This window comes from Pseudomonas sp. GW821-FHT02A11 (genome assembly GCF_059421985.1).
The window spans coordinates 236,562-293,395 of record NZ_JBWKWB010000001.1; the positions used below are offsets into that span (position 1 = coordinate 236,562).

Annotated in this window: 52 protein-coding genes (2 of these 52 cut by a window edge); 33 read left to right on the forward strand and 19 right to left on the reverse strand. The window is 60.0% G+C overall.

Annotated elements, in window-relative coordinates:
* Positions 1-183: the beginning of a spinster family MFS transporter gene (locus AC07V9_RS01125; RefSeq protein WP_495014119.1), read on the reverse strand. 1,209 nt of this gene lie to the left of the window's left edge; the window shows 183 of its 1,392 coding nt (coding positions 1-183); its start codon is at positions 181-183; the stop codon falls past the left edge of the window.
* Between the two features lie 221 nt (positions 184-404).
* Here AC07V9_RS01125 and AC07V9_RS01130 point away from each other — a divergent pair, with 221 nt between their 5' ends.
* From AC07V9_RS01130 to AC07V9_RS01140, 3 genes are all read left to right on the forward strand, one after another.
* Positions 405-788, forward strand: a complete 384-nt coding sequence (locus tag AC07V9_RS01130; RefSeq protein ID WP_495013857.1) for a YkgJ family cysteine cluster protein — start codon at positions 405-407, stop codon at positions 786-788.
* Positions 789-936: 148 nt separating this feature from the next.
* Positions 937-3,228, forward strand: coding sequence for a putative bifunctional diguanylate cyclase/phosphodiesterase (locus AC07V9_RS01135; protein ID WP_495013858.1), 2,292 nt, complete (start codon positions 937-939; stop codon positions 3,226-3,228).
* Positions 3,229-3,424: 196 nt separating this feature from the next.
* Positions 3,425-5,611, forward strand: a complete 2,187-nt coding sequence (locus AC07V9_RS01140) for a hypothetical protein (RefSeq protein ID WP_495013859.1) — start codon at positions 3,425-3,427, stop codon at positions 5,609-5,611.
* A gap of 174 nt (positions 5,612-5,785) precedes the next feature.
* Here AC07V9_RS01140 and AC07V9_RS01145 read toward each other — a convergent pair whose 3' ends face one another.
* A complete protein-coding gene (locus AC07V9_RS01145) occupies positions 5,786-6,085 on the reverse strand; it encodes a DUF2288 domain-containing protein (RefSeq protein ID WP_495014120.1) in 300 nt (99 codons plus the stop codon).
* 327 nt (positions 6,086-6,412) lie between these two features.
* Between AC07V9_RS01145 and AC07V9_RS01150 the strand changes: the two genes are divergently transcribed.
* The 5 genes from AC07V9_RS01150 to AC07V9_RS01170 all read left to right on the forward strand — a co-directional run bounded on the left by AC07V9_RS01150 (position 6,413) and on the right by AC07V9_RS01170 (position 11,414).
* The gene (locus AC07V9_RS01150; protein WP_495013860.1) at positions 6,413-7,540 is read left to right on the forward strand and encodes a branched-chain amino acid ABC transporter substrate-binding protein; all 1,128 of its coding nucleotides are present in this window, start codon (positions 6,413-6,415) and stop codon (positions 7,538-7,540) included.
* 216 nt (positions 7,541-7,756) lie between these two features.
* Positions 7,757-8,686: a high-affinity branched-chain amino acid ABC transporter permease LivH gene (gene livH, locus AC07V9_RS01155; protein WP_495013861.1), complete on the forward strand. Its 930-nt coding sequence runs from the start codon at positions 7,757-7,759 to the stop codon at positions 8,684-8,686.
* Positions 8,683-9,945, forward strand: coding sequence for a high-affinity branched-chain amino acid ABC transporter permease LivM (locus tag AC07V9_RS01160; protein WP_495013862.1), 1,263 nt, complete (start codon positions 8,683-8,685; stop codon positions 9,943-9,945). Before livH ends, AC07V9_RS01160 begins: the two co-directional genes overlap by 4 nt.
* Entirely contained in the window at positions 9,945-10,712 is a 768-nt protein-coding gene (gene livG, locus AC07V9_RS01165; protein WP_495013863.1) for a high-affinity branched-chain amino acid ABC transporter ATP-binding protein LivG, read from the forward strand. The genes AC07V9_RS01160 and livG overlap by 1 nt, the downstream gene beginning before the upstream one ends.
* A complete protein-coding gene (locus AC07V9_RS01170; protein WP_495013864.1) occupies positions 10,713-11,414 on the forward strand; it encodes an ABC transporter ATP-binding protein in 702 nt (233 codons plus the stop codon).
* Positions 11,415-11,467: 53 nt separating this feature from the next.
* Here the strand turns inward: AC07V9_RS01170 and AC07V9_RS01175 are convergent, their stop codons facing one another.
* Entirely contained in the window at positions 11,468-12,382 is a 915-nt protein-coding gene (locus AC07V9_RS01175) for a LysR family transcriptional regulator (protein WP_495013865.1), read from the reverse strand.
* Between the two features lie 238 nt (positions 12,383-12,620).
* Between AC07V9_RS01175 and AC07V9_RS01180 the strand changes: the two genes are divergently transcribed.
* The 3 genes from AC07V9_RS01180 to nhaA all read left to right on the forward strand — a co-directional run bounded on the left by AC07V9_RS01180 (position 12,621) and on the right by nhaA (position 16,528).
* Entirely contained in the window at positions 12,621-13,301 is a 681-nt protein-coding gene (locus AC07V9_RS01180) for a COG3650 family protein (protein WP_495013866.1), read from the forward strand.
* A gap of 96 nt (positions 13,302-13,397) precedes the next feature.
* A complete protein-coding gene (locus AC07V9_RS01185; protein ID WP_495013867.1) occupies positions 13,398-15,011 on the forward strand; it encodes an NAD(P)/FAD-dependent oxidoreductase in 1,614 nt (537 codons plus the stop codon).
* A gap of 335 nt (positions 15,012-15,346) precedes the next feature.
* A complete protein-coding gene (gene nhaA / locus AC07V9_RS01190; RefSeq protein WP_495013868.1) occupies positions 15,347-16,528 on the forward strand; it encodes a Na+/H+ antiporter NhaA in 1,182 nt (393 codons plus the stop codon).
* 111 nt (positions 16,529-16,639) lie between these two features.
* On the opposite strand, the gene AC07V9_RS01195 is transcribed toward nhaA, so the two are convergent.
* The 6 genes from AC07V9_RS01195 to dinG all read right to left on the reverse strand — a co-directional run bounded on the left by AC07V9_RS01195 (position 16,640) and on the right by dinG (position 25,085).
* Entirely contained in the window at positions 16,640-17,104 is a 465-nt protein-coding gene (locus AC07V9_RS01195; protein WP_037012225.1) for an outer membrane lipoprotein, read from the reverse strand.
* Between the two features lie 178 nt (positions 17,105-17,282).
* Positions 17,283-17,930, reverse strand: a complete 648-nt coding sequence (gene pdxH, locus AC07V9_RS01200) for a pyridoxamine 5'-phosphate oxidase (protein ID WP_495013869.1) — start codon at positions 17,928-17,930, stop codon at positions 17,283-17,285.
* Between the two features lie 48 nt (positions 17,931-17,978).
* Entirely contained in the window at positions 17,979-19,085 is a 1,107-nt protein-coding gene (locus tag AC07V9_RS01205) for an OmpA family protein (protein ID WP_495013870.1), read from the reverse strand.
* 151 nt (positions 19,086-19,236) lie between these two features.
* Positions 19,237-20,385 carry a serine hydrolase domain-containing protein gene (locus AC07V9_RS01210; protein ID WP_495014121.1) on the reverse strand — a complete coding sequence of 383 codons (1,149 nt, stop codon included), beginning with the start codon at positions 20,383-20,385 and terminating at the stop codon, positions 19,237-19,239.
* 104 nt (positions 20,386-20,489) lie between these two features.
* Positions 20,490-22,832: a beta-galactosidase gene (locus tag AC07V9_RS01215; protein ID WP_495013871.1), complete on the reverse strand. Its 2,343-nt coding sequence runs from the start codon at positions 22,830-22,832 to the stop codon at positions 20,490-20,492.
* Positions 22,833-22,940: 108 nt separating this feature from the next.
* A complete protein-coding gene (gene dinG / locus AC07V9_RS01220; protein WP_495013872.1) occupies positions 22,941-25,085 on the reverse strand; it encodes an ATP-dependent DNA helicase DinG in 2,145 nt (714 codons plus the stop codon).
* Between the two features lie 123 nt (positions 25,086-25,208).
* On the opposite strand from dinG, the gene AC07V9_RS01225 reads away from it, so the two are divergent.
* Entirely contained in the window at positions 25,209-25,673 is a 465-nt protein-coding gene (locus AC07V9_RS01225; RefSeq protein WP_495013873.1) for a DUF2269 family protein, read from the forward strand.
* 72 nt (positions 25,674-25,745) lie between these two features.
* Here AC07V9_RS01225 and AC07V9_RS01230 read toward each other — a convergent pair whose 3' ends face one another.
* The 3 genes from AC07V9_RS01230 to AC07V9_RS01240 form a co-directional block, all read right to left on the reverse strand.
* The gene (locus tag AC07V9_RS01230) at positions 25,746-26,519 is read right to left on the reverse strand and encodes a collagen-like protein (RefSeq protein ID WP_495013874.1); all 774 of its coding nucleotides are present in this window, start codon (positions 26,517-26,519) and stop codon (positions 25,746-25,748) included.
* Positions 26,512-26,787, reverse strand: a complete 276-nt coding sequence (locus tag AC07V9_RS01235) for a DUF1145 domain-containing protein (protein ID WP_495013875.1) — start codon at positions 26,785-26,787, stop codon at positions 26,512-26,514. The genes AC07V9_RS01230 and AC07V9_RS01235 overlap by 8 nt, the downstream gene beginning before the upstream one ends.
* 176 nt (positions 26,788-26,963) lie before the next feature.
* Positions 26,964-27,665 carry a PA1041 family peptidoglycan-binding anchor lipoprotein gene (locus tag AC07V9_RS01240; RefSeq protein ID WP_495013876.1) on the reverse strand — a complete coding sequence of 234 codons (702 nt, stop codon included), beginning with the start codon at positions 27,663-27,665 and terminating at the stop codon, positions 26,964-26,966.
* Between the two features lie 242 nt (positions 27,666-27,907).
* Between AC07V9_RS01240 and AC07V9_RS01245 the strand changes: the two genes are divergently transcribed.
* A complete protein-coding gene (locus AC07V9_RS01245; protein WP_495013877.1) occupies positions 27,908-28,405 on the forward strand; it encodes a DUF6231 family protein in 498 nt (165 codons plus the stop codon).
* Positions 28,406-28,415: 10 nt separating this feature from the next.
* Positions 28,416-28,889 (forward strand): YchJ family protein, encoded by a 474-nt coding sequence (locus tag AC07V9_RS01250; RefSeq protein WP_495013878.1) that lies wholly within the window; start codon positions 28,416-28,418, stop codon positions 28,887-28,889.
* A 73-nt stretch (positions 28,890-28,962) separates the two neighbouring features.
* On the opposite strand, the gene AC07V9_RS01255 is transcribed toward AC07V9_RS01250, so the two are convergent.
* Positions 28,963-29,583: a hypothetical protein gene (locus AC07V9_RS01255; RefSeq protein ID WP_495013879.1), complete on the reverse strand. Its 621-nt coding sequence runs from the start codon at positions 29,581-29,583 to the stop codon at positions 28,963-28,965.
* Positions 29,584-29,693: 110 nt separating this feature from the next.
* Here AC07V9_RS01255 and AC07V9_RS01260 point away from each other — a divergent pair, with 110 nt between their 5' ends.
* The 12 genes from AC07V9_RS01260 (at position 29,694) to pdeM (ending at position 44,092) form a co-directional block, all read left to right on the forward strand.
* Positions 29,694-30,179: an LEA/WHy family protein gene (locus AC07V9_RS01260; RefSeq protein WP_495013880.1), complete on the forward strand. Its 486-nt coding sequence runs from the start codon at positions 29,694-29,696 to the stop codon at positions 30,177-30,179.
* Between the two features lie 4 nt (positions 30,180-30,183).
* Positions 30,184-30,390, forward strand: coding sequence for an SEC-C metal-binding domain-containing protein (locus AC07V9_RS01265; RefSeq protein WP_495013881.1), 207 nt, complete (start codon positions 30,184-30,186; stop codon positions 30,388-30,390).
* A 229-nt stretch (positions 30,391-30,619) separates the two neighbouring features.
* A complete protein-coding gene (locus AC07V9_RS01270; RefSeq protein ID WP_495013882.1) occupies positions 30,620-33,103 on the forward strand; it encodes a penicillin acylase family protein in 2,484 nt (827 codons plus the stop codon).
* Between the two features lie 227 nt (positions 33,104-33,330).
* Positions 33,331-34,365, forward strand: coding sequence for a ligase-associated DNA damage response exonuclease (locus AC07V9_RS01275; protein ID WP_495013883.1), 1,035 nt, complete (start codon positions 33,331-33,333; stop codon positions 34,363-34,365).
* A complete protein-coding gene (locus AC07V9_RS01280; RefSeq protein ID WP_495013884.1) occupies positions 34,362-36,077 on the forward strand; it encodes an ATP-dependent DNA ligase in 1,716 nt (571 codons plus the stop codon). Before AC07V9_RS01275 ends, AC07V9_RS01280 begins: the two co-directional genes overlap by 4 nt.
* A 444-nt stretch (positions 36,078-36,521) precedes the next feature.
* A complete protein-coding gene (locus AC07V9_RS01285; protein WP_495013885.1) occupies positions 36,522-37,304 on the forward strand; it encodes a transporter substrate-binding domain-containing protein in 783 nt (260 codons plus the stop codon).
* Positions 37,305-37,391: 87 nt separating this feature from the next.
* Complete coding sequence (locus AC07V9_RS01290) at positions 37,392-38,120, forward strand: ABC transporter permease (protein WP_495013886.1); 729 nt, start codon at positions 37,392-37,394, stop codon at positions 38,118-38,120.
* Entirely contained in the window at positions 38,117-38,827 is a 711-nt protein-coding gene (locus AC07V9_RS01295) for an ABC transporter permease (protein WP_495013887.1), read from the forward strand. Before AC07V9_RS01290 ends, AC07V9_RS01295 begins: the two co-directional genes overlap by 4 nt.
* Positions 38,828-38,836: 9 nt before the next feature.
* Positions 38,837-39,955 carry a succinylglutamate desuccinylase/aspartoacylase family protein gene (locus AC07V9_RS01300; RefSeq protein WP_495013888.1) on the forward strand — a complete coding sequence of 373 codons (1,119 nt, stop codon included), beginning with the start codon at positions 38,837-38,839 and terminating at the stop codon, positions 39,953-39,955.
* A 12-nt stretch (positions 39,956-39,967) separates the two neighbouring features.
* Complete coding sequence (locus tag AC07V9_RS01305; protein WP_495013889.1) at positions 39,968-40,732, forward strand: ABC transporter ATP-binding protein; 765 nt, start codon at positions 39,968-39,970, stop codon at positions 40,730-40,732.
* 217 nt (positions 40,733-40,949) lie between these two features.
* Complete coding sequence (locus AC07V9_RS01310) at positions 40,950-43,439, forward strand: ligase-associated DNA damage response DEXH box helicase (protein ID WP_495013890.1); 2,490 nt, start codon at positions 40,950-40,952, stop codon at positions 43,437-43,439.
* Entirely contained in the window at positions 43,436-44,092 is a 657-nt protein-coding gene (gene pdeM, locus AC07V9_RS01315) for a ligase-associated DNA damage response endonuclease PdeM (protein WP_495013891.1), read from the forward strand. Before AC07V9_RS01310 ends, pdeM begins: the two co-directional genes overlap by 4 nt.
* An 88-nt stretch (positions 44,093-44,180) precedes the next feature.
* On the opposite strand, the gene AC07V9_RS01320 is transcribed toward pdeM, so the two are convergent.
* Both AC07V9_RS01320 and dcd read right to left on the reverse strand, forming a co-directional pair.
* A complete protein-coding gene (locus AC07V9_RS01320; RefSeq protein WP_495013892.1) occupies positions 44,181-44,402 on the reverse strand; it encodes a hypothetical protein in 222 nt (73 codons plus the stop codon).
* A gap of 122 nt (positions 44,403-44,524) precedes the next feature.
* The gene (dcd, locus tag AC07V9_RS01325) at positions 44,525-45,091 is read right to left on the reverse strand and encodes a dCTP deaminase (protein ID WP_017126297.1); all 567 of its coding nucleotides are present in this window, start codon (positions 45,089-45,091) and stop codon (positions 44,525-44,527) included.
* Positions 45,092-45,400: 309 nt separating this feature from the next.
* Between dcd and AC07V9_RS01330 the strand changes: the two genes are divergently transcribed.
* Positions 45,401-45,610, forward strand: a complete 210-nt coding sequence (locus tag AC07V9_RS01330; RefSeq protein WP_002554837.1) for a cold-shock protein — start codon at positions 45,401-45,403, stop codon at positions 45,608-45,610.
* A 193-nt stretch (positions 45,611-45,803) separates the two neighbouring features.
* Here the strand turns inward: AC07V9_RS01330 and apbC are convergent, their stop codons facing one another.
* Entirely contained in the window at positions 45,804-46,898 is a 1,095-nt protein-coding gene (gene apbC, locus AC07V9_RS01335) for an iron-sulfur cluster carrier protein ApbC (protein ID WP_495013893.1), read from the reverse strand.
* Between the two features lie 181 nt (positions 46,899-47,079).
* Here apbC and metG point away from each other — a divergent pair, with 181 nt between their 5' ends.
* The 4 genes from metG to AC07V9_RS01355 all read left to right on the forward strand — a co-directional run bounded on the left by metG (position 47,080) and on the right by AC07V9_RS01355 (position 51,212).
* A complete protein-coding gene (metG, locus tag AC07V9_RS01340) occupies positions 47,080-49,128 on the forward strand; it encodes a methionine--tRNA ligase (RefSeq protein ID WP_495013894.1) in 2,049 nt (682 codons plus the stop codon).
* Positions 49,129-49,172: 44 nt separating this feature from the next.
* On the forward strand, positions 49,173-50,207 hold the full coding sequence (gene rsxB / locus AC07V9_RS01345) for an electron transport complex subunit RsxB (RefSeq protein ID WP_495013895.1): 1,035 nt from the start codon (positions 49,173-49,175) through the stop codon (positions 50,205-50,207).
* A gap of 77 nt (positions 50,208-50,284) precedes the next feature.
* Positions 50,285-50,923 (forward strand): endonuclease III, encoded by a 639-nt coding sequence (gene nth / locus AC07V9_RS01350; RefSeq protein WP_495013896.1) that lies wholly within the window; start codon positions 50,285-50,287, stop codon positions 50,921-50,923.
* A gap of 106 nt (positions 50,924-51,029) precedes the next feature.
* Entirely contained in the window at positions 51,030-51,212 is a 183-nt protein-coding gene (locus AC07V9_RS01355; RefSeq protein ID WP_495013897.1) for a PA3496 family putative envelope integrity protein, read from the forward strand.
* Positions 51,213-51,334: 122 nt separating this feature from the next.
* Here the strand turns inward: AC07V9_RS01355 and AC07V9_RS01360 are convergent, their stop codons facing one another.
* Positions 51,335-51,961: a response regulator gene (locus AC07V9_RS01360; protein WP_404636158.1), complete on the reverse strand. Its 627-nt coding sequence runs from the start codon at positions 51,959-51,961 to the stop codon at positions 51,335-51,337.
* Positions 51,962-53,126: 1,165 nt separating this feature from the next.
* On the opposite strand from AC07V9_RS01360, the gene AC07V9_RS01365 reads away from it, so the two are divergent.
* Positions 53,127-53,696, forward strand: coding sequence for a hypothetical protein (locus AC07V9_RS01365; protein ID WP_495013898.1), 570 nt, complete (start codon positions 53,127-53,129; stop codon positions 53,694-53,696).
* Positions 53,697-53,819: 123 nt separating this feature from the next.
* On the opposite strand, the gene AC07V9_RS01370 is transcribed toward AC07V9_RS01365, so the two are convergent.
* Both AC07V9_RS01370 and AC07V9_RS01375 read right to left on the reverse strand, forming a co-directional pair.
* Positions 53,820-55,037, reverse strand: coding sequence for an argininosuccinate synthase (locus AC07V9_RS01370; protein WP_495013899.1), 1,218 nt, complete (start codon positions 55,035-55,037; stop codon positions 53,820-53,822).
* A 128-nt stretch (positions 55,038-55,165) separates the two neighbouring features.
* The gene (locus AC07V9_RS01375; protein ID WP_495013900.1) at positions 55,166-56,149 is read right to left on the reverse strand and encodes a flagellar protein MotY; all 984 of its coding nucleotides are present in this window, start codon (positions 56,147-56,149) and stop codon (positions 55,166-55,168) included.
* Positions 56,150-56,296: 147 nt separating this feature from the next.
* Here AC07V9_RS01375 and pyrC point away from each other — a divergent pair, with 147 nt between their 5' ends.
* Positions 56,297-56,834, forward strand: the 5' portion of a protein-coding gene (pyrC, locus tag AC07V9_RS01380; protein WP_495013901.1) for a dihydroorotase. It continues 509 nt past the right edge of the window; 538 of the gene's 1,047 nt are visible here — the first part of the coding sequence; the start codon lies at positions 56,297-56,299; the stop codon falls past the right edge of the window.

Here is a 56,834-nt window from a genome sequence, read left to right on the forward strand (position 1 = left end):
CCCGAGCTGGAAATCGCTCAGGGACCATTCCTTACGAATGGGCTCGATGATGATGGCCGGGATGGTGCGGTCGAAGAAATTGAACAGGTTGGCCAGAAACAGCAGAAACAGAATGCGCCACGCGTTCGCTGCCTGAGTCGAATGATCCATGTGTCGTTCTCTTTTTTGTTGTTGTGTGGCCAGACACCAGCGCCGTAACGCTGAAATCTAGACAGCCGCGCTGAGCCTGTCTGTGATCATTCGCAAGGCTGATACCCCTCCATTGAAGGGCGCATCCGACAAAGGAGCCCCGTCAGTACACGGCGCTGAACTATATTTTCTCAACCCACTTCCCAAGCTCATGCGAAAGCCTAGAATGAGCGCCTTTCCTCCCTGCCCCTCCCCCTTTTTCGCGGTTCGAATCTATGTCCGACGTCAGTCCGTGCCTGAATTGTGGTGCCTGCTGTTCACACTTTCGCGTGTCCTTTTTCTGGGGCGAGTGCGCGTCGTCGGGCGGAACCGTGCCGGACGACCTGGTGGAAAGCATCAGCCCCAGCCGTGTCGCCATGCTGGGCACCGATCGCAAATCACCGCGCTGTGTGGCGCTTGAAGGCGAGGTCGGCAAGGCCGTGAGCTGTTCAATTTATGAACAGCGTTCGACGCTTTGTCGCGAGTTCGAGTCGTCGTGGGAACACGGTGAGCACAATCCCTCGTGCGACAAGGCACGCGCGGCATTTGGCCTGCTTGCGCTTGAACGACCGGAAGGGCTCGCGCAAACCCTCCAACTGCATACAGTCATCGCCTCTTAGAACCTTTGGCGATTGATGTTATTTCCAAATAGTTGGTACATCCGTCTCCCAACACCTGTTTAAAGCCCGACGACTCTTATAATCATTGCAAAGTGCCATCAGTTGTCCAGACTGAGATCACTCCAGCAGTGAACACAGGGAGCCTGCTATGGATTGGCTGGGTTTGCATTTTCTGACTTCGATGCCGGCGGATGGCCGGATGCTGCTCAACTGCAGCCACAACCCTCTGCTGATCCTCCTCGCCTATCTGGTGGCCAGCGCTGCCAGTTTCGCGACACTGGACATTGCCGAACGGGTCGGCCACGTCGAGAATGCCAACGCCCGCCTGCGCTGGCGCGCACTGGGTGCGTTATGCCTGGCAGTCGGCATCTGGGCGATGCACTTCATCAGCATGCTGTCATTCCAGGCCCCTCTGGACATCCACTACGACCTGCCCGTCACTATCGCTTCGCTGGTCATTGCCCTAGTCTCGGGCATGGTCGCGATGGAGGCCCTCAGCCACCCGCGATTGAACGCCGCTCAATACTTGTTGGCGGCGGTCTGCATTGGGATTGGCATCATCGCCATGCACTACGTCGGCATGTCAGCCATGCGTTCAGGCGCCACGCAACATTACGAGCCGTGGCGCTTTGCAGGCTCCATCGTGGTGGCCATCGCCAGTAGCCTGGCCGCGCTGATACTGGCCATCCGGCTACGAAGAGGCAGTGGCGCACTTCATCAATTGCTCAAATATGGCGTCAGCCTGGTACTGGGCGCGGGGATCGTCAGCACCCACTTCATGGGCATGTGGTCGCTGCATCTCATGGTGCTGGACGGCGCGCAGATGCAAATGGCGACCCACGAAAACAGCCTGCAACTGAGCCTGACCATCGCCCTGATCGTGCTGTTGATCATCGTCGGCAGTGTCAGCGCGGCGCTCTCGGACAAAAAACTGCAAGCCAAGGAGCGCGACCTGAACCGGGTCAATGCGCTGCTCAGTCAGCTCGATCAGGCACGCGTTTCGTTGCAGCAGGTGGCCCATTACGACGCCCTCACCAACCTGATCAACCGCCGCGGCTTCAACCAGATCTTTGCCGAGCGCCTGACAGAACAGAAACTCGCCGACGGCATGCTGGCGGTGATGTTTCTGGATGTGGATCACTTCAAGCGCATCAACGACAGCCTCGGCCATGACGCGGGCGACGAACTGCTCAAAGTCATTGCCGATCGCATCCGCGGCGCGACCCGTGCCAACGACGTGGTGGCGCGCTTCGGTGGCGACGAGTTCTGCATCCTCATCGCCCTGCACAACGCCGAAGAGGCCCGGCAAATGGCGCAGCGGGTCATGAGCAAAATGAAAGACCCCATCGCCCTCGCTGGCCGGCGCATGGTGATGAGCACCAGCATTGGCATCAGCATCTTTCCCGATGACGGCGACACCTGTGACGAGTTGCTCAAACATGCCGACCTTGCGCTCTATCAATCCAAGGGTAACGGCCGCAACACCTTGCATTTTTTCAACGAAAGCCTGAAAACCAAGGCCAGCCTGGAGCTGCATCTGGAGGAACAACTGCGCAATGCCCTGACCGAAGAACAAGGCCTGCAGCTGTATTACCAACCCATCGTCGACCTGCGCACCGGGCACGTCGCCAAGCTTGAAGCCCTGGTGCGCTGGCGCCACCCCATTCATGGCCTGCTGACGCCGGACCGCTTCATCGGCATCGCCGAGAACAACGGCCTGATTGCCGAACTGGACAACTGGGTGCTGCGTCGGGCGTGTCAGGATCTGGCGCAACTGTGCGACGACGGCTTCGAAAAGCTCATCATCGCGGTGAACTGCTCGGCGCTGAACCTGGCTCGGGAAGAACTGGTGCAGGAAATGGACGACGCCTTGAAAGCCGCCGGGGTGCCACCGCAAAGGCTGGAACTGGAAGTCACGGAAAACGCCCTGATGGGCAATATCAGCAACACGGTGCTGCTGCTCAAGGAGATCCGCAAACTGGGCGTGGCGCTGTCCATCGACGATTTCGGCACCGGCCATTCGTCGCTGGCCTACCTCAAGCGCCTGCCGCTGGATACTGTGAAGATCGATCGATCGTTCATCATTGACATCCCCACATCCCCGCAAGACATGGAAATCGTCCAGGCCATCATCGTCATGGCCCACACCCTGCACCTGAAAGTGGTGACCGAGGGCGTGGAAACCCCGGCGCAGCTGGAGTTTCTCAGCGAGTACGGCTGCGATTACGTACAGGGCTACCTGTTCAGCAAACCCGCGCCGCTCGAAGCGCTGCGCCCGCTGGTGCAGCAATTGAACCAGCGCAAAGCTTCACAATTGTGGCCCTCCACCCACCTGCTCGAAACCGTGGAGATGAGCCTGGGAGATGCTGCGACTCAGGACGGCAACCCGGAAAACGCCCCTCCTCGTATGGACCGATTTCATTACAACCCTCCGCGCTGAGCTGTGAAGCACCGCTCATCCTTGGGCATCCGCGGTCAAGAAGGCTGCCGCACCGCCGACCACCAAAGGGATTCCCTGAGGCAACGCTAGGGTTACGCCCTATCGCTCGCCTTCGATATCCCGCTGTAGAGTCGGGGTTTTATTTCCAGTGATGGCGCGTTGACACTTATGCGTCATCCATCAGGCATGGCGTGCGATGACCAACAAGACCGAGGCAGCAGGCGCTGTATCCGAACTTCTGCAACATGTACTCACCGAGCACAGCATCGAGCCTCAGGGGGCTTACCGTCCCCAACCGACGGCGGCGCAGTCGTACCTGTACTTCACCGAAACCGACACCGATCGCATCCTCGACAACCTCGACGGGCTGCGTGACATGGTGTTTCCGCCGTCGATTCACTTCGAAGAAACGGAAAACCGCAGCGATCAGCAATTCCCGTCGGTCTGCCTGATCGGCCTGGGACGCTGCGGCTCCAACATTGCGCTGGACGTTGCCGAACTGGTCTACAATGCGCGCACGTTCTACCTCAACCAGCTGAACAACGACGACCGCTTGCGTGACAACAAGGGTTACAGCCCCGCGCGCTGGATTCGAAACAACCTGCGACTGGTACAGAACAAATCGAGTAAGCCGGTGTTTCTGGTCGAGCCGCTGGTGATGCTCGGCGACCTGGACAAGGACATCGCCGGACGCATCCGTTTCTCGCGCAAGGGCGAGAAAAGCGGGTTCATCAACGACTACAGCAAGATGAAAATCATGGACCTGTCGGAGGTCCATGCCGGCGGCGCCGGTAACGCGCCGATCCTGGGTCAGTACCTGGCCAAGATCATCCTCAACAAGGACACCGAGCACTTCTCCAGCGCCGACTGGAAGCTGATCCACTCGTACCTGATCGACTCGTGCGGCATCAAGGCCAACCAGTCGCGCCTGTACTTTTACATCTTCAGCGCAGGCGGCGGTACGGGTTCAGGCATGGCCTCGGAATTCGGCCTGGCGCAGCAGTTCTCGTACATGAACAAGACGTTCGACACCAAGCCTGCCAGCGAAAACGACAGCAAGCGCGGGCGCTCTTTCGTCTTCGAGCCGATCTTCACCAGCGGCATCTGCGTGTTGCCGAACATTTCCGACCATCGCAGCGAAATGTCCGAAGCCCTGCACATCAACGCCGGTCGACTGCTGTGCAAGTATCTGGCTGAAGAATGGGACTTCTCCTACAACTTCGAGAACGAAGACAGCAGCGAAGCCAGCGTCATGGGCCGCATTCGCCCCTGGAACGCGATGATGCTGATCTCCAACGACATCATGCGTTACGCCGAAGAAAGTGATGACGGCACCATCGAGAACATCGATGTCAACGCCATGGAGCGTCACGCCAACCAGTACATCTCACAGCAGATCTTCAACATTCTGACGGCCCAGGCGGTCACGACTGACTACGACCAAAACTATTTCCGTCGCGCCGGCATCGACATCGGCGAGACCATTCGCCTGGACGCCAACGACCTGTTCATGAGCCTGGCCGGCCCCGTGGCCATCGCTTACGCCGAATCCGTCGTCCCGGAAACTCCGGCCACCGGCTCCGACAAGCTGAAAATCTTCGAGAAAGAACAGCCGCGCCTGGACATCGACGACCTGTTCTTGCGCTCCATCGACCTACCGCACTTTAACAAGATGACCCAGGCCATTGAGGGCATCAGCCTGCTGCCGATTGAGTCCCGCCGTTATCGCGCCGCCCTGGAGCAGTACAAGTCATCGGGCTACGACGCGGCGGCGCTGCACGACCTGCACTTCTTCAAGAACTGCTCCTCGGTGGTGTCGATCGTCTCGCTGCCCAAGGATTACAAGCTGTCCTACATGGACCTGAACCGATTGAAGACGCACCTCAACAGCCTGTTTCCCAACACCACGCTCAAGCGCTATGCACTGGTGATCGGCGCGTCGGCCAACCTGTCGCTGACCACGCTGATCGCCAAGAGCCCGTGCCTGTCGGACGACTTCCTGACGTTGATCGTCGCGTTCATCAAACGCTGCTTCGCCAAACAGCCGTATCGGTTCGATGACACGCTGGACAACTCGATTCTGGATTTCATCATGAGCGAGACATTCGACGAGGGTCGCATCGATGATCTGCTCAACGAATACGAGAACCCGGCGAAGATTCTGGATACCAACTGGTATGCGATCAAACCGATGTACGAGAAGAAATACCGGGAGTTGATTGAAGACAAATCGCGGTTTATTTCGATCAACGACATTCGGATTTCGCGGGAAAGTGTGAAGAAAGCGGTGAAGTACCTGCGGGAGATCTACCGTCACAGGATTGGCAAGACCCGGGTGATTTCGCTGAATCAGCATACGGGGAAGACGGGGTATCTGGCTTGAAATCGCTACGTTGATGCCCTTCGGGCCTATTCACCAGCTAGCTCACGAAGGCGCCTGAAAGGCATCAATGGGGCGATCTAAAGCCAACCGAAACTGCTACCCACCTCACTTCAGGGTTACCGACCTACCCACATTGCCATCATTCGACGCACCAAAAATAAGCACGAGTTCCGGTTACGCCCTTTCCTGGATCAACACCCAGGGCGCCACCACCACTGCCCACAGTTCAGGATCGCGCTCCAGCAAGTCCAGAGCCGTTGATTCAGAGACCTTGCCGACTTCCCCGCTCTTCAGCCACCCGGCCACCCTGGCCTCGGCGTTCTCGGCAAAAGCCTCGGCCACGGCGATCAGATCCTGGGAAGGCTCGACCCACAACAGGGCACCCTTGGCAAAGAAAGGTTGCAATTCTTTCCAGGCAATTGAAGCCGTTTCGCCAAGCAGCTTGGCATAGAGGGTGCTAGGTTCTTGCGTCATGGGTTTCACCGTTTGGAAAATCGGCGCAATGATACCGCCGCCTTTCACGCGCTCAAACCCGGATTCAAGTGATTGATTGCAGAGAACTTCGCTCAAGCCGATAGAAACACCGACCCGGTTGGGTATCTCACCGGCTTGATTGTGTATCTTTCTTTCGATTAGGCGACATGAACAGGCTTTGCCCCCCGCAGCCAGCTTTTCAAGCGCTCGACCGGCGCTCTAAACTGTTCCGGTACAGTTGCCGGGGGTAAGGTCTGGATAATCAATCCGGTCCTGCAGCTTTTGGCCGTCAGGATTATAAAAACTACAACGCAAGAGTGGAGCATCATGACTAAGGGTATTAATCAGATTTCCAAGTTGTTTGCCGCACTGGTTCTGGCGGGGGTTGCCAGCCATTCGTTCGCAGCCGACACCATCAAGATCGGCATCGCCGGCCCTAAAACCGGCGCTGTTGCCCAGTACGGCGACATGCAGTTCAGCGGTGCGAAAATGGCCGTTGCCGACATCAACGCCAAAGGCGGCATTGATGGCAAGAAACTCGAAGTCGTTGAATACGACGATGCCTGTGACCCTAAACAAGCGGTCGCGGTCGCCAACAAAGTGGTCAACGACGGCGTCAAGTTCGTGGTCGGTCACCTCTGCTCCAGCTCCACTCAGCCAGCGTCCGACATCTATGAAGACGAAGGCGTGATCATGATCACCCCGGCTGCCACCAGCCCTGAAATCACCAACCGTGGTTACAAAATGGTGTTCCGCACCATCGGTCTGGACAGCGCCCAGGGCCCGGCGGCTGGCGAATACATCGCCAAGCAGGTCAAGCCGAAAATCGTTGCGGTCATCCATGACAAGCAGCAGTACGGTGAAGGCATCGCCACCGCCGTTAAACAGACCCTGGAAAAAGACGGCGTGAAAGTCGCCCTGTTCGAAGGCATCAACGCCGGCGACAAGGACTTCTCCTCGCTGATCGCCAAAATGAAGCAAGCCAACGTCGACTTCGTCTACTACGGCGGCTACCACCCTGAGCTGGGTCTGATCCTGCGTCAGGCTCAGGAAAAAGGCCTGAAAGCCGGCTTCATGGGCCCGGAAGGCGTGGGTAACGCTTCGATCTCGCAGATCGCCCAGGACGCTTCCGAAGGCCTGCTGGTGACCCTGCCGAAATCCTTTGACCAGGACCCTGCGAACAAGGCGCTGGTAGAAGAATTCAAGGCCAAGAAAGAAGACCCGAGCGGTCCGTTCGTGTTCCCGGCCTACGCGGCTGTCGAAGTGATCGCCGAAGGCATCAAGACCGCCAAGTCCGAAGACACCGCCAAAGTGGCAGCCGCCATCCACGCCGGTACCTTCAAGACCCCTACCGGCGATCTGTCCTTTGACGCCAAGGGTGACCTGAAAGACTTCAAGTTCGTCGTCTACACCTGGCACAAAGATGGCACCAAGACTGAAGCCCCTGTGAAGTAATTCCAGACTTCATGTTTACCCGAAGCCCACTGCAACCGCAGTGGGCTTTGTTTTAGCTGGCACGCGGGGTTTCACAAGAACCCTGATGGCCTGAACATCTTGAAACCGCACCAGTGAATCACTGGGCTCGTGCCGAACGCGGACGTAGATCACGACGCGCGAGCGGGAAAAAGACTTCACCAGTGAAACACCGAGAAGGTTTTTAGGAGCGCGGCAATGCCCGAGATAGATCTCTATCATTTTTTCCAACAGCTGGTTAATGGCATGACCATTGGCAGCACTTATGCCCTGATCGCCATCGGCTACACGATGGTCTACGGCATCATCGGCATGATCAACTTCGCCCACGGCGAGGTGTACATGATCGGTTCGTACGTGGCGTTCATCGCCCTGGCCGGCCTGACCATGCTGGGTCTGGACAACCTGCCCCTGCTGATCACCGCAGCGTTCGTCGCCAGTATCGTGGTGACCAGCGCCTACGGGTACGCCATCGAACGGGTCGCCTACCGTCCATTGCGCGGCAGCAATCGTCTGATCCCTCTGATTTCGGCGATCGGCATGTCGATATTCCTGCAGAACACCGTGCTGTTGTCGCAGGATTCCAAAGACAAATCGATCCCTAACCTGATCCCCGGCAACTTCGTGTTCGGCCCGGGCAGCACCCATGAAGTCGTGATCTCCTACATGCAGATCCTGATCTTCATCGTGACGGTCATCGCCATGCTGGGCCTGACCTGGTTCATCTCCCGTTCCCGCCTGGGCCGCGCCTGCCGCGCCTGTGCAGAAGACATCAAGATGGCCAATCTGCTGGGTATCAACACCAACAACATCATCGCCCTGACCTTCGTCATCGGTGCCGCGCTGGCTGCGGTGGCCGCAGTGCTGCTGAGCATGCAGTACGGCGTGATCAACCCCAACGCGGGCTTTCTGGTCGGCATCAAGGCCTTCACCGCAGCGGTGCTGGGCGGTATCGGCAGTATCCCGGGCGCGATGCTCGGCGGTCTGGTGCTGGGTGTGGCTGAAGCGTTCGGCGCCGACATCTTCGGCGACCAGTACAAGGATGTGGTGGCGTTCGGTCTTCTCGTATTAGTGTTGTTGTTCCGGCCAACCGGCCTGCTCGGCCGTCCGGAGGTTGAAAAAGTATGACCAGGAATCTCAAATCGGCCCTCTTCAGCGCTGTGTTAGTGCTGCTGGTTGCCTACCCGATCCTCGGGCTAAAACTGGACATCGTCGGTGTCAATCTGGCCGTCGTCGGCGCCAGCACGACGACCGTTCTGGTGATTTTCGCCGCTGCCCTGCTGATGTTCCTGCGCGTGCTGTTCAACGAGCAGATCAGCGCCATGTGGCGCTCGCGTCCGCAGGCCCAACTGGTGTCGGACAAGGCCAGCAATTTCCTGACCCTGCCCTCGACCCAACGCTGGTTTCTGGGTGCCATCGTCGTCGCCGCCCTGATCTGGCCGTTCTTCGGCTCGCGCGGCGCGGTGGACATCGCCACCCTGATCCTGATCTACGTGATGCTGGGCCTGGGCCTGAACATCGTGGTCGGTCTGGCGGGCCTGCTGGACCTGGGTTATGTCGGCTTCTACGCCGTCGGCGCCTACACCTACGCCCTCCTGCAACATTACTTCGGCCTGGGTTTCTGGGTCTGCCTGCCACTGGCGGGTCTGGCGTCGGCGACGTTCGGCTTCCTGCTGGGCTTCCCGGTGCTGCGTTTGCGCGGTGACTACCTGGCGATCGTGACCCTCGGTTTCGGGGAAATCATTCGCCTGTTCCTGCGTAACCTGACCGACATCACGGGCGGCCCGAACGGCATCAGCAACATCGAGAAACCGTCGCTGTTCGGCCTCACGTTCGAGCGTAAAGCCGCTGAAGGCATGCAGACCTTCCACGAGTACTTCGGCCTGGAATACAACTCCATCAACAAGGTGATCTTCCTCTACCTGATCGCCCTGCTGCTGGCATTGCTGGCGCTGTTCGTGATCAACCGCCTGCTGCGCATGCCGATCGGCCGTGCGTGGGAAGCGCTGCGCGAAGACGAAATCGCCTGCCGCGCGCTGGGTCTGAACCCGACCGTGATCAAGCTTTCCGCGTTCACCCTGGGTGCCGCGTTCGCCGGTTTCGCTGGCAGCTTCTTTGCCGCGCGCCAAGGCCTGATCACCCCGGAATCGTTCACCTTCCTTGAATCGGCGATCATCCTCGCCATCGTGGTACTGGGCGGCATGGGTTCTCAGCTGGGCGTGATTCTGGCCGCGATCGTGATGATCCTGCTGCCTGAACTGCTTCGCGAATTCAGCGAATACCGCATGCTGGGCTTCGGCGCCTTGATGGTGCTGATGATGATCTGGCGTCCTCAGGGCTTCCTGCCGATGCAGCGTCCCGTCATGAAACTCAAGGGGGAACGCTGATGAGCCGTCCACTTCTGCAAGCCTCGGGCTTGAGCATGCGCTTTGGCGGCCTGTTGGCGGTCAACGGCGTGGGCCTGACCGTGAACGAGAAACAGGTCGTGTCGATGATCGGCCCGAACGGCGCCGGCAAGACCACCGTGTTCAACTGCCTCACGGGTTTCTACAAGCCGACGGCGGGGACCATCCTGCTCGACGGCGAGCCGATTCAGGGCCTGGCCGGTCACGAGATCGCTCGCAAGGGCGTGGTGCGGACGTTCCAGAACGTGCGTCTGTTCAAGGAAATGACCGCCGTTGAGAACCTGCTGGTGGCTCAGCATCGTCACCTCAACACCAACTTCCTGTCCGGCCTGTTCAAGACGCCGGCCTACCGTCGCAGTGAGCGCGAGGCCATGGAATACGCCGAGCACTGGCTCGAAGCCGTTGACCTGAAAGCCTTCGCCAACCGCCCTGCCGGCACGCTGGCCTATGGTCAGCAGCGTCGCCTGGAAATCGCTCGCTGCATGATGACGCGCCCGCGCATCCTCATGCTCGACGAACCGGCGGCCGGTCTGAACCCCAAGGAAACCGAAGACCTGAAAGCCCTGATCGGCGTGCTGCGCAATGAACACAACGCCACGGTGTTGCTGATCGAGCACGACATGAAGCTGGTCATGAGCATTTCCGACCACATCGTGGTGATCAACCAGGGCACGCCTCTGGCTGACGGCACGCCCGAGCAGATCCGTGACAATCCTGATGTGATCAAAGCCTACCTGGGGGAAGCGTAAATGCTGCAGTTCGACAACGTTTCCACCTTCTACGGCAAGATCCAGGCGCTGCACGGTGTGAGCATCGATGTGCAACAGGGTGAAATCGTCACCCTGATCGGCGCCAACGGGGCGGGCAAATCCACCTTGCTGATGACCCTGTGCGGCTCACCGCGCGCTCACAGCGGCAGCATTCGCTACATGGGCGAGGAGCTGGTGGGCCTGGAGTCCTCGGTGATCATGCGCAAGAGCATCGCGGTGGTGCCGGAAGGCCGTCGCGTGTTCGCCCGCCTGACCGTCGAAGAGAACCTGGCCATGGGCGGTTTCTTCACTGACAAGGCCGATTATCAGGAGCAGATGGACAAGGTCCTGGAGCTGTTCCCTCGTTTGAAGGAACGCTTCAACCAACGCGGCGGCACCATGTCCGGCGGCGAACAACAGATGCTCGCCATCGGCCGTGCGCTGATGAGCAAGCCGAAAATGTTGTTGCTCGACGAACCATCGCTGGGTCTGGCGCCAATCATCATTCAGCAGATTTTCGAGATCGTCGAACAGCTGCGGCGTGAAGGTGTCACCGTGTTCCTGGTTGAACAGAATGCCAACCAAGCCCTGAAAATCGCCGACCGCGCCTACGTTCTGGAGAATGGCCGGGTGGTGATGCAGGGGACGGGCGCCGAGCTTCTGGTCGATCCAAAAGTGCGGGATGCGTACCTGGGCGGCTGATGCTGCCCTCAAGAAAACGGCCCTTGTGTGGGCCGTTTTTTTATGTCCGCGATTTACAGCTTTTCCAAGGCCTGCGTACGGCGTTCGAACCATTCGTTGACGTAGTCAGCCATGACCCTCACCCGTCTGGGGACATGCCCCTCGAATGGATGCACCAGAAACAGTGAAACCACCGGGGTCTGATAATCGCGCAGCAGCCTTTCGAGTCGCCCGTCGCTCAATTCATCCAGAACCATGAAGGACGGCAGCCGCACGATGCCCTTCCCGGCCAGCGCGGTCTTCTTCAGCAAGCCCGGTTGATTGCTGAAAAACGCACCGCGCACGGTTACCCGGCTCGATTCGTGGTTCTGCTGATAGAGCCAGGTTTCTCGACTGTTCTGATGACTGCTCAACAGGCAGCGATGCACCCGCAACGCCTCGGGCGTCTGCGGCCTGCCGTGTTGGGCGAGGTAGTCGGGACTGGCGCAGGTCAGCGCCTGCTGGGCGAACACGGGCCTTGCGGTCAGCCGATCATCGACGCCGACGCCGACGCTGGTGCGGATGCCCAGATCGAAACCCTCGCTGCGCAGGTCGCGAACGCCATCGAAGACGTCCAGCTCGACCTGCACATCGGGGTAAAGCGAGGCGAACTCGGTCAGCAGCCCGTCGAACAACGCTTCCCCCAACGCCACCGGCACGGTCAGACGCACGGTGCCGACCAGGCGTTCATTGAGACAAGCCATGGCATCGTGCACGCGGTCGCGAAGCACCACCAGCGCCCGGGCTTCGGGAAGCAGAACGGCGCCGGCGCTCGTCAGGGTGAGGCTGCGGGTGGTGCGATGTAAAAGCCTTGCGCCAAAGCTCTTCTCCAGCTTGCTGATGCGCTTGGAAAGCTGGCTGGTGCTGGTGTCGAGCCATTGCGCCGCCAGGGTAAAACTGTTGGCCTCCACCAACGTGGCAAACGCTGCCAGATCGTCCATTTCGCTCATGATTGCTTCCTTTGTGACAAACCGGCCGAGAGGCTGCGATGGTAGTGATCGGCCAGCGATCGGCAAACTCTGCGAACGGACAGGTCCTTTCGGCTGGCCGCTGCAAGTAACAGGACATTTCATGGGCACGGTGTCATGCCAGCGCTACAAAGCCGACACACTCAAGGCGAGCACAATCAGCACTTGAGATGCGCGGCCAGCCTGAGTAACGTGGCGGCACTTGTCTGGAGACCGCCCCATGTTCACTGCTCGCTCTGTCCTTATGTTCGCCCTGTTGCCGCTGTTTGCCGGGTGTCAGTTGCTGCCCTCGCAATCGGCCGACAACAAGGTCTCGACGGCAGGCATGATCCGCATGCAGGGCACCCTGACCGGCGACGGCGGCAAGCTGTTCTTCGAGCCCTGCAACGAGCAACGCCGCTACGCGCTCACCGACAAAGGCAATACCGGCATCCTTCAGGAAGCCGCCTCCGTAGTGGACAAAAGCAACAAGGCCTTCGCCGATATCCGTGGCAATTTCGTCGCCAGCCGCGCCCAGGGCAGCGATGGCCAGGCCGATGTCTTCCAGCTGTACCGCGTCGAACGCCCGGGCGACGCCTGCGAAGACCCGAACTTCAAACGCCTGACCATTCACGCCAGCGGCAACGGCCCGAAATGGAACCTCAATGCCAGCGGCAAGGGCCTGGTGCTGGAACGTGAAGGCAAGGAGCCGTTCGCCGTGCCGTACATGGAAGAGCAGATGCCCGAAGGCCGCTTCAACCTGATCACCGACGCCAATGACCAGCACGTCGAGCTGTACGTCGCGCCCCAGCGCTGCGTCGACCCGGCCAATGGCTCGGTGCAGCATCTGACGGCCGAACTGCGGGTCAACGGCCAGGTGCAGCGTGGCTGCGCGTATTTCGGCGGCCTGCGCAACGATTGAGGGAACGGGCCACCGCTCTGTGAGCAATGTGGCTTATAATCGCCGGTTCTTGTAGCGCTGCCGGGCCGATCCTGCGGCCCGAAACCGGACCTTTCAATGTTACGAATCACCGAACTCAAACTGCCGCTGGACCACGCGGACGAAGAGCTGCGTCCCGCGCTCGTGCACCGCCTGGGCATCGACAGCGCCGAGCTGCTGGACTTCACCCTGTTCAAGCGCAGCTATGACGCGCGCAAGAAATCCAGCGAATTGCAATTCATCTACACCATCGACTTCCAGGTGCGTGACGAAGCCGCGCTGCTCAAGCGCCTGAGCCATGACAAACACCTCACCCCGGCGCCGGATGTCAGCTATAAGGTCGTCGGCCACGCCCCGGCCGATCTGACCGAGCGCCCGCTCGTAGTGGGTTTTGGCCCGTGCGGTATCTTCGCTGGCCTGCTGTTGGCGCAGATGGGTTTCAAGCCGATCATCCTCGAACGCGGCAAAGAAGTGCGTCAGCGCACCAAGGACACCTGGGGCCTGTGGCGTAAGAATGTGCTCAACCCCGAATCCAACGTGCAGTTCGGAGAAGGCGGCGCAGGCACGTTCTCGGACGGCAAACTCTACAGCCAGATCAAGGACCCGAAATTCCACGGTCGCAAGGTGCTCCACGAGTTTGTCAAAGCTGGCGCGCCGGAAGAAATCCTCTATGTCAGCAAGCCGCACATCGGCACGTTTCGCCTGACCGGCGTCGTGGAAAACATGCGCCAGCAGATCATCGCGCTGGGCGGCGAAGTGCGTTTCGAGCAGAAGGTGACCGACCTGCTGATCGACGACGGCCAGCTGCAAGGGGTGATGCTGGGCAATGGCGAGCGTATCGACTCAAGGCACGTGATCCTGGCCCTGGGCCACAGCGCCCGTGACACCTTCCGCATGCTCCACGGCCGTGGTGTGTACATGGAGGCCAAGCCGTTCTCCGTGGGCTTCCGCATTGAACACCCGCAGGGCCTGATCGACCGCGCGCGACTGGGCAAATACGCCGGTCACCCGAAACTCGGCGCCGCCGACTACAAACTGGTGCACCACGCCAAGAACGGCCGCTCGGTCTACAGCTTCTGCATGTGCCCGGGCGGCACGGTGGTGGCGGCAACGTCGGAGCCGAACCGCGTGGTCACCAACGGCATGAGCCAGTACTCGCGTAACGAGCGCAACGCCAACTCCGGCATCGTGGTCGGCATCACCCCGGACGAAGACTACCCGGGCAGCCCGTTGGCCGGTATCGAACTGCAGGAGCGTCTGGAGTCTCACGCTTACATCATGGGCGGCGAAAACTACGAAGCTCCTGCGCAACTGGTGGGCGATTTCATCGCTGGCAAAGCGTCGACTCAACTGGGCAATGTGGAACCTTCCTACAAGCCCGGTGTGAAGCTGACCGACCTCGCCGATGCCCTTCCAGCGTTCGCCATCGAGGCGATTCGTGAAGCGCTGCCCGCTTTTGAGAAGCAGATCCGCGGCTTCTCGCAACACGACGCGGTGCTGACCGGCATCGAGACGCGCACCTCCTCGCCACTGCGCATTACCCGTGGCGCCGACATGCAGAGCCTCAACGTCAAAGGCCTGTTCCCGGCCGGTGAAGGTGCGGGTTATGCGGGCGGGATCATGTCGGCGGGTGTCGACGGGATTCGCATCGCCGAGGCATTGGCCCGGAGCATGTTGGGGATTGTTGAATAGCCAAGACAAAATGAGATAACGGTGGGAGTGAGCTTGCTCTCGAAGACGGTGTTCCAAGCCCTGCACCCGGTGCGGGGTGACTGGCCCCTTCGTGAGCTCGCTCACTCCCACAGAGTTGCAATGAATGGCCGATATATGTCCTACACCCCATTTCCATATTTCCTACACCCCTCGCCGAATAAGCCCTGCAGCATCTTGTAACAAAAATTACAGATTGGTTGTATACAGGTTGTACGCCGATTTTTAATAACAAAATCGAATATAACTTTTGTTTTCAGAAATAAGCCCACACGGTACGGTGTCGCTCCCTGTGCACTTGTCCGTGGAGAGTGACCTTGCCCGTACGCAATACATTCAAACGTTTTTTCCAGCTCGAGGCGGCTGGTGGTCTGATCCTGATCGCTGCTGCCGCCCTCGCCCTAATGGTTAATAACTCGTCTCTGTCATGGCTGTACAACGGCCTGCTCGACGTACCTGTCGTGGCGCAGATCGGCGCACTGAAAATCGCCAAGCCCCTGTTGCTGTGGATCAACGACGGCCTGATGGCGCTGTTCTTCCTACTGGTGGGGCTGGAGGTCAAGCGCGAGGTGATTCAGGGCCATCTGTCGCGCCCTTCGCAAATCGTGTTGCCGGGTGCGGCCGCGATTGGCGGGATGGTCGTACCGGCGCTGTTCTTCTGGGCGCTGAACAAGAACGACCCCGCCGCCATGAGCGGCTGGGCGATTCCCATGGCCACCGACATCGCCTTCGCCCTCGGTGTGCTCGCGTTGCTCGGCAAGCGCGTGCCGGTATCCCTCAAGCTGTTTCTGATGACGCTGGCGATCATCGACGACCTGGGAGCAGTGATCGTTATCGCGTTGTTCTACTCAGGAGAACTGTCCAATCTGTCATTGGCACTGGCCGCCGGGTCGATCGTGACGCTGATCGCCATGAATCGCCTGGGGGTGGTGAAGCTGGCGCCGTACATGCTGGTAGGGCTGGTGCTGTGGGTCTGCGTGCTGAAAAGCGGTGTGCACGCCACCTTGGCCGGGGTCATTCTGGCGTTCTGCATCCCGCTGAAAACCGCAAAGGATGCGGCTTCCCCGCTGCAAACCCTTGAGCACGCCCTGCACCCCTGGGTCGCTTACGCGATCCTGCCGCTGTTCGCGTTCGCCAACGCTGGCGTGTCACTGAGCGGGCTGACGCTGGAAAGCTTCACCCATCACGTGCCCATGGGCATCGCGCTGGGCCTTTTGTTGGGCAAGACGATCGGTGTGTTTGGCCTGACCTGGCTGGCCGTCAAGACGGGCCTGTCGGCACTGCCCACTGGCGCGAACTGGGGTCAGGTGCTGGGCGTGTCGGTGCTGTGCGGCATCGGTTTCACCATGAGTCTGTTCATCGGCTCTCTCGCGTTCGTGCCGGAGCAAAGCGAGTTCGCCGGAATGGACCGCATGGGCATCCTGACAGGCTCCATCGCAGCGGCCTTCATCGGCTACGCCGTCACCGCGATGGCCAGCCGCAAGGCGCCTCGATACTGATCGGCAAGGCCAGAAGTTAACAAAACCTGGATAAGAAAACGCCCCATCAAAACGGGGCGTTTTTTTTGTAAGCGGGTGTTACATCGCACCCGCCTGATGCTTCCGCAACGATCAGTGGCTGACGCGGCTGGTGCCGTTGACGGTCATGATGCGTACACGCTCACCGACACGGAAGATCTCGTTCTCCTGAACTTCCTGCACGTAGGCACGCATGGTGCCGTCGTCTTCACGCACGGTGATCTCTACGCCTTGAGCACGGGTCAGACCGCCTTCGGCCGCCGAACCCAGCAGACCACCGGCCACTGCACCGATGACTGCCGTCACGATGCTGCCGCGACCACCACCAATGGCGCTACCACCGACACCACCGACAATCGCACCGGCACCGGCACCGATCGGGGTTTTTGTGCCTTCAATTTTCACCGGGCGCAGCGATTCGATCGTGCCCAGGCGCACAGTCTGCACTTGGCGAGCTTCATCGCGCGAATACGAGTCGCCGGTCAGGCTCGAAGTACAGCCGCCAAGCGTCAGCGCCATGGCGGTGAACGAAGCAACCAACAGAACAGACTTACGCATAACATTTACCTCCAGGGAACAGGTGGTCATTAGACTCCGCGACGCCGAGCGGTGTCACGGTCCTGCACCGATAATTTACGTTTATTCAGGCGCTATACAGCATGCCATCAGCGTCTACTTATATGGACGACGGGCCTGTGTATAGATTCAAAGATTTCGTGACTGCGCCGCCGGGCAGTCAGGGTGCCAGACGTTCGCGCATCCAGTGCCCATCGATAAGACGATAGTTCAGACGGTCATGCAACCGGCTCGGGCGCCCCTGCCAGAACTCGATGCGGTCCGGCACCAGTCGGTAGCCGCCCCAGTGGTCCGGGCAATCGGGCTGGGTGTCTCTGAAACGCGCTTCGGTGGCCTTGAGCAAACCTTCCAGTTCCTCACGGTCGGCGATCACGCGGCTTTGCGGCGAGGCCCACGCACCCAGGCGGCTACCCAATGGGCGAACCTGAAAGTAAGCGTCGGATTCTTTGTGGGAGACCTTGACGACCTGGCCTTCGATACGTACCTGGCGCTCCAGCGTTGGCCAGAAGAACGTCATGGCCGCGAAAGGCCGGGCCACCAGCTGCTGACCTTTGGCACTGTGGTAGTTGCTGAAGAACGTGAAGCCTTGGGTGTCCAGGCCCTTGAGCAAGAGGACGCGGCAGTGAGGGCGACCGTCAGCATCGACGGTCGCCAAGGTCATGGCATTGGCTTCGACCGGCGCCTGCTCGGTCTTTACCGCTTCGTCGAACCATTGATGGAACAACGCAAACGGTTCTTGCGGTGCCTGCGATTCGGTCAAACCTTCGCGAGCGTAGTTGCGACGCATATCAGCCAGACGCTGGCTCATCACTGCCTTCCTTAATCGAAATCCGTGAGCGGGATGTCGATATTACCCTCAGTTGGTGCTCGCCTGCGCGTTGCTCGCAGGTTTCTTGGCGGCGGCCTTCGCAGGTGCGGCCTTGGCCTTGGCGGGCGCCGCTTTCTTGGCCGGAGCCTTTTTCGCGGCTGGCGCCTTGGAGGCTGCAGCCTTCTTCGCAGGCGCTGCGGATTTCGCCGGTGCAGCAGCGGCAGCCGGGGCTGCAGCGGTTGGTGCAACGGCAGGTTTGGCCTGTTGTACGGCCACCAGGGTTGGCGCCGGCGGCAGATTGTACTTGGCCATCAGCGCGACCATCGTGTCTTGCGGGGTCATGATGATTTCAACGCGGCGGTTCAGCGCACGACCGGCCGTGCTGTCATCGGCGGCGCGAGGCATATCGGCGCCCATGCCACGCAGGTTCAGGCGGTTACGCTCCAGGCCGCTCAAGCGGAAAATCGCGGCCACCGACTGAGCGCGCTGCTGGCTGATCTTCAAGTTCGTGTCGCTGGCGACATCGCTGTGACCGAGCACCAGAATGGCGGTTTTCTGATCGCCTTCGACCACCTTGGCCATGCGTGTAATCGGGCCCAGGTTGACCGGCAGCAGCATTTCCGGACGCGCCGGGTTGAACGTGCTGTCCACAGGGGCAATCACCACCAAGACGTCTTCGCGGCGCTCCAGCTGAAATTTGCTGTCCTTGATCGCTTCGCGCACTTTCGGCTCGTACTGATCGAGCCAGGCCTGTGTCACTTTCGGGTCGACTTTGGGCACGGCTGGAGCGGCATCTTTCCTGGCTTCGCTGCCACCGAACGGCCACCACCACGTGCTGCCGTCATCGGCTTTGGCCACGGCCGGATTGGCGACGGGTTGAGTCGCGGCCACTTCCGGCTTCTTCTCGGTGACGCCGTGGTCCGAGCCAAACGGCCAATACCAATGGGTACCGCTTTCTGCTTCGGTCTTGGCGACTTCGGCAGCGGCCGGGCTCGCAGCAGGTTTTACCGGAGCGGCAGCGGGCGCGCCCTCGGCGCTTTTGCCAGAACCAAACGACCACCAATGATCGTTGCTGGCCGATTGATCCTGAGGGGTTTGCGCGCAACCGGTAACGGCCAGGCACAGTGCAAAAGCGAGACTTTTATTGGCAGACATGGGTGACCCACACAAATAATTGATCAGAAAATGAACGAAGCAGCGCCCATATAACACGGTTAAACGCTGAGTTGGAAAAGGAAACCGCCCTACGGTTCCGATATGGGCGGTTTAACTGACAGTCGGTAGAACAAGCACTTATCGGCGATAGTTACTGCAAACACTCACCAAGCGCCCGAACCAGACCCTGTGCGCGCGGATCCATCAACACGTATGGCCCCAAGGTGTTGGTGACGAAACCAAAGGCCACATCACGCTCAGGGTCGGCGAACCCCACCGAACCCCCTGCCCCCGGATGCCCGAAGGATTTGCCCCCCAAACCAAAGGTCGCATTGGGCACTACCGGCTGGTCGAGCATGCAGCCCAGGCCGAAGCGGGTTTGAGTCAGCAACGTTTTGTCCTGACCCATGCTGTGTTCGCGGGTCAGCTCGTTGATCAGGTCGGCATCCAGCAGGCTGCCATCGAGCAGCGCGCTGTAGAAACCCGCCAGACTGCGGGCATTGCCATGGCCATTGGCCGCCGGTTGCTGCATGCGGCGCCACTCGGGTTTGTTGGTGCTGGTCATGATCGATGGCGGATTGGTAAACGCCCGAGCGGTCATGGAGGTCGGTTCGCGCATCGTGGCCTGCAACAGACGCTGGGCCGCTTCGTCACCGACATTGCCCTTGCCGCGAGCGATATGGGCGACGCGGTGAAATTCTTCCTCAGGCAGGCCGACGTGGAAATCCAGCCCCAGCGGTTTGCTGATGCGTGCAGCGATGGACTCGCCCGGCCCGCGACCATCGGCACGACGAATCACTTCGCCGACCAGCCAGCCGTAGGTGATCGCGGCGTAACCATGGCCCTGGCCCGGCGTCCACCAAGGCTCTTCAGCGGCCAGCGCGTGGGTCATGGCTTGCCAGTCGTACAACGCCTCGGCAGGCAGCATGTCGCGAATCGCTGGAAGCCCAGCCTGATGGCACAGAATCTGGCGCAGCGTGATGGACTGTTTGCCCGCGGCCGCGAACTCCGGCCACAACCGCGATACGGGGACATCGAGATCCAGCTTGCCCTCGCCGACCATTTGCAGTGCAGCGACAGCCGTGAAGGTCTTAGTGCAGGAGAACAGGTTGGCGATGGTGTCGCTGTGCCAGACTTCTGCGCCGTCCTTGTCTGCGGTGCCGGCCCACAGGTCCAGCACGGTTTCCCCGCCGACCTGCACGCACAATGCCGCGCCCCGCTCCTGCGGATCGTCGAACAACGCTGCAAACGCCTCGCGCACGGCTTCGAATTGAAGCTCGAAATGACCTTGAATCTGCACGGTTTCGCTCTCCGGATCGGGGCTGCACAAAATGGCGTGCATTGTTCCAGCGATTGGGGGTTTTGGGAACCGCCCCCACCGCCACGCAGCGTGCGCAATACGGATCAGGGCGCCTTCGCCGACGCTTTGCCGAGCACCTCAACCACCTGTCCATTGGCCTTGCGCACCGCCTCGACAAAACCCTGATAGGGCACGTCGGTAATGCCCACCAAGCCCAGATGACCGTTCTCGCCGTCGAGCATGCGTCCCGTTGCGGGCTGATCCAGATACTGGAACCAGTGCACGCCGACGATGGAAGGCTCTGACAAGGCGTTTTTCAGGAAGTTGGCGTAGGCCGGGCCGCGATCTTCTTCGCGAGGGACCTCCAACGCGCCGCCCCAGAACGGTCCGCGATCCCGAGAGCCGAAGTGAAACTCACTGACCAGCACCGGCTTGTCGAGCGCGCGCAGTTTCGCGAAGTCCACGCCATCCTGGGGTTTGAGCGCATAAAGGTTGAAGCTGAGCACGTCGCAGTACTTGGCGCAGGCCTCGATGGCTTCTGGAGTGGTCACGCCAAAACGGCCGCCAAGCAGAAGCTGGTTCGGCGCGTGCCACTTCAAGGCGTCGGAAATGGTCTTGAAATACGTTTCGGCGAACACACGCTGAAAATATTTGAAGTCGTTTTCGATTTCCGGGTGTTCAGGGCTTGGCAACGGCGGCTCAAAACCCGGGTCTTCCATCAATTCCCACGCAGGCAGATCGATCCCCCAGGCCTTCGATAGCCCTTGCTGATTGCGGTACTTGTCACGCAGCTGTTTAAGAAAGGCACGCTTGGCGGGCACATCGGTGGTCAGTTTCAGCGTGCCGTACGCCAAGGCGTAGCGATCTTTCGGAGCATCGCCCGGCGCGGCCCAGGCCAGCTCGTTGTCGGCGAAATAGCCGATCAGGTAAGGATCGTCGCGATGATCGCGCGCGGCAATGGCAACAGCGCGCTCGGTAGCCATGGCGAAGCGCGGGTCGAACGGGTCAGGCATGCCGCCCCACCAATCATGGCCGGTGCTGATGCTGACGTAATCGCCGACGATGGACAGCGGCAAAGTGTAGGGCACGCGCTCTTTATTGCCCAGCTCTGGCTCGCTCCAGTTGCCGATGGTGTTGAAGCCCCACGCCTGAAGGCGCTGCAGGGTGTGATCGACCCAGCGTTTGCTGTCTACAATGACCGGCTTGCACTCAACCACCGGGTCAGGCGCTGCCGGTTTTTCCGACATCGGCGCCGGATTTGTCTGATCGGGCGCGCTGTCAGCGTCCGACCCATCGGCGTCCTCATCAACAGCTGCCGGCGGCGCAGGTTTGACCACTTCGACACACTTGGGCGCGCCATAGGTTCGCTGCAGGTTCGCCCCATAGAAATCGAACCAGCGGCCCTGATCGAACTGCCGATCCTTGTTGGCGCCGATGTCGCGATTGTCATCGCCCTTGCCATAAAAGGCTGCCAACGGATCGTCGTTGCCCGGCAGACCGGTGAACATCGATTCCCGGCCTTCGACGTAGGTCTGGCTGTCGTCAGCGGCGATGGCGTTGACGCCCAATGAATAAAACGGATGGCCTTCGGGCGTCACCAGATACCAGCGGTCATCGCGCTTTTCAGTACGGAAAAAACCTTTTGCTTCGAAGGTTGGGCCCTTGAGCAAGCCACCATACTTGTCGTGACCTGGACGGTCCTTGAGCCACACCTTGAGCTGTTGTTGCTCCTTGAGGGCGAGGCTTTTGAGCTGGTCGTCGCTGGTGATTTTTTCCGGCCATTTGCCGCGCGTGTACTGCCCGTAGCCGTCGAGCAGGTTGCTGTAGGCGGCTTTCTGAATCGTGTCGTCTCCCTGCACGCCGAATTTCTCGATCAATACGCTCTGAGCGACGTTGGGCTGGGACATCGAGACCGTGACCGAGGTCACCTGACTGACGTTGAGTTCCCCCTCGGTATTGGCCAGTAGCACCCGCTGGCCGTCATACGTCCACGGCATTGGCGGGCCAACGCGCATGCCTTCGCTCAGTGGCGAACTGGCCATGAGCGGTACGATCAGCGTTTGTGCAGGGCCAGCGGGCAGGTCGATGCGGCTGTTGAGGGTCTTGCCGTCGCTGCTCTGGATTTGCACATAAAGCGTCAGCGCCCAGTCCATCGCGCTTTGCAGGCGCAGGGTCATGGCGCTGTCGGCGCTCCAGTCCCAGACGCCGGTTTGTGGGGTCAGGCGCAGGCTGGGTTTGGCGACCGGGTTGAAGGTCACGCGGCGCAGGACTTCACCCTCGGCGGTCTGCTCGGCGTTGGCCTGGGGCAGACTTGCGTCCTGTGTGGTGACCTGCACGACATCGGCGGGACGAACGAAATTGAACAACGTCTGCTGGCCGTCGGGCGCGGCGTACACAGGTCCTGCGCAGGCAATCGCGAGGACTGCAGACAATGAACGGCGAATCATGCGATCGGGTGCTCCCTGGTCGTTGGAAGCCAAAACCCCGCGCTTACACGCAAGGTCCGGACAGACCGAGATAAGACCGGATCAACCGCGTTTCGTCCCCGACCTGCGTCAGGATATTTCACGACGGAACGGCGGCAAGGCATTGAGAATCGCCTTGCCATAACGCTGGGTGACCACCCGCCGATCCAGCAGGGTGATGATGCCGCGGTCCTTCTCGGTACGAAGCAGTCGGCCGCAGGCCTGAATCAGCCGCAACGACGCATCGGGCACGGCGATTTCCATGAACGGGTTGCCGCCTCGCGCTTCGATCCATTCGGCCAGCGCCGCTTCCACCGGGTCATCGGGCACCGCGAACGGGATCTTGGCGATCACCACGTGCTCGCAGTACGCGCCTGGGAGGTCCACACCTTCGGCGAAACTGGCCAAACCGAACAGCACGCTTTCATCGCCGCCATCGACCCGCGCCTTGTGCTTGTTGAGGGTTTCCTGTTTGGACAGGTTGCCCTGAATGAACACCCGCTTGCGCCAGTCACGCTCCAGGCCATCGAAGACTTCCTGCATCTGCTTGCGCGAGGAAAACAGCACCAGCGTGCCTTTGGAGCCTTCTACCAGATCCGGCAACTCGCGAACGATCGCGGCCGTGTGTTCGGCGGCGTTGCGCGGGTCGGCCTTGAGGTCCGGCACCCGCAGGACACCGGCGTCGGCGTGGTGGAACGGGCTTGGCACCACGGCCGTGACCGCATCCCTGGGCAAGCCGGCGCGCATGCGGAAACGGTCGAACTTGCCCAGCGCGGTCAGCGTCGCCGAGGTCACCAACGCGCCGTAAGCCACATTCCACAGGTTGCGCCGCAGCATTTCGGCGGCAAGGATGGGGCTTGCGTTGACCTCGATGTCGAACAGCGAGCCACTGTCGGCCAAGGTCAGCCAACGCGCCATGGGCGGGCTGCTTTCCGGGTCTTCGGCGGTAAAGGCAGTCCACAGCTCCCAGTTGCCGTGGGCCCGGGCCAGCAGGCTGCCAAACAGCGGATACCACTCTTCGGCCTGATGGCTGGCGATGCCGATGTTCACCTCGCCATCCATGCCTTCCTTGAGAAGCTCGGTCAAGCGGGTGAACAGGTCGTCCAGCCGCGCGAAGCCTTTTTTCAGCTCGATGCCCATCTCGCGCATGTGCTCGGGCACCACGCCGCCGATGAAGCGATGGCGCGGGCGCTCGCGGCCTTCCATGTCTTCCCCGGCCTTGAAATCGGCCAGTTGCTCGCAGGCGGTGAACATGAATTGCTGGTGTGTCTTGATCTCGCGGGCCAGCTCCGGCACCTGCTCGATCAGCTTGCCCAGGTCCCCCGGCAGCGGGTGTTGGGCGAGGAGTTTGGTGAGATTCTTGGCGGTCTGTTCCAGCCAGTCAGCGGTGGAGCGCAGGCGGCTGAAATGGGCGAAATGACCGATGGCTTTGTCTGGCAGGTGGTGGCCTTCGTCGAACACATACAGGGTGTCGCGCGGATCCGGCAGCACCGCACCGCCGCCCAGCGCCAGATCCGCCAGGACCATGTCGTGGTTCGTCACGATGACGTCGACTTTTCCCATGCCTTCGCGCGCTTTATAGAAGGCACACTGCTGAAAATTCGGACAATGACGGTTGGTGCACTGGCTGTGATCGGTGGTCAGCCGCGCCCAGTCCTGATCAGCCAGCTCCTGAGGCCAGCTATCGCGATCGCCGTCCCATTTGTTGCCGGCGAGCTTTTCGATCATGGTGGTGAACAGCTTCTGGCTGGCCTCATCGACCTCGATCTTGAAGCCTTCTTCTTCGAAAAGCTGAGCGGTGGCGCTCTGGGCGTTGCCTTCTTGCAGCAGCACGTCGAGCTTGGACAGGCACATGTAGCGCCCGCGCCCCTTCGCCAGCGAGAAGGTGAAACTCAGACCGCTGTTGCGCATGAGGTCAGGCAGGTCCTTGTGGACGATCTGCTCTTGCAGCGCAACGGTCGCAGTGGCAATCACCAGACGCTTGCCCGCCGCCTTGGCCGTGGGAATGGCCGCAATGGCGTACGCCACGGTCTTGCCGGTACCCGTCCCCGCCTCCACCGCCACCACCGCCGGATCGCCCGAACGGCGGCCTTCTTCGTCGGTGTCGATATCCCCCAGCACCTTGGCCACCTCGGCGATCATCAAACGCTGGCCGTAGCGAGGCTTGAGGCTTTTGGCTTCGAGGAAACGCGAATAGGCGCCCTGAATCTGGGATTTGAGTTCGGTACTGATCATGGGCTGGGTCGTAGGCTCGGCGTCACACGTTACAAGTGAAAAAAACGCTGGATAAATTATCAGTGGTTGCAGCGGGCGGCTATCATACCGCGCTAATTCTTTCTGCGCAGATCGGAGTTCTCGATGTCGCTTGTAGCCTTTATCTACGTAGTGCATGTGTTATCGGCGGTTTTATGGGTAGGCGGGATGTTTTTCGCCTGGATGATTCTGGGACCAGCGGTCATCGCTGCCCTTGAGGGGCCAGCCCGGCTAAAGCTGTGGGTTCAGGTGTTTCCACGGTTTTTCGTCTGGGTGTGGTGTGCGGTGATCCTGTTGCCAGTGACGGGCATCGGGATGATTCATATGAATTTCAGCGGTTTTCAGACGGCGCCGCGTTATGTGCAGGTGATGATCGGGTTGTATGTGGTGATGGTGGCGTTGTTTCTGCGGATTTCGACGTTGAACCTGCCACAGTTGCGCAAGGCGGTGGACGCTGAAAAATGGGCGGACGGCGCTGCGGCGCTGGGCGGGATTCGGCGATTGGTGGGGGTGAATCTGCTGGTGGGGATTGCAGTGGTGACCATTGCGGCGGCTCGGCCGGGATTTTAGTTTTTCTGGTGGATTCTGCCATTAGGCAGAATCCAGGACAGTCTCCCATCGTTCAGTCTGTCTCAAACCACCTCAGATCTTACGAATACTCACAGACCCAGCAGGCCCCACTGCCCCGGACTGGCCTTTTTCACCATTCTTTCCGCTCTTGGCGCCATCAGCCCGATACACCAAGCAGCCCTTGGACACCCCGCCCTTGCCACCGCGACCACCCTCACCGCCCAGACCACCGGCGCCGCCTTGCACATTCACCTTCACGCGCTCATCCGCAAACGACTGCGGCAGCTCAAGGCGTACCAACGCACCCGGCGCGCCATCATGGCCATTGCCCCCGTTATCGCCATCAAAGCCACGGCTCGCCGAACCCCAGGTGCAACCCGGGTCCTTGCCGTTGCCGCCGTCCAGGCCGACATAGCCAGGCGAACCCGCACCACCGCGTGCATCGATAGACAACTCGTCAGCGCTCAGCTGCTCAACTCGCAGGTTCAGGCTACGACCCGGCAACGGGCCTTTCTCGAATGTGCCCGGCGCGCCACGAGCGGTGATCTGCGCACCGGTCGCCAGCTCACCTTGCTTGACCTGCAGCTTGAAAGGCTCGGCGCCCGGCACGATGGCGATACGCGACTCGTGGCCCATCACCAGTTGCCCGACCTGCACTTCCGTCAACCCGGCAGGAATCAACAGCGTTGCGTAATCGGCCACCTGCAGACGATCCAGTTGCAGCACGCTGGCATTGCTCGGCAAGCGCATCAGCGAATGCGGCTCCACCGAAATGGTCTGGGCCATCACCAGTGAACTGCCAAGGGCCGAGAGCAGGCCCGCCGTGATCATCAAACCGTTACGCATGCTGAACCTCCGCCTGACGGCGACTGAAAGATTGCAGGTGGAAAATACCGAAAACCAGAATGTGCAAACGGTCACGCCAAGGATGCGAACGCCCCCGCAGGCTGCCGTTGAAGAGAAACAGTTCCATCACATGGATCAGCAGCAACAGGCAGCCGGCCAGTTTGATCAGCATATCGAAGGGGATCGGCAATACCGCTGCCTGGTTGACCAGCACCACGGCCCAGAACCCCAACGTCAAGATTTTCCCCAACCCCCAAAACACCCTCATGACACGCCCCTACTGTTTTTTTTGGCTGTGCTGCAAATGCGAACCTGCGCACAGTGCGGTGACGGGGGTGACTATGCCAGAGGAAGCGCAGATTGCGTGAAGATATCGGCGCACAACAGCGCTAAAGAAAAACCCCGGCGCGAAGGCCGGGGTTTTCAGTGATGCCCGTTACTCAATCAACGATTGATCTTGATCTCGACGCGACGGTTGAGTGCGCGGCCTTCAGCGGTTTTGTTGTCCGCTACAGGACGGCTTTCGCCGTCACCTTCCACCGAGACGAACGCAGTGCGCGAAATACCCGAGCTGACCAGATAATCGGTCACCGAATGCGCACGTTTTTCCGACAGTTTCTGGTTGTAGGCGTCACTGCCCACGCTGTCGGTGTGGCCGCTGACATGCAGTTGCACGTTAGGTGCTTCGGTTTTGAGTTTGGTCGCCACGGCGTCCAGTTGATGTTTGTCAGCTGGGGTCAGGGTGGCCTTGTTGAACTCGAAATGCACGTCACGGATCGTGATGACTTCTTCTTTTGGCAGAACGACAGGAGCCGCTACCGGTTCAGGTGCTGGCGTCACGATCGGGCAACCCGTCGCGTCCACCGGCGTGCCTTTCGGCGTGTTTGGGCACTTGTCGACGCTGTTCAGTACACCATCACCGTCGTCGTCGCCATCTCCGTGGGCGTAGCAATACGCGCCCGCCATCACACCCACTGCAGCACCGAAGCCCGCCGCTACGGAGGCCGACTGGAATGCACCTATCGCCGCACCGCTGAGTGCCCCCCCCGCGGCACACAAAGGCCAGTCGGTCTTTTGCAAGCCGGCACAGCCCGTCAAAACACTGGTAACCAAAATCAGAGGTAACGCTGTCCGAATCATGCTCATACAGTTCTTCTCCTTTGGTATCGGCTAAAACCGACTGAAATGGAGTAAAGACGCCGCCGGGGCCATTTGCCACCCATAAACAGGGGCTTTTATGGCTTTTCGCACTCGGCAGGCAGGTTCTTTTAGGAATAGCCTTTTGCCTTCACTCCGTACGCTTTGTCAGGGGCCGCGATAAAAAAGTTCAGGCACTAGGCCACAAAGATTCGGCAGGCTAACCTTGCTGGCTCAATTGAGGGATTTCGATGACCGACAGTTTTTCCACCCGCACCCCGCAACAGGCCCTCGCCGCGCTGCTCGACCGCTACGCGCCCAAGCGCCTGCTGCTGATTGGCGCCGACAGCTTTCCGGCCCTGCAGGCCTTTCAGCAAGCCCATCCGGGCACCGAACTGGCTCAGGCCGCACCGGGCGCATTGCCCGCTGAACTGGCCGGTCAGCGTTTTGATCTGGCACTGGTGGTCGATTGTCTTGAGCACATGCCCAAACGCGCAGGCCTGGAATTGCTCGGCGGCATTCGCAACCTCAACGCCAGCCGCATCGCCGTGCTGGCCGACATGAACGCCTGCGGCTGGCAGACGACCGACTTTTATTCACTGGCCCTGCAAGCCAGCGAACGCTTCGCCCGGGACGAACAGGTACTGACCCTCTTCACCTACGACCTGCGCGAATACAAACAGGTGCCGGACTGGCTGAACGCAAAGTTCTGGGCCAACCCGGAAAATTTTGGCAAGTATTGGTGGTGAGACCCGCATCATGAGCAGTGCAATTTGTCCCTGTGGCAGCGGCAATCTTCTGGACGGCTGCTGCGGTCGCTATCACGCAGGCAACCCTGCGCCCTGTGCCGAAGCCCTGATGCGTTCGCGCTACAGCGCCTATGTGCTGGGGCTGGTGGATTACTTGATAGACACGACGTTGCCGAGTCAGCAGAGCAGTCTGGATCGTGAATCGATACGCCAGTGGAGTGCGCAAAGCACCTGGCTGGGTCTTGAAGTGGAAGGCGCGGAATTGCTGGGCGGCAAGCCTGAGCACGCGTTCGTTACGTTCACTGCGCGCTGGCACGATGCGGGCGGGGAGCACAGTCATCGCGAGCGCTCGGCCTTTGTGCAGAACAATGGCCGCTGGTACTTCATCGACCCCACCGTACAGCTCAAGGCCGGGCGCAACGATGCCTGCCCTTGCGGCAGTGAGCAGAAGTTCAAGAAATGCTGCTCGGCCTATATGGCCTGAAGGTTCGGCTCCACAACGGTTCGACTACCGGCGGAAAACGCCGCTGGTAGCCGTGCTGCCACAGGGCTTGGTATCAGGCTAGCTTGAGGTGCGAGATATCCGGCAGCAACACCTGCTCTTGCTCTTTCACCTGGCCCATGTCACTGCCCGCAGGCGCCAGGCTCAGGCCTGACAGATCCAGCCGTGGTGCAATCGGCGGGGACTTCGGGTCCTGCACGTCCTCGCCCAGTTCGGAAATCGTGAAGTCCGGCGCCTCGACGTCAACGAAAGCGGCCATGTAGACGTCGCGAGGTTCAAGCTTCGAGGTTTTTTCAGCGGCACGCTTCGGCGTTGCCGGGACCGAGGGGTGCGCGGCCCGGCGCGTCCAGCTCGGCTCATCGGGCGGCGGGGCCAGCTCGACTTCTTCGACTTCCATCGGTTCGGGCGCAGGCTTGGGCGGCGGCTCAGGCGCGGCCTGTACCTGCCCCGACATTTCCACGACTTCGACCTGCGCACCGGCACGCTCGAGGGTCGAGCGGTATTTTTCGGCGCCGGTCTGATCGAGGTTGTTCTTCAACACCAGGCGTCGCCCGGAGAACAACAGCGCGATGCGCTGGGCGTCTGCCTGGAACAGTTTGGCAAGATTGGCCTGAACCCGGTCAAGCTGTGCGCCGGGGACCAATTGGCCGGAAAAAACAATTTCGTACGACTTCATGGGTCATAACTCCTTCGACACAGGGCGTGAGTATGGCGCAGGCTCTGCGGATCAGCGAGTTGCCCGCCAGGGGCGACTTGCTAGACTCAAGCCCGACAGGGAGTGAACCCATGGTGTTTCAGGCAAGCGTTTTCAGAATCATCGGCCTCTTCATGGTGCTGGCCCTATCGGGGTGCTCATCGTTCATGAGCAGCGATGTCCAAGACCCTGAGGTCAAGCTGCTCAAGGTCGACGTGGTCAAGGCCCGCTTACTCAAGCAGGACATGAAGCTGCGCTTTCGCATCGACAACCCCAACGACTCCAACCTCTGGGTACGCGGGTTGCGCTATAAGGTCGTGCTCAACGACATCCTGATCGCCGATGGCGAATACAGCGACTGGTTCATCGTCAAGGCCAATGGCCACAAGAACTTCTCGGTGCCGATCCGCACCAACCTGTGGGAGCACCTCAAGGACGTGACCCGGATGCTTGGCAAACCCGATCAGCCTATTCATTACCGGCTGGAAGGCAAGCTCAAGACCGGATTTTTATTCGGCGACAGCGTGCGTATTGGCCGCGATGGCGACATAATTCCCGGCGATTTGATTCCGGAGTAACCCCATGAGTAACCAACCCCACGTGCACGGCCCTGACTGCAACCACGATCACGACCACCACGACCATCATCATGACCACGGCCACGTGCATGGCCCGCACTGCAACCACGAACCCCAGGAGCCGGTGCGCAATGCGCTCAAGGACGTGGGTCGCAACGATCCTTGCCCATGTGGCAGCGACAAAAAATTCAAGAAGTGCCACGGCGCCTGATTAACGGCAGACACTGATTCCTGTGGGAGCGAATTCGTTCGCCAAAGGCCGGTACTGGCGACATCCCTGCGTCGCCTGACCGATTTTTCGCGAATGAATTCGCTTACACAGTGCTTTTGATATCTCTCCCCGAAAAATCCTGAAATAAACTCCTGCCCCCCGCTTGCGTGGCGCCTGCCTGCTCTCTAACGTAGCGCGTTTCCAACGCCTACCCCCGCAGGAGCTCACCATGGCCTCGCCAGCCCTCTCATCCGTGAAGACGCGACTCAGCACTGCTGCAGCCATGTTGGGGCTGTTGAGCCTCGCCGGCTGCCAACTGGGCGGCGAAGACCGTGACAACCTGCCTCCCACCAGCGGCGTCTACGCCATCAAGGGCCTGGCGCAGAACGTGTCCGTGCGCCGCAACAACCTGGGCATGCCGCTGATCGAGAGCAACACCTTTCACGACGCGCTGTTCACACTCGGTTACGTTCACGCCAGCGACCGCATCTCGCAGATGGTGCAGATGCGCCTGTTAGCGCAGGGCCGTCTGTCGGAAATCGCAGGGCCTGGGGCGCTGGATCTGGACCGCATGATGCGCGCCGCCAACCTCAAACAGACAGCCAGCGACCTGTACACCGCCTCTTCGCCGCGCCTGAAACGCTTCTTCGAGGTGTACGCGCGCGGGGTCAACGCCTATCTGTTCCGCTACCGCGACAAACTGCCGTCAGACCTTGCCGATGCGGGCTACAAGCCTGAGTACTGGAGGCCGGAAGACTCCGCGCTGATCTTCAGCCTGCTGAACTTCAGCCTCTCGGTGAACCTGCAAGAAGAAATCTCATCGCTGGTGCTGGCGCAGAAAGTCGGCGCCGACAAGCTCGCCTGGCTGCTGCCAACCTACCCCGACGAAGCGCTGCCGTTCGCCGAAGCCGACAAGCTCAAGGGCCTGAACCTGGGCAGTCAGATGCCCGGCCTGAGCGATCTGGACAAGGCCGCCCTGCAGCTGTCCGACCTCAACTTGGTGGGGCTTTCGGCGTCCAACAACTGGGTGATCTCGCCGCAACGCGCCCGCGCTGGCAAGAGCCTGCTGGCCACCGACAGCCAGTTGCCTGCCACCCTGCCGTCGATGTGGAATTTCGTGCAGATTCGCGCACCGAAATATCAAGCCGCGGGCGCGACCGTGGCCGGTCTGCCACTGGTGCTGTCGGGCTTCAACGGCAAGCTGGCGTGGGGCATGGGCCCGGCCATGGGTGACAACCAGGACCTGTTCCTGGAAAAACTCAAGCGTGAAGGCAATCGCCTGATGGTCATGGCCGACGGCAAATGGGTGGCCGCTGGCGCCCACGAAGAAACCTATTTCATCAAGGGCCAGAGCCCGGTTCGCGAAGCTGCCTTCGAAACACGCCACGGCCCGCTGCTCAATGGCAGCTCGGCTCAATTGGCTGCCGGGCTGGGCATCGCCCTGCAAACCCCGAACGCCAAGGACGATAAATCCCTGGACGCGCTGTTCGACCTGACCCGCGCGCAGAACGTCGAACGCGCCTTCGACACCACGCGGGAAATTCGTGCGATCAGCCTGAACATGGTCTTCGCCGACGCCTCCAACACCGGCTGGCAAGTCACCGGCCGCTACCCGAACCGTCGCGAAGGTCAGGGCCTGATTCCGTCGCCGGGCTGGGAAGGTCGCTACGACTGGGACGGCTACGCCGACGCGATGCTGCACCCGTACGATCAGGACCCGCAGCAGGGCTGGATCGGCACCGCCAACCAACGCACCGTGCCGAAAGGCTATGGCATGCAGCTGTCCAACTCATGGGATTACCCGGAGCGTGCCGAGCGCATCGCCGAGCTGGCCAACAGCGGCAAGCAGGACACCCGCAGCACGATTTCGATGCAGTACGACCAGACCACCACCTTCGCCGCCAAGCTGAAGAAGATGTTCGAAGCGCCGGGAATGGCCAGGCCCCTTAAGCAGGCCATCGACGCTTTGCCACCTGTGGATCGTGACAAGGCCCGTGAAGCGTTGAGCCGCCTGATGGCGTTCGATGGTCGTCTGTCGCCGGTGTCGAGCGACGCGGCGATTTACGAAATGTTCCTGCAAGAAAGCACCAAGCAGACGTTCCTCGACGAACTGGGCCCGGAAAGCAGCCCGGCTTGGAAAGCGCTGGTACAAAGCGCCGACCTTTCCTACTCGCCACAGGCCGATCACCTGCTGGGGCGTGAGGACAGCCCATACTGGGATGACGTAAAAACCCCACAGAAAGAAGACAAACCAACGATCCTGGCGCGCAGCCTGGCTGCCGCGATCACTGCAGGCGAAAGCCAACTGGGCGGCGATCACAAGGCCTGGCAGTGGGGCAAGTTGCACCTGTACACGTGGACGTCCCAGAGCGCTCAGTTGACGGCGGCCCTGGGCGGCAGCAAAGCCAGTGTGATCAAAGGGCCGATGGCGGCAGGTGGCGATCACACGACGCTGAACGCCTCGGGCTTCCATTGGGGGCAGGATTTTGAGGCGGCGGTGATCCCGGCGATGCGCATGATCGTCGACTTCGCTCAGCAGGAACCGATGATGGCGCAGAGTGCTGCCGGGCAGTCGGGCAACGCCGCCAGTCCACATTTTGTCGACGGGATCGATCCCTGGGTGAAGGGCTTGTACATGTCGGTGCCGATGCAGCCGGTAAATTTTGAGCGGGTGTACGGCAAGCAGCGGTTGACGCTGACACCGGGCAAGTAACGTCGGCTGACTCGATCCCTGACGCACCGCAGGTCAATCCTGTGGGAGCGAATTCATTCGCGAGATGTCTGTACACACGATATTGATTTGTCGGATGTACTGCCCCATCGCGAATGAATTCGCTCCCACAAGTTCAGACCGTTGATAGCGCTTGCTGCTTAAAACAAACCGAACTTCCCACAATCCTCACCGCTCTACCTGACAAGCCCTCCACCCCGGCCAACCTCATGGACCTTGTCATCGCCCGCCCCGAAGGCCTGTACTGCCCGCCGGGGGATTTCTATATCGACCCTTGGCGTCCGGTCGAACGCTCGGTTATCACCCACGGCCACGGCGATCACGCCCGCACCGGCAATCAACACTATCTGGCGGCCGCCCCCGGCGAAGGCATCCTGCGCTCGCGGCTGGGCCAGGACATCAACCTGCAAACCCTGCAATACGGCGAATCCATCACCCACCACGGCGTCAAACTCAGTCTGCATCCCGCGGGGCACGTGCTGGGCTCCGCTCAGGTCAGGCTCGAATACAAAGGCGAAATCTGGGTCGCGTCCGGCGATTACAAAGTCGAGCCCGACGGCACCTGCGAACCTTTCGAACCCGTGCGCTGCCACACCTTCATTACTGAATCCACCTTCGGCCTGCCGATCTACCGTTGGCAGCCGCAATCGGAAATCTTCACCGGCATCAACGACTGGTGGCGGGCCAACGCTGCGGTAGGCAAAGCCAGCGTGCTATTCGCCTACTCGTTCGGCAAAGCGCAACGAATCCTCCATGGCATCGACCCCGACATCGGCCCGATTCTGGTCCACGGCGCCGTTGAGCCGCTGAACCGGGTCTATCGCGAAGCCGGCGTGCGCATACCCGAAACCTACTACGCAGGGGATTTCAAAAAGACCGACCCTGCCCTGCGCCAGGCCTTGATCGTCGCGCCGCCTTCGGCAGGCGGAAGCACCTGGATGCGCCGCTTCGGCGATTTCAGTGATGCCTTCGCCAGTGGCTGGATGATGCTGCGCGGCACCCGTCGGCGGCGCGGCGTGGATCGCGGTTTCGCCCTGTCCGATCACGCCGACTGGCCGGGTCTGCTGTGGGCCATCGAAAACACTGGGGCCGAACGAGTGATGGTCACCCACGGCTCGGTGGCGGTCCTGGTGCGCTACCTGCGGGAGTTGGGCCTCGACGCTCAGGGCTTCACCACCGAATACGGCGATGAGGAAGACGACGCCCCCAAGGCTGAACCGCAGACACAAGAGGCGTCGTCATGAAAGCTTTTGCCGAACTCTATGGCCTGCTGGACGCCACTACCTCAAGCAACGCCAAGCTCGCCGCGATGCAGCATTACTTCGCCCACGCCGCGCCGGAAGATGCTGCATGGGCGGTGTATTTCCTCTCGGGCGGTCGGCCTCGGCAGTTGGTGCCCACGCGCTTGCTTCGCGAGCAGGCGATGCGGCTGTCCGGCCTGCCCGAATGGTTGTTCGAGGAGAGCTACCAGGCGGTGGGCGACCTGGCCGAGACCCTGTCCTTGCTGCTGCCGCAAGCCGAGCACAGCTCCGACGAAGGCCTGGCGAGCTGGATGGAAAACAAGCTGCTGCCTTTGCGCAGCCTGCCCCCTGAAGAATTGCTCGAACGCCTGCCGACCTTCTGGGCGCAGCTGGACCGACAGAGCCTGATGGTCTGTCTGAAACTGATCACCGGCAGTTTTCGGGTTGGCGTTTCGAAGCTATTGGTCACCCGCGCCCTCGCCGCCCTGGCTGATATCGACAGCAAACGCGTGGCGCAGCGGCTGGTGGGTTACACCGATCTGTCCCATCGGCCGAGCGCCGAGGGCTATCTGAAGCTGATCGCTGAAGAGTCCGAGGATGAGCATGCTCAACGCGGCGGCCAGCCTTATCCCTTCTTTCTCGCCCACGCCCTGCAGCAGCCGGTGGATCAATTCGACGCGCTGCTCGGCCCGCCCGAAAACTGGCAGGTGGAATGGAAGTGGGACGGGATTCGCGCGCAAGTGGTCAAGCGTGAAGGGCGGCTGTGGGTCTGGTCCCGGGGCGAAGAATTGGTCACCGACCGTTTCCCGGAGCTGCACAGTCTTACTCAAAGCCTGCCCGACGGCACGGTGATCGATGGCGAGATTGTCGTGTGGAAAGCGCCTACGCCTTCGGCGCAAACAGGCGACACCTTCGAGCTGAGCACGCCTGCGCCGGGTACTCCGGACGAATCAACGCCGTCCGTTCAGCCGTTTGCCTTGCTGCAACAACGCATTGGCCGCAAGACGCTCGGCAAGAAAATCCTTGAAGACGTACCGGTTGTGATCCTCGCCTACGACCTGCTGGAATGGCAGGGCCACGACTGGCGCAACCGGCCGCAACACCAACGGCGCACGCAACTGGAGCACGTCGTTGCCGACGCTCAGAGCCCCGTGCTGATGGCCTCCCCTGTTCTGAACGGCAAGGACTGGCTCGATCTGGGGCAACAGCGCGAAGCGTCTCGCAGCCTGGGCGTTGAGGGCATGATGCTCAAGGCGCGGGATGCCATGTACGGCGTGGGCCGCACCAAGGACATGGGCGTGTGGTGGAAGTGGAAGATCGACCCGTTCAGCGTCGATGCCGTTTTGATCTACGCCCAGCGCGGGCATGGCCGTCGCGCCAGCCTGTACAGCGACTACACCTTTGCCGTGTGGGACGGCCCGCAGACGTCCAGCGAACGTACGCTGGTGCCCTTCGCCAAGGCGTATTCGGGACTGACCGACGATGAAATGCGCAAGGTCGATGCAATCATTCGCAAGACCACCGTCGAGAAATTCGGGCCGGTGAGAAGTGTTACCCCAACGCTGGTCTTTGAGCTGGGGTTTGAGGGCATTGCGCTGTCCAAACGGCATAAAAGCGGGATTGCCGTGCGCTTCCCCCGAATGCTCAGGTGGCGCCAGGACAAGCCTGTGGCCGAAGCCGACAACCTGGCGACGTTACAGGATCTGCTGGCCTGAGCACCAAGTTGGTGCTCATCGAACGAGCAGCGTCATACTCAATGCCTCAAACCCGAGCACGGTTATTTGAAACGCCGAAAACCTGTGGAAGCGAGCTTGCTCACGAAAGGGCTATGCCAGTCGCCGTCAATGTCACTGTGATGCCGAATTCGTGAGCAAGCTCACTCCCCACACATTCAGGCGTGCTACCAATCACTCCACCCCGGCCTCATGTAACCGAATTTTTACGCGCCCTTTTGGGTCGATTCGGCTACTCTCCCCCTGCTCCGGCGCCCTGAAAAAAGACAAGAGATGGCTCAAAGTCATCATTGCGACAACTCCGTACATTTAAAACGCACGTTCGTCTCTTTGGTTCGGAAATTGCTATCTTTTTGCGGTCTGGCACCTGCCGGTAGCAAGCCTTCGCGTGTTCCCAACGCTCAATTTGGTTTTAAGGACTGAACGATGAAAAAAGCATGGCTGACCCTTTCCGCACTCGCCATCTGTCTGGCCGCTGGCAACGCAATGGCCAAGGAGTACAAGGAACTGCGTTTCGGCGTCGATCCTTCCTACGCTCCGTTCGAATCGAAAGCCGCTGACGGCAGCCTGGTAGGCTTCGACATCGACCTGGGCAACGCGATCTGTGCAGAACTGAAGGTCAAGTGCAAATGGGTCGAAAGCGATTTCGACGGCATGATCCCTGGCCTCAAAGCCAACAAGTTCGACGGCGTGATCTCCTCGATGACCGTGACCGAAGCGCGCGAGAAGGTCATCGACTTCTCCAGCGAACTGTTCTCCGGCCCAACCTCGCTGGTTTTCAAAAAGGGTTCCGGCCTGTCGGCTGACACCGCTTCCCTCAAAGGCAAGACCGTGGGCTACGAGCAAGGCACCATCCAGGAAGCCTATGCCAAGGCCGTTCTGGACAAGGCTGGCGTGAAAACCCAGGCCTACGCCAACCAGGACCAGGTTTACGCAGACCTGGTGTCCGGTCGTCTGGACGCTTCGGTGCAAGACATGCTGCAAGCCGAACTGGGCTTCCTGAAGTCGCCACAAGGCGCCGACTACGAAGTCAGCCAGCCAATCGACAACCCACTGCTGCCAGCCAAAACCGCAGTCGGCATCTCGAAAGGTAACAAAGAGCTGAAAGCGCTTTTGGACAAAGGTATCAAAGCGTTACACGATGACGGCAAGTACGCCGAGATCCAGAAGAAGCACTTCGGCGATCTGAATCTGTACAGCGGTAAGTAAGAAAACAAACGCCTGTCGTGCTCAGAGGGTCATCCGAATCCCCCCTCTGAGCACGATGGGCGTTTTTATTGACTGTATAGGTTCCACATGTTCGAAACTCTCCTGCAAAACCTGGGACTGTCCGCCTTCAGCCTCAAGGGCTTTGGCCCGCTGCTGATGCAGGGCACCTGGATGACCGTCAAGCTATCGGTAATGTCGCTGCTGCTGGCCATCGTGCTCGGCCTGCTGGGCGCCAGTGCCAAACTGTCCAAGACCGCTTTCCTGCGCGTGCCGGCACAGGTCTACACCACGCTGATCCGTGGCGTACCGGACCTGGTGCTGATGCTGCTGATTTTCTACAGCCTGCAAACCTGGCTGACGACTCTTACCGAAGCGATGGAATGGGACTACATCGAGATCGATCCCTTCGCCGCCGGTGTCATCACCCTGGGTTTCATTTATGGCGCCTATTTCACCGAAACCTTCCGTGGCGCCATCCTCGCGGTGCCCCGTGGGCAGGTCGAAGCCGCCACCGCGTACGGCCTGAGCCGCGCCCAGCGCTTCCGCTTCGTGGTGTTCCCGCAGATGATGCGCTTTGCCCTGCCGGGTATCGGCAACAACTGGCAAGTGGTGCTCAAAGCCACCGCACTGGTGTCGATCATCGGCCTGGCCGATCTGGTCAAAGCTTCCCAGGACGCCGGCAAAAGCACCTATCAACTGTTCTATTTCCTGGTACTCGCGGCGCTGATCTATCTGGTCATCACCAGCGTCTCCAACTTCGCCCTGCGCTGGGCTGAACGGCGTTACGCCGCAGGCAGCCGGGAGGCTCAACGATGATCGAACTGCTGCAAGAATACTGGCGCGCCTTCCTTTATACGGACGGCCAGAACATCACCGGCCTGGCCATGACCCTGTGGTTGCTCAGCGCCTCCATCGCCATCGGTTTCATCGTGTCGATTCCGCTGTCCATCGCCCGGGTTTCTCCCAACCCGCTGGTGCGCTGGCCGGTGCAGTTCTACACCTACCTGTTCCGTGGCACGCCGCTCTACATCCAGCTGCTGATTTGCTACACCGGCATCTACAGCATTGCCGCGGTGCGCGAGCAGCCAATGCTCAACGCGTTTTTCCGCGATGCGATGAACTGCACGATCCTGGCCTTCGCCCTCAACACCTGCGCATACACCACCGAGATCTTCGCCGGTGCGATTCGCAGCATGAACCACGGCGAGGTCGAAGCGGCCAAAGCCTACGGCCTGACCGGCTGGCGGCTGTACACCTACGTGATCATGCCCTCGGCCCTACGCCGCTCGCTGCCGTACTACAGCAACGAAGTGATCCTGATGCTGCACTCGACCACCGTGGCCTTCACCGCCACCGTACCGGACATCCTCAAGGTGGCGCGCGACGCCAACTCCGCGACCTTCCTGACGTTCCAGTCGTTCGGCATTGCCGCGCTGATCTACCTGACGGTCACCTTCATTCTGGTGGGCCTGTTCCGACTGGCCGAACGCCGCTGGCTGGCCTTCCTCGGCCCGTCTCACTAGGACCTGCGCATGCGACACCTGACCCATGACTTGCTGTCGCCGGTGCCTGGCACCGCGCGGCAGATCCATAGCTTTCACTACGGCCCGGAAAACGGCGCCTGCAAGATCTACATCCAGTCCTCCCTGCACGCCGACGAGCTGCCCGGCATGCTGGTGTCCTGGTACCTGAAACAACGTCTGGCCGAGCTTGAAAAGGCCGGTCAACTGCTCGGCGAAATCGTTGTCGTTCCAGTGGCCAACCCGATCGGCCTGGAACAGGTCTTGATGGATATCCCGCTGGGCCGCTACGAGCTGGAAAGCGGGCAGAACTTCAACCGCTGGTTCGTGGATGTGGCGCAACAGGTGGGCGATGAAGTCGAGCCGTCGCTGACCGACGATGCCGATCACAACGTCAGCCTGATCCGCAAACACCTGCGCGCCGCCCTGCTTGCGCGCACCGCGGCCACCCAGCTCGAATCGCAACGTCTGGCGCTGCAACGCCTGGCCTGCGACGCCGACATGGTGCTGGACCTGCATTGTGATTTCGAGTCTGTGGAACACCTGTACACCACACCTGAAGCCTGGTCCCAGGTCGAGCCGCTGTCGCGCTACCTGGGCGCTCAAGCCAGCCTGCTGGCAACCGACTCGGGCGGTCAGTCGTTTGACGAATGCTTCACGCTGGTCTGGTGGCAATTGCAGCAGCGCTTCGAAAAACGCTTCCCGATTCCTCTGGGCAGTTTTTCCGTGACCCTGGAACTGCGCGGTCAGGGCGATGTGAATCACGCCTTGGGCAGCCGCGATTGCCAGGCGCTGATCAGCTACCTGATGCAGTACGGCGCCATTGCCGGCGAGCCTGCGCCGGCCCCTGAACTGATTTATCCGGCGACGCCCCTGGCGGCGGTCGAACCGGTTGCCACGCCTGTCGGCGGCCTGCTGGTGTTTTGCACACTGCCGGGCGAATACGTCGAGGCGGGACAACTGATCGCTGAGGTCATCGACCCCATCAGCGACGTGGTGACCCCCGTTCACGCGGCCAACGCCGGTCTTATGTACGCCCGCTCCTTGCGACGCATGGCAACCGCCGGCATGGTCATCGCCCATGTCGCCGGTACCGAGCCTTTGCGCAGCGGCTACCTACTTTCTCCTTAAGGATTGCCATTCATGTACAAACTGACCATCGATGGCCTGCACAAAAGCTACGGTGACCACGAGGTGCTCAAAGGCGTGTCGCTCAAGGCCAACGTCGGTGACGTGATCTGCCTGATCGGCGCCAGCGGCTCGGGCAAGAGTACCTTCTTGCGCTGCATCAACTTTCTCGAACAACCCAACGACGGCGCCATGAGCCTGGATGGCCAGCAGATCAAAATGGTCAGCGACGCCACCGGCATGCGCGTAGCCGACCCTGCCGAGCTGCAGCGCATCCGCACGCGTCTGGCCATGGTGTTCCAGCACTTCAACCTGTGGAGCCACATGACGGTGCTGGAAAACATCACCATGGCCCCGCGCCGGGTGCTGGGCGTGTCCAAGGTCGAAGCCGAAGACCGTGCGCGCAAATATCTGGAAAAGGTGGGCCTGCCTGCTCGCGTGGCCGATCAATACCCGGCGTTTCTCTCCGGCGGCCAGCAACAGCGCGTAGCCATTGCCCGCGCACTGGCGATGGAACCGGAGATCATGCTCTTCGACGAACCGACCTCGGCGCTGGACCCCGAGCTGGTGGGTGAAGTGCTGAAAGTGATTCAGGGTCTGGCCGAGGAAGGCCGCACCATGATCCTGGTGACCCACGAAATGGGCTTCGCCCGTAAAGTGGCCAATCAGGTGGTGTTCCTGCATCAGGGCCAGATCGAAGAAATGGGCCACCCGGATGACGTGCTGGGCAGCCCGAAGAGCGAGCGGTTGAAACAATTTTTGAGTGGAAACCTGAAGTAACCCACTGATTCCCTGAACGAATGCGATCTCCTGTGGGATCGAATTCATTCGCGATTGGCCAGTACATTCCATACAGCTGTGCCGGATGTACCGCCGTTTCGCGAATGAATTCACTCCCACAGAAATATCACCCGGCAATTCATCGCGCCCCAGCAACCCAACCAAACTAATCCCCTCCCCCGGCGGTCTGTGACTTAAACGTCCTCAGAGCCCGCGCATGCCCAAAACCGTGAATTTTGCCCAGCGCTGGTTCGACACTCGCGGCTGGAAGCCCTTCCCGTTTCAGAAAGACGTGTGGTCGGCCGTCGCCCGTGGAGAGTCCGGATTGCTGCACGCCAGCACCGGCGCTGGCAAGACCTACTCGGTATGGTTCGGCGCACTCAACCGGTTTGCCCGACTGCCGACCGAAAACACCGAAAAACCCCGCAAACGCAAAACCCCGCCAGCGGCGTTGACCGTGTTATGGATCACCCCCATGCGCGCGCTGGCGGCTGATACGGCACGGGCATTGGAAGCGCCGTTGCTGGATTTGCAGATCCCCTGGAGCGTCGGCCTGCGCACTGGTGACACCAGCAGCAGCGAACGGGCCAAACAAGGCCGTCGCCTGCCCTCTGCACTGATCACCACGCCCGAAAGCCTGACCCTGCTGCTCACCCGAGCGGATGCAGAGGTGACCTTCGCGACCCTGAAAATGATCGTGGTGGACGAATGGCACGAGCTGATCGGTAACAAGCGCGGCGTTCAGTTGCAACTGGCAATCGCCCGACTGCGCAAATGGAATCCGGCACTGATCGTGTGGGGCCTTTCCGCGACCCTCGGTAATCAAACCCACGCGCAACAGGTGTTGTTGGGCGATGGCGGCACAGCGGTGCAAGGCAAGGTGGTCAAAGAGTTGATTGTCGACACCTTGATTCCGCAGGGCATCGAGCGCTTTCCCTGGGCGGGTCATATGGGCTTGCGGATGCTGCCGCAGGTGCTGGCCGAAGTGGACAGCAGCACCAGCTGCCTGCTGTTCACCAACACCCGTGCACAGTCGGAAATCTGGTATCAGGCGCTGCTTGAGGCCCGTCCTGACTGGGCGGGATTGATCGCGCTGCATCATGGTTCTTTGTCGCGAGAGGTGCGGGACTGGGTCGAACGCGCCCTGAAAGAAGGACATCTGAAGGCCGTGGTCTGCACCTCCAGCCTTGATCTGGGGGTGGATTTCCTGCCGGTCGAACGGGTGCTGCAGATCGGCTCGGCCAAAGGTGTCGCCAGGCTGATGCAACGCGCCGGGCGTTCAGGACACGCTCCTGGTCGCCCCTCTCGGGTAACTCTGGTGCCCACTCACAGCCTGGAACTGGTGGAAGCAGCCGCCGCCCGCGAAGCCGTAAACGCTCGGCTGATCGAACCCAGGGAATCGCCCCACAAACCGTTGGACGTTCTCGTACAGCACCTGGTGAGCATGGCCCTAGGAGGGGGCTTCCTGCCTGACGACTTGCTCGCCGAAGTCCGCACCGCTTACGCCTATCGGGACCTCACCGACCAGGAATGGCAGTGGGCACTGGCCTTCGTGCGCCATGGTGGCCTGTCCCTGACCGCCTACCCCGACTACCGCCGCGTCGAGCCCGATGAACACGGCATCTGGCGGGTGCCCGATGCGCGGCTGGCGAGGCGCCATCGCATGAGCGTCGGCACCATCGTCAGCGACGCCAGCATCAACGTGAAGTACTGGAGCAAGGGCGGCGGCGGAGGCTCGTTGGGCAGCGTTGAGGAAGGCTTCATCGCACGGCTGAAACCCGGCGATGGCTTTCTGTTCGGTGGCCGTCTGCTGGAACTGGTACGGGTGGAAAACATGACCGCCTATGTGAAACGGGCGACAGCCAAAAAAGCCGCCGTCCCACGCTGGAACGGCGGGCGGATGCCGCTTTCCAGCGAATTGGCTGACGCCGTAGTGGCCAAATTCGACGCGGCAGCTCACAACGTGTTCGACAGCCCGGAGATGCACACCGTCAGCCCTCTGCTCGACGTACAGCGCCAGTGGTCGGCCTTGCCGCGCAAAGACACGCTGCTGGCCGAGGTGCTGAAGTCCCGGGAAGGCTGGCACCTGTTTCTCTACCCCTTCGCCGGCCGACACGTGCATCTGGGGCTGGCGAGCCTGCTGGCCTGGCGCTTGAGCCGCGATACGCCGCTGACCTTTTCCATTGCCGTCAACGATTACGGATTCGAGCTGCTCAGCGCCACCGAAGTCGATTGGTCGCAACAACTGACCTCAAACTTGTTCAGCGAAAAGCACCTGATGGCCGACATCATTGCCAGCCTCAATGCGGGAGAGCTGGCCCTGCGCCGCTTTCGCGAGATCGCGCGCATCGCCGGCCTGGTGTTTTCAGGTTACCCCGGCGCGCCGAAAAGCAATCGCCAGCTGCAAGCCTCCAGCGGCCTGTTCTTCGAAGTGTTCAAGCAATACGACGCCGGCAACCTGCTGCTGACTCAGGCTGAGGAAGAAGTGCTGCGCCAGGAACTGGACCTGGCCCGCCTGGAACACACCCTGCAACGCATCAACGAGAGAACCCTGGATTTGCACCTGATCAAACGTCCCACGCCCATGGCCTTCCCGCTGCTGGTTGAGCGCATGCGCGAAAGCCTGAGCACCGAGAAACTCTCCGACCGCATTGCGCGCATGGTGCGCGACCTGGAGAAAGCCGCGGGCCCTGAGGTGAATGCATGAGGCCGTACCTGTCGATTCAACTGGCAGGCGCCGAACTCTGGCTGCTCGCGCAGAAGGCCATCTACTACCCGGCCGAACGCGCCCTACTGATCGCGGACGCCCATTTCGGCAAGGCAGCGGCGTATCGCAAGCTGGGCCAACCCGTCCCTCACGGCACCACGGACGACAACTTGCAGCGTCTGGATTATTTGCTCGAAGCCTATGAGTGCCAGCAATTGATATTTCTAGGTGACTTTCTGCATGCCCCGGAATCCCACGCCGCGGGCACCCTGGCAGCCCTGGAGGCCTGGCGCGCGCGACATTTCGGGCTGAGCATCACCCTGATTCGCGGCAATCACGACAGACGCGCAGGCGATCCGCCTGATCATCTGAACATTCGGGTCGTCCCTGAACCCCTGCTAATGGGCCCGTTCGCCCTCCAGCACGAACCTGACCCACACGCGACGCACCATGTGCTGGCAGGCCATGTTCACCCGGCCTACAGGCTGTTTGGCAAAGGCCGACAGCGCTTGCGCCTCCCCTGCTTTTACATTCAGCCAAACGTCAGTCTGCTGCCCGCATTCGGCGCATTTACCGGCGGCATGAATATCGAGCGAGCGGAAAACGGCGCGGTGTACCTCGTAGGGGACGGCGCCGTGTGGCTAGCGCCTTGAACACGCTTCAAATGCACGACTGAAACGTTTTTTCGGAGACGTTAAGCGAAGTCCCTGCCAACGCGACGGCGTTGACAGGGACTGAGGTTCAGGCGACGGGCGCAGGGGGTGGCTCGTCGGGCAACGTAGGCTCGCCGGGTTCTTCAGGCTGAGGGTAGTCGTTGGGAGTGTCGGGAGTCGGCTGACCAGGTATGCCACCGGCAACCATGTTGTTCAAATGGGGATGCGCTAACAGCGACCATGCCAGCAATCCGACCTGATTTTGTCCGGGGTCGGTTTCCTTGATACTGGTTTTGACTTGTCTCTTCATAGGGCACTCCTGAGCGTTGGTCCCACCCGCATGGTGCGGATGGGAACAGTTCAAGCAATAGAGTGCGCTTTTCGAGACTAATTCATTTTCGATATGACCAACGGTGCAAGCCCGTTGAAGACTCAGGTCCGAGGCAGCGTGACGCCGCGTTGCCCCTGGTACTTGCCGCCACGATCCTTGTAGGACACTTCACATTCCTCATCGGATTCAAGGAACAGCATCTGTGCGACGCCTTCGTTGGCGTAAATCTTCGCAGGCAGCGTAGTGGTGTTGGAGAACTCCAGGGTCACGTGGCCTTCCCACTCCGGTTCCAGCGGGGTCACGTTGACGATGATGCCGCAGCGCGCATACGTGCTCTTGCCCAGGCAGATGGTCAGCACATTCCGTGGAATGCGGAAATATTCGACGGTGCGGGCCAGCGCAAAGGAGTTTGGCGGAATGATGCAGACGTCGCTTTTGATGTCGACGAAGCTTTTTTCATCGAAATTCTTCGGATCGACGGTCGCCGAGTTGATGTTGGTGAACACCTTGAATTCATCGGCGCAGCGCACGTCGTAGCCGTAGCTGGAGACGCCGAAGGAGATCAGACGGTCGGCGCCTTCGCCGCGCATCTGGCGTTCCACGAAGGGCTCGATCATGCCGTGCTCTTGCGCCATGCGGCGAATCCACTTGTCCGATTTGATGCTCATGGCGATGTCCTGACTAACGAGGTGAAAAAGATGTCCGGCATCTTACCGGTCCCGGGCTCCGGGTTCAAAGACTGCGCACCGCGCGGGGTCCGCACCGTTTGTCATCCACCGAAATAAACGTCGAACAACCATTGGCACACTCTGGAAAAAGGGTTAAGGTGGCGCCACTGTGTTGCTTGTGTCACTGAGAATCTCTACACGATGTTGAATTTCGATCCAACCATCTCCATGAATTTTCCTGCTCTTTGCACTCAGTCTCGGCCAGGGCTTTTCCTACGCCGCAGTTAACTTTGTCCAAGGAGATACACCATGTCCAATCGCCAAACCGGTACCGTCAAGTGGTTCAACGATGAAAAAGGCTTCGGCTTCATCACTCCACAATCCGGTGACGACCTGTTCGTACACTTCAAAGCAATCCAATCCGACGGCTTCAAAAGCCTGAAAGAAGGCCAGCAGGTTTCTTTCATCGCTACCCGCGGTCAGAAAGGCATGCAAGCTGAAGAAGTTCAAGTTATCTAACTTGTACTGATTCGCTTAAAAAACCCCGCCCTTAAAAGCGGGGTTTTTTTATGTCCGCAGACTCAGCCCGGCAGAAAAAACTATGGGAGCGAATTCATTCGCGATTGGCCCGTACATTTGACGCATTCCTGTCGTCTGTACCAACGCCTCGCGAATGGATTCGCCCCCACAGGGTTCAGCAGGCCGTCAGCAATCAATCGTCGCTGATGGAAATGTTCGGCATCGCCGGGTTCGCCGCTTCTTGCAACACAATGCGCGCGCCAACGTGGCGGGCCAGCTCCTGATAAACCATGGCGATCTGGCTTTCAGGCTCGGCGATGGCCGTCGGCTTGCCGCCATCGGCCTGTTCGCGGATCAGCATCGACAGCGGCAGCGAGGCCAGCAGCTCAACGCCGTATTGCGAGGCGAGTTTCTCGCCGCCGCCTTCACCGAACAGATGCTCGGCGTGACCGCAATTCGAGCAGATGTGCACGGCCATGTTTTCCACGACGCCCAGCACCGGAATGTTGACCTTGCGGAACATTTCGACACCCTTTTTCGCATCCAGCAGCGCCAGATCCTGTGGGGTGGTGACGATGACAGCGCCCGCGACCGGGACCTTTTGCGCCAGAGTCAGCTGAATGTCACCGGTGCCAGGCGGCATGTCGATGACCAGATAATCCAGGTCGTTCCAGGCGGTTTGAGTGATCAGTTGCAGCAGCGCGCCGGAGACCATCGGTCCGCGCCATACCATCGGCGTGTTGTCGTCCGTGAGGAAGGCCATCGACATCACTTCGATGCCATGGGCCTCGATGGGCACGAACCACTTCTGGTCCTTGACCTTTGGCCGCGTACCCTCCGCGATGCCGAACATGACACCCTGACTCGGGCCATAGATATCCGCATCGAGAATGCCCACCCGCGCGCCCTCGCGGGACAGCGCCAGCGCCAGGTTGGCGGCGGTGGTGGACTTGCCCACGCCGCCCTTGCCTGAAGCAACGGCAACGATGTTCTTGACGTTGGCCAGGCCCGGAATCTGCCCCTGGGCCTTGTGCGCGGTAATCAGGGTGTTGATCTGCACCGTGGCCGATGCCACGCCGTCCAGGCTTTCGATGGCCATCTGCAGCACCTGCGCCCAGCCTTTCTTGAACAGATCGGCGGCGTATCCCAGTTCCAGCTGCACGTTGACGCGATCACCCTCAATGTCGATGGTTCGCACGCAACCGGCGCTGACCGGGTCTTGATTCAAATAAGGATCGGTGTACTGGCGAAGGACGGCTTGCACCGTTGCGCGATTCACAGCGCTCATGGGTCACTCCCGAGAAAGACTGAGCAAAACAGGCGGCTATCCTACCGCGTCTGTCGGATAACGGGGGCCGGGTTTTACTTTCACGGGGCAAGGAGGATTCCGACACGCCGTGTGGGATGAAAAAAAACGCTCAGACCTTTATAGTGGCCGACCTCCGTTTCACTTCAAGTAGCCGAGCCCCATGTCCGAGCCACGCAAGATTCTCGTCACCAGCGCCCTGCCCTATGCCAATGGTTCTATCCACCTTGGCCACATGCTCGAGTACATCCAGACCGACATGTGGGTGCGCTTCCAGAAGCACCGCGGCAATCAGTGCATCTATGTGTGCGCGGACGATGCCCATGGCTCGGCAATCATGCTGCGCGCGGAAAAGGAAGGCATCACGCCGGAGCAACTGATCGCCAACGTCCAGGCTGAACACAGCGCTGACTTTGCCGACTTCCTGGTGGATTTCGACAACTTCCACTCAACGCATGCTGAAGAAAACCGCGAGCTGTCGAGCCTGATCTACACCCGGCTGCGCGACGCTGGGCACATCGCCACGCGTTCCGTGACCCAGTATTTCGACCCGGAAAAGAAAATGTTCCTGGCCGACCGCTTCATCAAGGGCACCTGCCCGAAATGCGGCACCGAAGACCAGTACGGCGACAATTGCGAAAAATGCGGCGCCACCTACGCACCGACCGACTTGAAAGATCCGAAATCGGCGATTTCCGGCGCAACTCCGGTGCTCAAGGACTCCAAGCACTTCTTCTTCGATTTGCCCGCCTTCGACGCGATGCTGAAAAGCTGGACCCGCAGCGGCACTTTGCAGGACGCCGTGGCCAACAAACTCTCCGAATGGCTGGATTCCGGCTTGCAGCAGTGGGACATCTCCCGCGACGCGCCGTATTTCGGTTTCGAGATTCCAGATGAGCCGGGCAAGTATTTCTACGTCTGGCTGGACGCGCCAATCGGCTACATGGCCAGTTTCAAGAACCTGTGCGACCGCACGCCGGGTCTGGATTTCGATGCGTTCTGGAATAAGGACTCGACCACCGAGCTGTACCACTTCATCGGCAAGGACATCGTCAATTTCCACGCCCTGTTCTGGCCAGCCATGCTCGAAGGTTCGGGCTTCCGCAAGCCAAGCGGCATCAATGTCCACGGCTACCTGACCGTCAACGGCCAGAAGATGTCCAAGTCCCGCGGCACCTTCATCAAGGCGCGCACCTATCTTGAGCACCTGTCGCCTGAATACCTGCGGTATTACTATGCGGCCAAGCTGAGCCGCGGTGTCGACGACCTGGACCTGAACCTCGAAGACTTCGTGCAGAAGGTCAACTCCGACCTCATCGGCAAGGTCGTCAATATCGCCAGCCGTTGCGCAGGCTTCATTCACAAAGGCAACGCTGGCGTGCTGGTAGCCGGTAATGCCGCGCCGGAGCTGACCGACGCATTCCTCGCCGCAGCACCCAGCATCGCCGAAGCCTATGAGGCTCGCGACTTCGCCCGCGCCATGCGCGAAATCATGGCCTTGGCCGACCGTGCCAATGCCTGGATCGCCGACAAGGCGCCGTGGTCGCTGGCCAAGCAGGAAGGCAAACAGGACGAAGTCCAGGCCATCTGCGCGCTGGGCGTCAACCTGTTCCGCCAACTGGTGATATTCCTCAAGCCGGTCCTGCCGAATCTGGCTGCCGATGCCGAACAGTTCCTCAATGTCGCGCCGCTGACCTGGGACGACCACCTGACGCTGCTGAGCAATCATCAGCTGAACCCGTTCCAGGCCCTGATGACCCGCATCGACCCGGCGAAGGTGGAGGCAATGACCAGCGCTTCGAAAGAAGACCTGACCGCCAACGCCACTGATACCGGGGCCGCTGCATCGGGTAACGGCGAGCTGACCAAGGACCCGCTGTCGCCGGAAATCGACTTCGACGCCTTTGCCGCCATCGACCTGCGCGTGGCGCTGATCGAGAAAGCCGAGCACGTTGAAGGCGCTGACAAGCTGCTGCGCTTGACCCTGGACATCGGTGACGAGAAGCGCAACGTGTTCTCCGGGATCAAGAGCGCCTACCCGAACCCGGCCGAGCTGGAAGGTCGCCTGACCATGATGATTGCCAACCTGAAGCCACGAAAAATGCGCTTCGGCATCTCCCAAGGCATGGTGATGGCCGCCGGTCCTGGCGGCGAAGAGATCTACCTGCTGAGCCCTGACAGCGGCGCGAAGCCAGGCCAGCGCATCAAGTAACCGTGAACGCGGCCGACGCCTGCGGGCGTCGGTCAGGTCAAAGCATGAACCTGATCCACCGTATCGACGCCCTGTTGCCACAGACTCAATGTGGCAAATGTGGCCACCCCGGCTGCAAGCCTTACGCCGAAGGGATTGCCAGCGGCGAAGCAATCAACAAGTGTCCTCCAGGTGGCGATGAAACCATCGCGGCGTTGGCGCACCTGCTGAACGTGTCCGCCATCCCCCTCGATACCGAACGTGGCAGCGCCCCGGCGCAGGTCGCGTTCATCCGTGAGGCCGAATGCATTGGCTGCACCAAGTGTATTCAGGCCTGCCCCGTGGACGCCATCGTCGGCGCCGCCAAGCTGATGCACACCGTGATCATCGCTGAATGCACCGGCTGTGACCTCTGTGTGGCGCCCTGCCCTGTGGACTGTATCGACATGCTGCCCCTGCCATCACCCGCGATTGTCCCGATCGTAGGCGGCCTGGCGTTCGATGAAGGCCAGCGAGTGGCGCGAGCAGCCAAACGCGGTCATGCACGTCAGCGGTTCGAAGCACGCAACGCCCGTCTGCAGCGTGAAGAACAACGCCGCCATGCCGAACGACTGGCCCGCCAGCAGAAAGCCGAGGCACCCACCGTTGTCACGGTTGACCCGGTGCAAGCTGCGCTCGATCGGGTTTGCGCGCAAAAAGCCGCTGACAGCGACGCAGCGCTGAAACAGGCACGCATCAAGGTGGCCATGAGTCGGGCGCAGTTGCACAAGTCGATCAGGGCGTTCGGCCACCCGCCGATTGCAGAGCAGGCCGCACAGCTGATGACGCTCGGGCTGGAGCTCGATGAGGCGCAACGCGCACTGGCTGCGCTGCAGGACTCGGCAGCTATAAACAGGCCGCCCCCCGAGTCCCAGGCTATCGAAGTCAGCGCAGTGAAGCCTGATAAAGCAGCCATAAATCGCGCAAAGATACAGTTGGCCATGAGCCGGGCAGCGCTGAAGAAGGCCCAAACGGCGGACGCCTCCGCCGACCGAATTGCAGCGCTACACGCCGAGGTTGCGCATGCCGAACAAACACTGCAAGCCTTTGATGCATGGTAAAAAGCAGATCAGGAACTCGCTCTGCACAGCCTGATGCAACACATTGACCTGAACGTTTCCCTGAGAAAGCGCACCTCATGAACGCCGCAAAACGTCTGGAAATTTTTCGCCGTCTTCACGAAGACAATCCCGATCCTAAAACGGAGCTGTCCTACAGCTCGCCGTTCGAGCTGCTGATTGCCGTGATCCTCTCGGCGCAGGCCACCGACGTCAGCGTCAACAAAGCCACCGCTCGCCTGTACCCGGTGGCGAACACTCCCCAGGCGATCTACGCGCTGGGTGTCGAGGGACTTTCGGAATACATCAAGACCATCGGCCTCTATAACAGCAAGGCCAAGAACGTCATCGAGACCTGCCGCATGCTGGTCGAGCTGCACGGTGGTGAGGTGCCAGAAACCCGAGAGGCGTTGGAGGCATTGCCCGGTGTCGGCCGAAAGACTGCGAACGTGGTCCTCAACACGGCTTTTCGGCAACTGGCGATGGCGGTGGACACACACATCTTCCGGGTCAGTAATCGCACCGGGATCGCCCCCGGCAAGAACGTTGTCGAGGTCGAAAACAAGCTGATGAAATTTGTCCCCAAGGACTATCTGCTGGATGCGCATCACTGGCTGATCCTGCATGGCCGCTATGTCTGCGTGGCTCGCAAGCCTCGCTGTGGAAGCTGCCGAATAGAAGACCTGTGCGAATTTAAGCAAAAGACTTCAGATGATTGAGCGATAGCGTTTTTCCGGACTTATCGATTGAAAAAATCTTTTTTACCCGGTCGACATTTGCCGTTATAAGGTGCGCCAATGACAGTCTAAGCTGGAGTCAACTTTCATGAGTACTGACAAAGAGCAGATGGACGTAGATGACGACTTCGTGTCCGCAGAGGCAGACGAAGCCGTGCAAGTACCCGTAGAAACTGCAAAAACCAACCTCAGCAAACGTCGCACCATCGACAACATCCTGGAAGAGCGTCGCCTGCAGAAACAGCTGGCGGACTACGATTTCGACTTCTGATCCTTTTGCGTTCAAAGCCTCCCCACGACTTGAGAGGCTTTAGCCTGCCGGCAAGAATTCAATTGAAGCGGCGCGCAACATCTCGGCAAAAACGGCGATCGCATCAGCACTCATGACTGGGGCTAGACCAGCCCGTTGCGCTGGGCGAGTTCAATCAGATCAACCAGCGAGTGGGCATTGAGCTTGAGCAGCAAACGCGTTTTATAGGTGCTGACGGTCTTGTTGCTGAGAAACATGCCATCGGCGATTTCCTTGTTGGTTCTTCCCCTGGCCAGTTGCTGTAACACCATCATTTCCCGGCCCGACAGCCGATCAACCATCTCCGCCTCACTGGCATTGCCCAGGCTTGAGCGCACCGTGTGCAGAGCCTGGTTGGGGAAATAGCTGTACCCCGACAACACCGCCTTGATGGCGCTCAACAATTCGGTCAGGTCCTGTTGCTTGCAGACGTAACCGGCCGCCCCGGCCTGCATGCAACGCATGGAGAAATGGCCCGGGGCCTGAGAGGTCAGGATCAGGACCTTGAAAGGCAGGGTCATCGCCGTCAGCCGAGCGATGACTTCCAGGCCATCGAGTTTCGGGATGCCGATGTCCAGAATGACGATATCGGGCAAGTGCTCTCTGGCCAGTTGCAGCGCATCCACGCCGTTGTCCGTTTCGGCGATGACTTCGTAACCATGCCGCTCCATCAGCATGCGTACGGCGAGCCGAATCACGGGGTGATCGTCCACGATCAACACTTTATTCATGTGCAGTCCATTCTTTGCTGTTCGAAATTTCAGAGCCCGCACAATAGCTTAGTCGTTTACCGCTTTGCATGGCGCTCCTCCCTTTGGACTAGCAGGCAAAGACCTTTCCCACTCAAGCAACAGAAAAGTCCTACAAATCCTGACTTATCCATCTACCTTTTCAGACAGGCCATCCAATTTGGCCCACTCTGCGTTCTTCCATCGCCCTACACGGGACATCGTTCTGGAAAACAGCCATTTGCACAACCCCGCTTTTTTAATACGGTCATTCATGATTCCAACACCCCTTCAAACTGTTCAATTGACGCAAGGCGGCCATGTGCAGACAGCCTCATCCGCTCAGCGGGCTGGCGGGACGCGAGCATTCTTACCACCACAATTAGCAGACACACTGCGGGCTACCGAAAGACGCCCGTGCTGCCACGAATAAAAAAACCCACGGAAGGGCATTGACCTTCAGCATAAGCCGATCTTTCGGACATGCCACTCAACTTCAATCAGAAAGCATTGCAAATTACAACCCTGACCCTACCGCAGAGAGCTTTGAAAAATACGCATTTAAAATACTTATTCTCCATACATATTTATTCAAAGAAATGACCTACGCGAGATTCGGAAAATTCCGAAACAATACCCTTTTCCCGCACACCGCCAGCCTTGAACGCCCTTCTCAGCCCCTCGCGCCGCTTTACAACCCAATCCATTTCCCAGCATTGAACATTCACAATGGCTGATAGCAAAACAGAATTATTGCAAACGAGGCCCGTGCGCCCTTTACGTAATACCATACTGTTCTGCAAATCCAGAGAACTTTCCACAAAGAAGAAAAATACTACAAAACTAACAGACCAGAATTCTCATGCTGTAAGAAGCCATTATTCGAACTAGCTTAAATCATCAAAAAAATAATTTTTACTTGCCAAACCTAAGTCCAGTCGTTACTTTTTTCTTCAACACTTCATGAAACTGGAAACTATCATTAAGGCACCCCCCTCGTACCCAGTGCCTTATTACTTACGGTTATACATTTTCAGTTCCTTGTCTGGACTTGCCCGCGGGGCAAATTCGGCCGCGCCGAACTTACCTGCCGATGGGTCAAAGTTAGTGGATCAAGGAGGCGAGCTGGTGTCGCTCGTATATATCAATATGCTCAAAGGAATAAACCATGACCAAGAAAACAGGGGTATATCCAGCAACCACTCACACCCCTCTCAAACTCGCTGAAGCCGTAGAGGCGTACGTCGCCGAGGGAGGCATCATCAATGTGGTACCTGAGGGAGAAACCCGTCACTGCCCTAATGAAGCGAAACATCACGTCGAGGAGGCCGATAGCGACAGCCAATTGAGCGCCAAGATCGAGCAATTGAAGGGGCTGGTGGCCAAAGGCGCCGGTTTTTCTGCGCTACAGTATTCATTACGTATGAACCGCAAGGAGATCAAGCGTCTTGCCAGTGAACATGGCGTGAAAATCCTCTACAGCCGGCCTGTTCGAGGCGCGCGAAGCCAGCGCAGCAGCGACCCTGTGACGGTTGACGATACGGTTGCCGGACACGCAATACACTATTCCACGCTGGGGTATACGGTCCCCGAGATCGCTCAGTTGCTGGGGCTCAGTGTGCGAGATGTCTGGAATCTGGGTAAGGCTTATCGCTTTGAGCTCAACACTGCGCCTGCTCAGGAAGAACCGGCAGGCGACTCATGCACACAGCCAAAAGACCAGGACGATTTGAACTAGCGACCCTGCATACGTCGCCACACAGGCCCTGAGGCATGACGCGAAAAAGAGAGAAAGTTGATCTGATGGAATAAAAAAGGCGCAACCCGAAACGGGTTGCGCCCTGGATGCTACTTGCCGTGATCAGAACAATTTGCGGTTCTTGTTCGCAGCAATGCGCATGCGCAGTGCGTTGAGCTTGATAAAGCCCGCCGCATCCGCCTGGTTGTAAGCACCGCCGTCTTCTTCGAAGGTCGCGATGTTGGCATCGAACAGCGAATCGTCGGACTTGCGGCCCGTCACGATCACATTGCCTTTATAGAGCTTGAGGCGAACGACGCCGTTCACGTGAGCTTGGGAGGCGTCGATCATCTGTTGCAGCATCAGACGCTCAGGGCTCCACCAGTAACCGGTGTAGATCAGGCTGGCGTATTTAGGCATCAACTCGTCTTTCAGGTGCGCAACTTCACGGTCCAGAGTGATCGACTCGATGGCGCGGTGAGCCTTGAGCATGATGGTGCCGCCCGGGGTTTCGTAGCAGCCACGGGATTTCATGCCGACGTAACGGTTCTCGACGATGTCCAGACGGCCAATGCCGTGCTCGCCGCCGATTTTGTTCAGGGTCGCCAGAACGGTGGCCGGGGTCATGTCGACGCCGTCCAGCGCAACGATGTCGCCATTGCGGTAGGTCAGTTCCAGGTACTGGGGTTTGTCTGGCGCGTTTTCAGGCGAAACGGTCCAGCGCCACATGTCTTCTTCGTGCTCGGTCCAGGTGTCTTCCAGCACGCCACCTTCATAGGAGATGTGCAACAGGTTGGCGTCCATGGAGTATGGGGACTTCTTCTTGCCGTGACGCTCGATCGGGATCGCGTGCTTCTCGGCATAATCCATCAGCTTTTCGCGGGACAGCAGGTCCCACTCGCGCCACGGGGCGATGACTTTCACGCCAGGCTTGAGTGCGTAGGCACCCAGTTCGAAACGCACCTGATCGTTACCCTTGCCGGTCGCGCCGTGGGAAATGGCGTCGGCGCCAGTTTCGTTGGCGATTTCGATCAGACGCTTGGCGATCAGCGGACGTGCGATGGAGGTACCCAGCAGGTACTCGCCTTCGTAGACGGTGTTGGCGCGGAACATCGGGAACACGAAATCACGCACGAATTCTTCGCGCAGGTCGTCGATGTAGATTTCTTTGACGCCCATGGCCTGCGCCTTGGCGCGTGCTGGCTCGACTTCTTCGCCCTGACCCAGGTCAGCGGTAAAGGTCACCACTTCGCAGTTGTACGTATCTTGCAGCCACTTCAGGATCACCGAAGTATCCAGGCCACCGGAATACGCGAGAACTACCTTGTTAACGTCCGCCATGCCATCACTCCAACGCGTTGTACGGAAAACCGCTGATTCTACCGTTCAAACACGTGGATTTACAGTGTCGCGACAGCTTCTGACGACGAAGCGACAGAATCTGTCGAACACACGACGACTGATTGGGCTCAGACCTTGGCCACTGGCGCCCCGGACGCCGCCGTGGGAGCTGGCGTGGCAGAGGGTGCAGGCGCAGCGGCCGGCGGCGCTACCAAGGCTGGAGCCGGTGCCGATACAGGCGCGGCGGCGGGTTTTTGTTCGGCGACGCGATCCAGGTGAATGTTCACCCGACGATTGCGCGCACGGTTTGCATTATTGGTGTTGGGCACCAGTGGGTACTGCTCGCCGTGAAAACGCACGGTGATCTGCTCTTCCGGCACGCCCTGGGCCTTGAGGTAATCCATGACTGCCAGCGCGCGACGGCGAGACAGGTCACGGTTGGTCAGGCGATTGCCGCTGTTGTCGGAGTGCCCGTCCAGCTCGACATGATTGACCGTCGGATCAGCCTTCATATAAGCCAGCACGGTATCGAGGCGACGCTTGGCCGGCGCATCCAGATCGATGCCGCCGCCCGGGAAGCCAATCTCGGCCTGACGCACCTGATCGAAATTCATCGGCAACAGTTTGGCCGTGCACAGCTGAAAATCGGTGTAGGCCTTGCTGAACTTGACCGGCAGCAGGCGCACTTCCATCGCCCCGCCACCATCGCGCAAGGCATGACGAATGACCGGGCTGCGGCCTTCCATCAAACCCGCAATGAGCCGTCCGGCCTGAGCCTGACTGGTATTGAAAGGAATCTCGCCGTTGCCGACTTTCACCGCGCCCAGATTAAGATCGCCCCGACCGGGCTGCCAGGGTGCAGCGGCGGCGATAAGCGTGGCAGAGCCCGAAGCCAGGCTGTAACCAGTGGCCTTCAGTCGGAAAGTCGCCTGCTCACCGGCGCGACGCACGAACTCACCCGCGCCAAAATCGGTGATCGGCTGGCTCAGACGGCATTCGAACGGGTCGCCTTCTACCTTCCACTCGATATTCTCCAGACGGGTCTGGAAAGTGAGAGCCATGGCCGGCAGGCTGGCAAACACGCTGAGCAGGGCTAGATATCGCTGGCGCACGGGAGGCTCCACTTAAAAATTTCACGCGAAACAAATTTATCGCTTACACGTGTCTATCGGTAACTTCCTACAAAACTTGATAGCGAGTGCCTGGACGAGTCTTTTCCGGTAGCATTCCCAGCGAGTTTGCCCGCCTGGAATCCCCCAATGTCCGACCGCCTGACCCTCCTGCGCCCCGACGACTGGCACATCCATCTTCGTGATGGCGCCGTTTTGCCCCATACCGTCGCGGACGTTGCGCGCACCTTTAGCCGCGCCATCATCATGCCGAACCTCGTGCCGCCGGTACGCAACGCGGAGCAAGCCGATGCGTATCGCCAGCGCATCCTCGCTGCCCGCCCGCAAGGCAGCCGTTTCGAGCCATTGATGGTGCTGTACCTCACCGACCTGACCCAGCCCGAAGACATCCGCGCCGCCAAGGCCAGCGGTTTCGTCTACGCGGCCAAGCTGTACCCGGCCGGTGCCACGACCAACTCCGACTCTGGCGTGACCAGCGTGGACAAGATCTTCCCCGTGCTCGAAGCGATGGCTGAAGTCGGTATGCCGCTGTTGATCCACGGCGAAGTGACCCGCGGCGACATCGACGTGTTCGACCGCGAAAAGATTTTCATCGACGAGCACATGCGCCGTGTGGTCGAGCGTTTCCCGACCCTCAAAGTGGTGTTCGAACACATCACCACGGGCG

What these genes read in the sequence shown, in the direction of transcription:
- AC07V9_RS01130 (WP_495013857.1), top strand. Translation starts at nt 405, where the DNA reads ATGTCCGACGTCAGTCCGTGCCTGAATTGTGGTGCCTGCTGTTCACAC.
- AC07V9_RS01135 (WP_495013858.1), top strand. Translation starts at nt 937, where the DNA reads ATGGATTGGCTGGGTTTGCATTTTCTGACTTCGATGCCGGCGGATGGC.
- AC07V9_RS01140 (WP_495013859.1), top strand. Translation starts at nt 3,425, where the DNA reads ATGACCAACAAGACCGAGGCAGCAGGCGCTGTATCCGAACTTCTGCAA.
- AC07V9_RS01145 (WP_495014120.1), bottom strand. Translation starts at nt 6,085, where the DNA reads ATGACGCAAGAACCTAGCACCCTCTATGCCAAGCTGCTTGGCGAAACG.
- AC07V9_RS01150 (WP_495013860.1), top strand. Translation starts at nt 6,413, where the DNA reads ATGACTAAGGGTATTAATCAGATTTCCAAGTTGTTTGCCGCACTGGTT.
- livH (WP_495013861.1), top strand. Translation starts at nt 7,757, where the DNA reads ATGCCCGAGATAGATCTCTATCATTTTTTCCAACAGCTGGTTAATGGC.
- AC07V9_RS01160 (WP_495013862.1), top strand. Translation starts at nt 8,683, where the DNA reads ATGACCAGGAATCTCAAATCGGCCCTCTTCAGCGCTGTGTTAGTGCTG.
- livG (WP_495013863.1), top strand. Translation starts at nt 9,945, where the DNA reads ATGAGCCGTCCACTTCTGCAAGCCTCGGGCTTGAGCATGCGCTTTGGC.
- AC07V9_RS01170 (WP_495013864.1), top strand. Translation starts at nt 10,713, where the DNA reads ATGCTGCAGTTCGACAACGTTTCCACCTTCTACGGCAAGATCCAGGCG.
- AC07V9_RS01175 (WP_495013865.1), bottom strand. Translation starts at nt 12,382, where the DNA reads ATGAGCGAAATGGACGATCTGGCAGCGTTTGCCACGTTGGTGGAGGCC.
- AC07V9_RS01180 (WP_495013866.1), top strand. Translation starts at nt 12,621, where the DNA reads ATGTTCACTGCTCGCTCTGTCCTTATGTTCGCCCTGTTGCCGCTGTTT.
- AC07V9_RS01185 (WP_495013867.1), top strand. Translation starts at nt 13,398, where the DNA reads ATGTTACGAATCACCGAACTCAAACTGCCGCTGGACCACGCGGACGAA.
- AC07V9_RS01195 (WP_037012225.1), bottom strand. Translation starts at nt 17,104, where the DNA reads ATGCGTAAGTCTGTTCTGTTGGTTGCTTCGTTCACCGCCATGGCGCTG.
- pdxH (WP_495013869.1), bottom strand. Translation starts at nt 17,930, where the DNA reads ATGAGCCAGCGTCTGGCTGATATGCGTCGCAACTACGCTCGCGAAGGT.
- AC07V9_RS01205 (WP_495013870.1), bottom strand. Translation starts at nt 19,085, where the DNA reads ATGTCTGCCAATAAAAGTCTCGCTTTTGCACTGTGCCTGGCCGTTACC.
- AC07V9_RS01215 (WP_495013871.1), bottom strand. Translation starts at nt 22,832, where the DNA reads ATGATTCGCCGTTCATTGTCTGCAGTCCTCGCGATTGCCTGCGCAGGA.
- dinG (WP_495013872.1), bottom strand. Translation starts at nt 25,085, where the DNA reads ATGATCAGTACCGAACTCAAATCCCAGATTCAGGGCGCCTATTCGCGT.
- AC07V9_RS01225 (WP_495013873.1), top strand. Translation starts at nt 25,209, where the DNA reads ATGTCGCTTGTAGCCTTTATCTACGTAGTGCATGTGTTATCGGCGGTT.
- AC07V9_RS01230 (WP_495013874.1), bottom strand. Translation starts at nt 26,519, where the DNA reads ATGCGTAACGGTTTGATGATCACGGCGGGCCTGCTCTCGGCCCTTGGC.
- AC07V9_RS01235 (WP_495013875.1), bottom strand. Translation starts at nt 26,787, where the DNA reads ATGAGGGTGTTTTGGGGGTTGGGGAAAATCTTGACGTTGGGGTTCTGG.
- AC07V9_RS01240 (WP_495013876.1), bottom strand. Translation starts at nt 27,665, where the DNA reads ATGAGCATGATTCGGACAGCGTTACCTCTGATTTTGGTTACCAGTGTT.
- AC07V9_RS01245 (WP_495013877.1), top strand. Translation starts at nt 27,908, where the DNA reads ATGACCGACAGTTTTTCCACCCGCACCCCGCAACAGGCCCTCGCCGCG.
- AC07V9_RS01250 (WP_495013878.1), top strand. Translation starts at nt 28,416, where the DNA reads ATGAGCAGTGCAATTTGTCCCTGTGGCAGCGGCAATCTTCTGGACGGC.
- AC07V9_RS01255 (WP_495013879.1), bottom strand. Translation starts at nt 29,583, where the DNA reads ATGAAGTCGTACGAAATTGTTTTTTCCGGCCAATTGGTCCCCGGCGCA.
- AC07V9_RS01260 (WP_495013880.1), top strand. Translation starts at nt 29,694, where the DNA reads ATGGTGTTTCAGGCAAGCGTTTTCAGAATCATCGGCCTCTTCATGGTG.
- AC07V9_RS01265 (WP_495013881.1), top strand. Translation starts at nt 30,184, where the DNA reads ATGAGTAACCAACCCCACGTGCACGGCCCTGACTGCAACCACGATCAC.
- AC07V9_RS01270 (WP_495013882.1), top strand. Translation starts at nt 30,620, where the DNA reads ATGGCCTCGCCAGCCCTCTCATCCGTGAAGACGCGACTCAGCACTGCT.
- AC07V9_RS01275 (WP_495013883.1), top strand. Translation starts at nt 33,331, where the DNA reads ATGGACCTTGTCATCGCCCGCCCCGAAGGCCTGTACTGCCCGCCGGGG.
- AC07V9_RS01280 (WP_495013884.1), top strand. Translation starts at nt 34,362, where the DNA reads ATGAAAGCTTTTGCCGAACTCTATGGCCTGCTGGACGCCACTACCTCA.
- AC07V9_RS01285 (WP_495013885.1), top strand. Translation starts at nt 36,522, where the DNA reads ATGAAAAAAGCATGGCTGACCCTTTCCGCACTCGCCATCTGTCTGGCC.
- AC07V9_RS01290 (WP_495013886.1), top strand. Translation starts at nt 37,392, where the DNA reads ATGTTCGAAACTCTCCTGCAAAACCTGGGACTGTCCGCCTTCAGCCTC.
- AC07V9_RS01295 (WP_495013887.1), top strand. Translation starts at nt 38,117, where the DNA reads ATGATCGAACTGCTGCAAGAATACTGGCGCGCCTTCCTTTATACGGAC.
- AC07V9_RS01300 (WP_495013888.1), top strand. Translation starts at nt 38,837, where the DNA reads ATGCGACACCTGACCCATGACTTGCTGTCGCCGGTGCCTGGCACCGCG.
- AC07V9_RS01305 (WP_495013889.1), top strand. Translation starts at nt 39,968, where the DNA reads ATGTACAAACTGACCATCGATGGCCTGCACAAAAGCTACGGTGACCAC.
- AC07V9_RS01310 (WP_495013890.1), top strand. Translation starts at nt 40,950, where the DNA reads ATGCCCAAAACCGTGAATTTTGCCCAGCGCTGGTTCGACACTCGCGGC.
- pdeM (WP_495013891.1), top strand. Translation starts at nt 43,436, where the DNA reads ATGAGGCCGTACCTGTCGATTCAACTGGCAGGCGCCGAACTCTGGCTG.
- AC07V9_RS01320 (WP_495013892.1), bottom strand. Translation starts at nt 44,402, where the DNA reads ATGAAGAGACAAGTCAAAACCAGTATCAAGGAAACCGACCCCGGACAA.
- dcd (WP_017126297.1), bottom strand. Translation starts at nt 45,091, where the DNA reads ATGAGCATCAAATCGGACAAGTGGATTCGCCGCATGGCGCAAGAGCAC.
- AC07V9_RS01330 (WP_002554837.1), top strand. Translation starts at nt 45,401, where the DNA reads ATGTCCAATCGCCAAACCGGTACCGTCAAGTGGTTCAACGATGAAAAA.
- apbC (WP_495013893.1), bottom strand. Translation starts at nt 46,898, where the DNA reads ATGAGCGCTGTGAATCGCGCAACGGTGCAAGCCGTCCTTCGCCAGTAC.
- metG (WP_495013894.1), top strand. Translation starts at nt 47,080, where the DNA reads ATGTCCGAGCCACGCAAGATTCTCGTCACCAGCGCCCTGCCCTATGCC.
- rsxB (WP_495013895.1), top strand. Translation starts at nt 49,173, where the DNA reads ATGAACCTGATCCACCGTATCGACGCCCTGTTGCCACAGACTCAATGT.
- nth (WP_495013896.1), top strand. Translation starts at nt 50,285, where the DNA reads ATGAACGCCGCAAAACGTCTGGAAATTTTTCGCCGTCTTCACGAAGAC.
- AC07V9_RS01355 (WP_495013897.1), top strand. Translation starts at nt 51,030, where the DNA reads ATGAGTACTGACAAAGAGCAGATGGACGTAGATGACGACTTCGTGTCC.
- AC07V9_RS01360 (WP_404636158.1), bottom strand. Translation starts at nt 51,961, where the DNA reads ATGAATAAAGTGTTGATCGTGGACGATCACCCCGTGATTCGGCTCGCC.
- AC07V9_RS01365 (WP_495013898.1), top strand. Translation starts at nt 53,127, where the DNA reads ATGACCAAGAAAACAGGGGTATATCCAGCAACCACTCACACCCCTCTC.
- AC07V9_RS01370 (WP_495013899.1), bottom strand. Translation starts at nt 55,037, where the DNA reads ATGGCGGACGTTAACAAGGTAGTTCTCGCGTATTCCGGTGGCCTGGAT.